This is a genomic window from Streptomyces sp. NPDC007095 (genome assembly GCF_040634475.1).
In the GTDB taxonomy this organism is placed as follows: domain Bacteria; phylum Actinomycetota; class Actinomycetes; order Streptomycetales; family Streptomycetaceae; genus Streptomyces.
In genome coordinates this window covers 1-44,143 of record NZ_JBEYFS010000086.1, presented here as the reverse complement: position 1 = coordinate 44,143, position 44,143 = coordinate 1, and the positions used below count along the sequence as shown (strand labels likewise).

General features: G+C 69.6%; 1 protein-coding gene. It reads left to right on the top strand.

Annotation, left to right across the window (positions count from 1 at the left end):
* Window positions 1-1,740: 1,740 nt before the first annotated feature.
* On the top strand, window positions 1,741-44,143 hold a 42,403-nt coding region (locus tag ABZ656_RS27485; RefSeq protein WP_360271128.1), incomplete at its 3' end, for a hypothetical protein.

The following is a 44,143-nucleotide window of genomic DNA, read 5'->3' as shown; positions in this document are numbered from 1 at the left end:
GAGGAGTCCGGACCGCAGCAGGCACCGGCCTCGTCCTCGCAGGGCGGGGAGGGGGGAGGCGGCTCCCAGGGGCAGGGGCAGGGGCAGGGGCAGGGCGGCTCCGGGTTCGCGACCGAGAGCAACGGTCCGCCGGTCGCCGGTTCCGTCGAGGGCCCCCTGAGTGATTCGGGAGCGACCGGGGGCGAACCGACAGGCTTGTTCGACCGGCGTGGGTCGGGCAGGGACTACGAGGTTTCCTCCTTGGGCGGCAGCACGTTCGGAGACGACCGGGCAACGCTGTTGGGCGGGGACGAGGAGGGTCCGTCCGCTGGTGGCAGCGCGGTGGGGGGACCCCCGGTCTGGATGCGTGGCGGAGGGGACGAGGAGTTCGGCGACTCCGTAACGGAGAGGGACGGCGCGTCCCGGTTCGGGAGTGACGATCAGGTTTCCGTCATTCGTCAAGATGATCGTGGGGACGATGTTTCGTCCTTTGCGGACGGGGACCGTGTCAACAACGCCGGCACGGTTTCGGGTATGCCGGCCCGTGATGAGCACGTAACCTACGGCCCTGCCACAGCCCGGCCGCCGGCTGGCCGGTCCGGTACCGACGGGCTGTCCGGAGCCGGTGGGCGGCAGGGTTCGGGAAGTGGCACGGAGGGGAGGCCGCCCGTCCTACGGGGATTCGAGGCGCCTGATGCCTCTGAGTCGTCCGGGGTATCGCATACGGAGCAGCTTGGTCCGCGGCCTGCTGATGTGAGGGGTGAGGTCGAGACCCCGACGCCTGGTATTGAGCAGGCGCCGACACGGCCCGAGGGCCTGGAGTTGCCGCCGCAGCAGGACATTCGCGGCCAGCTCCGCAATGTCGAGTCGGGGCCGCCTGAGTCGTCGTCATTCGGCGAGCCCGGTCTGACACATTCGGCTGACTCGCCGGGTCCGATTCACCAGGGCGTTCCGGAGCGTCCGGCGGAGAGGGCGGGGCAGGTTCCTGAGCATGTTGCGGAGGCGCCGCCACGGCTCGACAGCGCCAACCTGGAACAGCCGCAGCAGCCCGCGGGACGAAACGTTCGCGACTGGCTCGATCAGGTCGAGTCGGGGCCGCCTGAGTCGACGCACCCGGCGGAGTCGCTGGGGCCGATTCACGGGGGCGTGCAGGAGCGTCCGGGGGACTCGCCGGGGCAGACCCCTGAGCATGGTGCGGAGCGTCCGGCGGAGTCATCGGGGCAGACGCCCGAGCCCGGCACCGCCGGGCCGATCCGGAAACTTCACGAGTCCGGCACGGACGTACAGACCCCTCAGCGGTCGGGCGAGTCGGTCGTGCGGCAGGGGCCCGAAGGCGCCCCGGAGGCAGCAGGTTCTCAGCGTTCCGTTCTGCCGGTTTCCGACAGGAACGGCATCCCAGGCCCACACGATGTCCGGACGACTGGCCGATCCGAGGAGATCGCCCAGGGTTCGCAGTACCGGGACGAGGCACCTCCCTCCGCCACGCCGGAGGAGTCGGCCACACCGCCGCTGGACCGGACCGGCTCCGAGGACTCCTCCCCGGTCACCCCGATCCCGGCCGCCCAGCCGGCGGGGGCGGGGGGGCATGCCCTCCCTGGAGGGGTGCGTGGCAGTGCCGAAGGGCAGTCGCCGACCGCCCCACGGGGGGCCGGAGAGACCCCTTCGGGTGCGCCGACCGCCCCGAGGCCGCTGGTGGCATCCGAGGGTGGGAACGTCCAGAGGCCTGGAGTGGTACGGGAAGGGGCAGGGCCCTCTGAAGAGGTGCTGTCCCCGAGGCCGGCCACCGAGAACGCTGCTCCCAAGCCGACGGCAGGCCGGTCGGCCGCGGACGCCGCCTCTTTGACGAGCCGCGACGGCGTACGGCCCGACGGTGCACGGCCCGACGGCGTACGGCCCGACGGCGTACGGCCCGACGGCGCCGGGCAGACCGCCACGGCCCAGTCGTCGGTTGCCGGGCCCGCCGCGGAGCGCTCGACGTCGACGGCGGGAGCGGAGCGCTCGACCGCGGGAGACGGAACAACCCCGCCGCCCCGGCCGCCCGGCCCGCGGCCGGAGGTGCGTCCGTCGGAGCCCGGGCACGAGCACCACACCGGTCCCGCGGAGCCGGAGACAGGTTCCACGGAGTCGGCCCCCCAGCACGGGCCGCCGCTTGCCCATGAGGACGCGCTTGTCCAGGAGGCGCGCTTCCAGGCGTGGAGTCGTGCCAAGGACGAGATCGTCCGCACCACAGAGGAGAGGTTCACCGACGAGGAACAGAAGGCCCAGCAGCAGGAGAAGGCCGACCAGGCCCTGAACGCGGCTCACGAGGCGTACCAGCTGGAGAACACGCACGGGGTGCCCGAGCCTCGACTGGACCGCCCGTCCTGGCGGCAGACGGTCGAGACCCGTTTCAATGAGCGGTGGCAGGCCGATCTGGAGGAACTGCAAGGCAGCCTGATCTCCAGGGAGCAGTTCGGCGAGAGGTTCAAGCGTCTGACCAAAGCGCTGCCGGACGACTTCGAGATCGCTGCGGCGGCCGACAGCGCGCGGATCACGGCCGAGCGGGCCTTCGACACCGCTATGGACCAACCGGACGGGTCGTCGGTCAGTCTTCCGAACACCGTGCGGGATCGGGCCCGGGCGGAGTTCGGCGAGGAGGCCGCGGCCGAGGTGTACAAGGCGGTCGAAGGCTCGCGGCCGGAAGACGGGCTGATGGATCTGGCCACCTGGGACGAGGTGCACCAGAGGGGCAATGAGCAGCTCGAGGAACTGAATCAGGGGCTGCGTACCCGGCTGGAGCTCGAGGCCGCAGCGGATGAGATTTTCAACCGGGCCGGTGCCCTGTCGGGCGTGGATCCGAAGTATCTGAGTGAAGTGCGGACCGAGTTCGCCCGGGATTTCGCGGCGACCACCCGGCAACTGCCGGACTCGAGCGGCCCCGAGACGCGCAGGCTCCCGCATGACGAGTGGACGCGGCAGCGCCACCAGCTCGAACCGGCGGTGGACCAGCTGATCGACCGCTGGCGTGGGCGGTTCGACGCCAAGGTCGTCGAAGACGGTCTGCGGTCGGAGACCGAGCGGAGTCTCACGTACTACAAGCCTTTCTGGCGCGACGTCTCGCGGCACGACGACCGGCTGTTCGACAGCGTGGACGACGCCGAGGTGCTGGCCCGGTACCACGAGGATCTGCTGGAGGCGGCGGAGGGGGAACAGGGTGCGGGCGCGCCTGGGCAGCGGTCGGCTCAGGAGTGGGCCGACCACGCGAACCGGCTGAATGGCGCGCAGGAGCGGATGAACGGCCAGCTGCGCGCCCGGTTCGAGAACGAGGCGGGTCTGCTGCGGCAGTTGCGGGAGGCGGAAGGCCGGTTGCGGGACCTGGACGCGAGTGGTGCGGCCGCGGATCGGGTCCTGGAGGACCTCCGTGGGGAGCTCACCCGTGGTTACCGGGAAAGGGTCGGCTGGCCGGACCGGGGCGTGTGGTCCGAGGAGCAGCTCTTCGAACGTGAGCTGCTGTTCCGCAGGGATGTTTTCGAGCCTGCCGTCCGTTCGCTGCCGGATCGTCTGCAGTTCGAGCGAGGGGCGGAGCAGGCGTTGCAGGAGGGGGCTGTCCGGCTCCATGACGTGACGTCCACCCTCAGCGAGACCGGTCACGTCACCAGGAAGCACGCGGTGAGTGATGAGACGTTCGACGAGCTGATGCAGGGCGCCCGTACCGAATTCGCGACGTCTTATCACGAGATCTACGGCCCGGAGCAGCAGCGTGACGTGCATGCCTGGCTGGACGCGGAGAAGAACGGGGACGACGCCTTCGGCAGCGCGCTGGCCCGCAGGGCGGCGGAGGCCGAGTACGAATCGCCGCAGGCGGTGCGGGCAAGGGTGGATGAGGCCGCGGCACCGGCCGCCTGGCGGGAGGGGTTGCTGCGGAGCTACCGCGAGCTCGCCGGCAAGGGGTGGGCACTGGAGGACCTCCAGAAGTCGGTCGGGCTGGATCCGGAGGGGCTGAGGTCGCCTCAGGCGCGCAGGGGTTATGAGCAGGGCCTGGAAACGCTGCGAGAGGAGTTCTCGGCGAGCTGGGACACGGCGCGGCAGCAGGGTCCCGATGACGCCGGCGCCGCCCGTCAGGAACTGGTTCAGGAGACCCGGGAGCGCTGGGAGGCCCTGGCGGAGGAAGCCAGGGCGAGCGAGGAAGCGTACCGGCAGTGGCAGGCGAACCCGGCCTGGACGCTGCGTTACCCGAAGCTGGACATCAGCCGTGACGAGTTCCGTGCGTCCTTCGCGGAGGAGGACGCGCCAGGACCCCAGCAGGCCAGGGAGCAGCTGCTGGTGGAGGAACCGGCGGGTCACCTGGGGGCCGAGCAGCTCACGACCCACGCGCCCGAAGAACCCGCCGCGGGCACCCGCACGGATACTCGTTCACCGGCCCGTTCGGCGGCCGACGCCGCGGCCGTCGAAGAGCTGGCCGCGATGCGCGACACCGTCGAGGCGCGTGACCAGGCAAACCAGTATTTCGACTCCCGTCGCGATGTCTTCCCGCACTTGCGGAACGGTGATGCGGCCCGGCACCTGGAGCCCCTCCGCAAGTGGTTCGCGGAGACCAGGTCCGGGTTCCCGCTCACGCACGGACAGCCTGAGCCGGACGAGCAGCTGGGCCGGGAGCTGGATGAGAAGCTACGGCAGGCGAACGACGAGCTGGCCGCGCTTCAGCACACCCGTAGCCTCTTCGACCAACACGTCGTCCGCGGCTCGTCGCTTCTGCAGTCGGTGGAATTCCGCAGGACGCCGCAGTTCTCCCAGCTCGTGGGGGACTTCCAGCAGGCCGTGATGGGCGAGGCGGGCCCCATCGGCGCCGAGTCGATCACGCAGGTCGAGCCGGACCCCGCCCTCATCGAGGAGTTCGAGCGCCGGTACGCCGAAGCTCGCAACGCCTTTTTCCATGACGCAGCATCGTTCGCCGACGCCCTCCGCACCGGTGGCGAAGGGCCGACCCCCGACCTGGTGGCCCCTCGTGTCACCTGGAACGGTCCGACGCGGGCGTGGTACGCGGGGCAGCTGGACGGACTTCGGCAGCAGTATGAAGCCGAGGCCGCCGCGGCGGCTTCCCTGCCGGACCAGGCGAATGCGCTGCACCAGTTGCAGGAGCAGGTCAGTGAGACGGCCAAGCACCTGCGGGCACGGGCCGAGTGGGCGGCTCACCTCAGCGACGAGCTCGAGCAGCACTCCGCGCTGAGGTGGTCCAAGAACGGTGCGTGGGACCACAACCTGTCCTCGTGGTACGACCGGGAGAAGGCGGCCGTTGCCGAACCGCTGCTCCGTCGGCTGGCCGACCGCGGGCCGGGCGTCCTGGAGGACGTCAGGGCGGAGCTCGACCGGCGCGTCGGCGCACTCACCAAGGTCGCCGAGTCCAGGCACATGATCTACCAGGACTTCCAGGGGCTCCTCGCCGACGCCCCCGAAGAGCAGATCCCGCTGTCCTCGCCGCACACGGTCGGCTGGGCCAACGAGCAGATCGACGCGGCGAGGCAGGCTTACGTCCAAGCACGTGAGGCCGCCGCGGCGGCGGACGGTGCGTTCGTTCCGGCTCCGTCCCACGTCCCGGCGGCTGATTGGCGGACCCGCACCTGGGAGACCGATCAGGAGCAGCTCCGGGCCACGTACGAGCAGCGGCTGGCCGAGGCAGCGGCGACGGAGGAGTTCCAACAGCAGCGTGCTGCGGAACGGCAGGCCTTCGACGGACTCTTCGACGAATGGGCCGTCGGCAGCCGTCATGGATTCGACGCCGCGCGGCTTGGCCAGATCCGGGATCGGGCCTGGGACAGCCAAGGCCGTTGGGCCGACGCCGACTCCGGTGTCGCCCAAAGCCCCTACCAGCGCGCGCACGCGGCCTTCGACGCGGAAGCCGTACGCCAGACCGCGCTGGACAGGGGGCAGGCCGAGTACAACGCGAGCTTTCAGGAATGGCTCAACTCGCGGCACGACCCGACGGACCTGGTGCGCGAAGAAGAGGCCCAGCACATCGAGGCAGTGTGGAAGCAGGTGGGCGCGCGCTTCGACGAGCAGCTGCTCGCGTCCGTCAACCGGATCTTCCCGGACAGGTCGGACATCCTCGGCGACCTGAACGCGAGGGTGGCGGAGGCCGAGAACCTGCTGCCGTCGATGGTCGGCGATTCGCTGTGGAACCAGTTCGCCCTGCGCCTGGGGTACGAACAGACGCAGTCGCGTCTGGAGTCGGATGTCAACCGGCTTGCGGACTCCTACCAGGACTCCATCGGCCGTGACGGCCGGGCGCTCCTCGCGGCTGTGGGGATCACCGACGAGAGCGGCCGGGGACTGCGCGACTCGATGTCCGAACCGGTCGGCGAGATCTCCGCCGCGGGCAGGCTCGCCGTGCTGCGCGAGGCACACAAGGCAATGGACGAGGCCTTCACCAAGGAGATCGGCCCGGCGGCCCGCAGGCTGTGGCGCCGGACGGGGGACGAGGAACACCCTCCGCGGGGCGATGTGTCGTCCCTGCTGGAGTCGTGGTACTCGCGCATGGCAGCGGGTCTGCCGGCGCAACTGGCTGTTCAGGCGGCCCGCGAGCAAGCGGTGCGAAACGCGCTGCGGGACACCGAGGCCACCGTGGACTCCTGGGCGGCCGAGCCGCCCGCCCTGAGCGAGGCGTTCCGGGAGCGGTTCGACATCCCGTCCGGCAACGTGCGCGCGCCCTTGCTGCGTGGCTTGCAGACCAGCATCGCCGCCCACCTCAATGCCGAGTTCGGCAGGATCTTCAGCGGCGATCGTCCGCTGACGGAGAAGTTGCGCGACTGGACGGCCGCGTACGACGACATCACCGCACCCGACCGGGTCCACGCGCTGCTTCTGCAGCAGCAGGCACGCGACGCCGCGCTGAGGTCGGCAGCCGCCGTCTTCGACGAGCAACTCGAGGCATGGCAGCAGGACAATCCGGACCACCAGCTCTCCGAGGCCGACGTCACGCGGGCGCGGTCGGACTGGGACGAGCGGACGGCGTCCGCCTTCGGCCTGGTCTTCGGCGGTGTCGGGTCGCCGAAGGACATGACGGGGCGCCTCTGGGCGTGGGACGCCCAGCAGTCCCGTGAGACGGACCTGTTGCCGGCGTACTTCGCCTTCGAAGCCGGTGTCGCGCAGGCGGTGCGGGGCGCGGCCGACTCCTACGACGCTCTCAGCGCCGGCCACCGCCTTGACGAGGATCTGCGGGATGAGTTCCGCGGCGATTTCATCGACTCGTATCAGCGCTGGTTCGCGCCGCAGCCGGTCTCGGGACTCTGGGCAGCCCGCGTGGCCGCGCAGGCCGATACGTTCACCACGACACGCCCCGAGAACGCCGACCGGGCCGGGGACGACGCCGCTGCCCTCCACACTCCGCAAGAGCCCTCCGAGACCGTCCAGGAACCGTCGTCGGCCGCCCCCGGGCCCGTGGCGGATTCGCTGGAGGACAGCGGCCGTCCGGCGGACGGCGCGATCCAGGACTCGCCGGCACCGCAGCCGCACCTCCCTGGGGAACTCCCCGTTGTGGAAGCCGACGAGGTGCTGTACCGGGCCCTTGCTCCGTATCTGCCGCAGACGACAGAGGCACCCGGCTCCGACGGTGCCCGGTCGGGGTGGATACCGGCCTCCGCGGTGGTGGATCACGCGCGGGCCTGGTGGTCGCAGATGGAGGTCGCGCCGGCGACGACTCCGGAGGCGCTGGCGGCGGCGGCGCAGCGGGTGGCCGACCGGTTGTCCCGCGGCGAGTCGCCGGTGCCGTACATGCTGGAGGACGCGACAGGGGGTCTCGCCGACCCGCTGCGCGGTGGGCTTGTTTTCGGTGTCGAGATCGAGTTCGAACTCCCCGCGGACCTCACTCACGAGCAGCGGAAGGACGCATTCGCCGCGATCATCAGCGATCTCCGCGCGGCCGGGCTGACTACGCAGACCGCGATAGGCGAATACCACGACGCGGCGGGGCGGGGATATACGGAGGCCAGGGACGGGTGGTTCCTGGAGAAGGACCCGTCGGTGCCCGCGGGCGCTGAGTTGATCAGCCCCCTTATGCGGGACACTCGCACGGGGTGGCAGGACGTACGGACCGCCCCGGGCATCCTGCGCAAGCACGGCGCGACGGTCACGCGCAGGACCGGCGGCCATGTCAACGTGAGTACTCGTCAGTTCGGTACCGATGTGCGTCGGTACGACGATCTGCGTCAGAGGTTCTCCGGGGGCCATGCCGAGCATTACCGGACGTCGAAGAACCCGCAGTTCGAGGCACACCGCGGTCAGAAACATGCCCGGCCGCTCCCTGAGCAGGCGCCCGGGGGATATCACGCGGTCTGGGACACCCCCAGTGGGAGGAACGAGGACGCGCTGAGCTTCAAGCGGGTCGAGGGCAAGGGCACCGATCATGTGGAGTACCGGGCGTTCGACGGGACTCTGGACGAGGGGAACATCCAGGCCAACATCAAGGAGGCGTTGGGCGAGGTATACGCAGCGCTGCGGTTGGCTGACGACCCGGATCGGCGGGCACCCGCCTACGCTGCGCCTGACAGCCACGCCGACGTGGTGCAGCCGGTGCTCCGTGCGGGGAACGGGCCGGGCGAGGTCACGGTGTTCGGGCCGGACGCGCCGGAGGTCACCCAGCGTTTCCGCGACAAGCTGGACACATACTTCTGGCGGGCTGAGGACCGTGAACAGCAGATGGCGAAGTTCGCGGTCACGTCCTGGTACGGCGGCCTGGGGACTCGCCAGTCCGATGACGCTGCTGCCGGCCTGCTGAATCCGGTCCGCGTTCCGGGCCTGGAGAAGCTGACTTCCCTGGGCAGTGTCTTCGTGAAACCTCTGCCCGGCGCCGCGGTGTTCCGGTCCGCCGAGGGCCTGTCGGACCGGGGGGAAGCCGCGACGGCGGACAGGCTGCGCGCCATGTTCGAGGGCGGCAACGCCTTCGTGGCGCTGGTCGCGTTCAACCGCCCGCCCTATGTGCCGAACGCCTTCGGTTTCGGGGGAAGCCAGCGGATGGGGGCCGCGGACTTCATCACCATGCTGCCCCACCTCGGCTGGTCGCCGGGGACTCCACTGGTGATCGCCCACCCTGTCGAGGACACTCCCGGATCTCTCGTCAAGTGGAGTTCCGAGGTGGCCACCGAACTGGGACAGCCGGTCTATGTCCCGGCCAGCGCCGATGAGTACGCCGACGTGGTGGAACTGCCCTCGGACCGGTTGGCCGGCATCCCGGGCCTTGAGGTGTTCGGCCCGGTCGGTGGCACGGTTGCCGACGACGGCGACACGGTCACACTGCCGCCGACCGCGGTGCTGAGGGTCCGGCCCGCGGGTGCCGTCGGTGCCCGGCCGGCCGAGGCGTGGCCGGCGGGTGCCGGGTTTGTGCGCTACCCCTGGGGAGAAACCCCGGCCGACGACACGCAGACCGACATCGCGCCGAACGGTGCGGCGCTGACCGCCGACAGCGATGCGACCACCCGGCTCCCGGTCGACCTCCAGCCGTCCGAGGACACCCAGCCCGCGCCGGACTTTGAGCGTTGGGCCAACGCCCCGGACGCCGACGACGACGCGATGTCGCTGTCTTCGGATGAGGGCCAACCCTCCGCCGCACCATCCACCGGGCGGCAAGGTATGGCCGGGCCCCCGCAGTTCGCGCTGCCGAACGCCGGCCCGGCCACGTCGGCCTTCCCTGCTGTCCATGAGCCGAGGTATCCGGGACTCTACGCCGGGCCCTCGCCGGTACACGACGAGTACGTGCGGCGGTCGGCGGACTATGGGCGTGCTGCCGCGAAGGTGCTGGCGGCCGATCCTCTGGTGTCCGAGTACGCGCGGGTGGCACTCGGACGAATGGTGGGCGACGTCCAGCGACGGTTTGCCGGCGACAAGCGTGCGGACGCCTTCGCGCCCCACCTGTGGGACCCCTTGTTGGACGAGAAGAACCCGGCTCCGTTCGACTCGTTGATGGCAGGGTTCGAGCAACTCGCCGCGGTGTACGCGCAGGAGCTGGAGGGGTGGCCGGCTCCGGTTGGTGTGCGGCCGAGGAATGCCGCGTGGGATGCCGCCATGGAGCGGCGTGGGTATCAGCCCTATGCGAAGCTGACGGAAAACGAAAAGCAGCTTGAGCAGGCGCGGCAGATCGAGTTGATGATCGGCGTCTACCAGCATCTGAAGGTCCCGCGCGAGGATGTGCTGGAATTCCGGGAAGCGCTGGCGGGATGGTATCTGCAGAATGAGAACGCGCTGCCGTGGGAGTGGTTCCTGGATGTCTCGCATCACGCCGGAGTGTGGGACAAGGAGGTGGAGCCCGATCCATGGCTGACGGATCTTTCCCGGGTGCACGGGTGGATCCATGGCGTACTCGACCCGATGGATCGGTTGCCTCATGGGTCGCTGAAGGACGATCGGGCGATATGGGGCGTGCTCGCGCAGTTGCCGCATGTCCCGGTATACGAGCGGATGACAGAGGCGTTGCTGAGCGGGGAGGTCACCGGTCAGGGCGATTGGGTCCACCCCCTTCGCGTCCTGGGTAAGGGGCTGAGCCACCAGGCCGATCCGGGCGCTGACGTGGATCTGTGGCGGAGGCGTCGGGAAGCATTGCGTGATCTGCTGGACCATAACCCCGGGGCTCTGCATGCGCTGAGAAATGTGAAGCCCGGGCACGCGATGGCGTTGACGTTGGCCTCCGGTCAGGACGCGACGTTCTTCGAACCGAATCTCACCCTGAATCGGCTTCGAGCGCTGATCCGTCTGGCGGGGCAGCGTGCGAAACCTGACGATCGGTCGTCGTGGCCGGCACTGATGCTGCGTGATCCCGCAATCGATGCGGTGGTTGAGCGGTCCGGAGCCGCGGCGGAGGTGAAAGCGGCGGTTGACGCTTTCGCCGACACGGTGGACGAGCGGATGCTGGCCGAGGTGCGCGGGCACATGTCGATGGGCGAGGAGGCGATGGAACTGCTGCTCGCCGAACCGGCGGGCGGCGGTTTCATGTACTACCCGCGGTTCTTCCCTGGCTCGTTGTTCGGAGGTCCGAAGCCCTATGCGGCCGAAGACAAGGAGTCCAGGTTCGCGCCGTTCGAACTGGGGACGTCGAACCGTGATGTCGCCATCGCGACACTGAAGGAGCGGGCGGAGAACCTGGACCTGAGCAAGTGGCATCCGGCGCTCGTGAAGGTCAAGAACCAGGTGTCGCTGTTCAAGAATTCGATTTTCTCTCGGACGCCCGAGGCGTTTTCAGTGCAGACGCCTTATCCGATGTGGGTGCGGAACATTCCACAGGAGGGCGGCCGTACACACGGTTACTCGTGGAGTGCGAAGCATGACCTGTGGTATTCGGAGATCACGGTCGCAGAGGTGGAACGGCCGTCGAAAACCCCGTGGGACAACGATATCCTGCTGCGAAACGTCTACTCGGAATCCGGCGTATTGGTCGGGCTGAACGGCTTCAACGCCCGGGACGCTGCCAGAAGGCGAATATCGACCGCGTACTTCCCGAATCTCCCCGGTTACGTGGTTGCCGACCGGCACATGAATACCGGGGGCCCGCTGCAGCCCTGGCCGCAGCCGATGACGCAAAAACGGGGCGCCGGACCTGTGTTTGTTGTCAAGGTCTCGCACGGCCTGGAGCACTCGATAAGCGGATTGGGACGGTTCGGTCCGAAGCGCGTGAGCGGTTCACAGGACGGCCGCTCCACCGCACGATGGATGGCGGCCGCGGGGATGTCCGCGGCCACTCCCTTGCTGATGTGGCCCTGTTTGGTCGGCAGCGAGGTTCCTGGCGTAGAGCCAGTGGCGCAGTTGTCGGCCAATGAGCATCCTCCGCAGCGACTCATCTACGCCGCGAACGTGCCCACGGGCGATCAGAACTTCAAGAGAATGGGCAAGGTGGGGAATCCCTACCTGCAGCCCGGTTGGGGGGCTCCCGAACCCCGGGTCGCGCCGTTCCTGTCGCGGCGCCACAACGGTTCGGGCGCGCAGGCCCGGGTGACCGATCCGTACTTCGCCGGTCAGTCGGCGCGCTATGGCACCGGTTTCGCGGAGTGGGCTTCGATCGCGGCGGATTACGAGGGGGCGCTGCGAGAGCTCTGGTCGAGCGATCCCGTGGCGCGTGAAACCCTGCAAGACTTCGTGTCGGCGCTGCTCGCAAAATACTCCCCGGCCCTCGACCGGAGTGGACTGGCGGGTCTGTCGTTGAATGAGCTGATGGTCGCCGCCGGTGGCGTGCTGTCGGCGGGCGGACACCTCAAGGATCAGACCAGGCTGGCTGCTGACGAGGCCGACAAGGCGCGACTCCTGGGTGAGCGCGGGATCAGGACAATCAGCGGCCGGGCGCAGAGTACGCAGGAGTTGTACCGGAAGTACGCGGAGCTGGATCTGGACAGCGCCAAGTTCCCGTTGTTCGTGAAGGGCGTGCTCGGCTGGGGCCTGTCCCGCTATCCGCTGTCCACGCTGCTGAGCGATCTCCACGCGTCCGGGATGAGTGCCAATCAGGCCGCGCTGACCGCGGCGCTGGCCGGAAGCGCGGTGCACCTGTACGGCTTGGTCGACACCGTGTTCGCCCCACGGGACGGACTGCCTGCCGGCCCTCTCGCGAACCGCTTGCGCCCGCCGCACTGGCAGTTGTACTCCAGGCTCCTGTCGTGGCCGGAGGCCGCCGGCGGTATCCGGGTGCCAGATGGTCTGAGGATGTCTGTGCGGGTGCTGTTGATCGCCGACGACCTCCCGCTCATCCCGGCGGGTTCGGAGGCCGTTTTCGGCGCGAGCACATGGGCGGCGAGGCACCAAGCGGTTCGTGACGCCTCGTGGATCGGCCAGGACTCCCCGCTGGACGGGCTGGATGCGGCCCACGTGAGCGCTTTGTTCGCGCTCAGTGACGATGCGAACGAACCGCTCTTCGGGGCGGGACTCGAAGATCTGCCCGGCGCCGAGCGCGAGCAGGAGCTGGAAGAGGTGGTGAAGGATCAGCTAGCCGCGGCGATGGGCGGCGCGCGCCTCCCGTCCCCGCTCCGGCAGTCGGAGATCATCGCGCTGGTCGAGGCGGCGGCAGCGGCACGCGAGCAGCAGGACAGGGCCCGGTTCGGCGAGATTCGCGACCAGTTGATCGCTCTCATCACCCCGCTGGCTCGGCGGCTTGCCGTCATGATCCCCGTAATTGCGGGGCTGGCGACGGAGGGGCTGGCGGCACTACCGCCGGTGAACCGCCCGATGTTCATCGCCTTCCCGGTCCCGGGCGACGAGGCGGTGCCGAGCCTGACGGCGTCGCAGCTGCGGCAGCGCCACCGAGTCTGGCCGGATCCGGAGGCGGCGCTGGCCGATCTCGAACCGGTCCCGCACGGGTGGCAACGGGGCGTGGTGATGGTGGAGAAGTCCTCCGCCCACGACATGACCCCGCTGGCGTACGACCCGAGCAAGAAGCAGATCCGGTACGCCACGCCGCCGGATCTCCTTTACCAGTCGCACGGGCTGATGAAGGACCGCGCCGGTAACCCGTACGCGGCGTTCCGGGCGGTCGAGGTGCCACTCGCCGACCCGCTGGCGGCGCTGAACGCGGTCAAGGCCGTCGCCAACGCGGCCCAGGTCCAGCCAAGGGCGCGACGGGGTACCAACGCGAGCACCCAGCGTCCGGCTGAGACCCGGCCGGCCGAGGACACCCGGCCCACGCCGGCCCATCCCGACTCCCTTGACCGCAACTCCTCAGACGTCCGGGGGCCGGCAGCCGGGGACCACAGCGGGGCGCCCAGCGCCGACCGGTCCACCGACCGGTCCACCGACCGGTCCACCGACCGGACCGGCGCGCCCGCGGCCGAGCAGACCACGTCGGAGCCGCAGCCGGACGAGGCCAGGGACGTCGCCGAGCCCGCGACCCCGATGGCCGGCAGGCTCCGGCTGCCGCCGTACGTGGAGTCGATGGAGAGTGCGGGACTCGGCGGTCTGTCAGGGCTCGACAACCTGGGGTGGGTCGCCGAGCGGGTAAGGAGGACGACCGCCGGCGGCGATCCGGGGCCGATCATCGCCGAGCTGAAGTCCCGCACCGGCGCCTTCCTGGGCGAAGGCGTTCCCTTCCAGGTCCTGGGCGGGGACCGCAGGTATTACGACGTGACGGTCTCCATCAGGCGCGCTGCCGACGAGCCTCGGCCGCTGATCGACCTGCTCGGCGACGAGAAGACCAAGGACAAGGACGTGGCGGGTCTGCACTCGCTGTCGTCGTCCACCTCCCGCTCGACGAAGTCGACGCACGGCTGGGCGCTCAAGGCGACCGGCCTCGTCCTGCTTCCGACGCCGAAGCCGGGCGTGCTCGCCGGCGCCACGGCCGAGATCAACTGGTCGTTCGGCCGGACGTCGAGGGAGACGGGCTCCCAGGAGACCGCGTCGTACAACCGTCTGCTGTCCAGCCTCGGCGGCTCGGTGGACGTACCGCGCAAGGTGACGGTGACCGTACGGACCCAGAAGTCGGGCGTCCCGGCGGCCACGGTCATCAGCGGGAACGCTTCGGCGAGGACCCGGGTCCCCATCAAGGAACTGGTCCCGGACGGTCCGAGGTCGTGGGACCGCGCGCTGGAGGGGCTGTTCGCGCGGGCCGCGCGCGCGGTGCAGTTCGCCGAGTCGCTGGACGTGCTGGCGGTGACCGAACCCGGTGGCCAGTTCGAGGGCGGCAAGGGTCTGTTCGACGTCATCCGCTCGGCGCTGCACCCCGCGGTCACCGCGCCTGGTGCCCCGGGCCGGTCGGCGGCGTTCAGGGACGGGACAGCAGCCCAGCTCACCGAGGACCTGCACGCCTACCTGAAGAAGTGGACGCCGTCCGGCGAGCTGCTGAGCAAGGACGGCAGCGTGCACGGTGCGTACCGGGCGCACGCCGAGATCCTCGCGATCACGCCGAGCCATCCCGTCGGCGACATGTTCTCCCGCCCCTCTCGGCAGTCGGACCGACAGCAGTCGACGACACGGACTCACGGCCTCGGCGGCCGCTTCGGGCTCGGCCCCGCCGTCGGTCTGATGACGATGCCGGGTGGTCCGCGGCTCCGGCTCGCCGTGTGGCCCACGGTGACGGCGGGATCCAACCGGCTGGTCTCCTCGTCTTCCTCCGTCACGACGGTGTCCGGTCGGCAGATCATAGGGCCGCGGATTGTCTACCGGGCCCGGGTGCGGGTGCACGTGGAGGGCACCGGCGCGCGTTCCAGGGCGATGCGGGCGGGGCGGGGCGGCGGGCCGACGTACACGGACGTGACCGCCTGGCTGAGTCTGCGCCCTGAGGAGGCGGTGTCGCTGGCGCTGAAGCTGCTCGACGGCATGCCGACGATCGCCCCTCTGCTGCGGCAACCGGGGTACGAGCGGACGCTGCCCTTCGGCCCGTCGAGCGCGAGTGTGGGGCCGGGGTACGAGCGGACGCTGCCCTTCGGCCCGTCGAGCGCGAGTGTGGGGATGTCCTCGGTGGACACCGCCCAGCTTCTCTCGGAGCTTGAGAAGCTCTTCGCGGACGACCCGCGCCTGGCCGGGTTCCTGCCCGGGTTCGGCGCTGCCAACAAGTCCGGTCTCTTCACCAGCCGTTCCGACCAGCAACGGCAGCGTCACAACTACCGGGTCCTGACTGACGCGCTCTCGCCCGACAACGTCTCGGAGCGCAAGGGCACGGGGTTCAGCACGGGCATCCCCGTGCGGCTGCACCGCAAGGGCAGGCTCGACAACGAGTACGTCCTCGTGCGGGTCAAGCTCCGTGAGGAGACGGAACCGGATTACCGGGGAGACATAGCCGACTGGAAGCAGCGACACACCGCCAAACTGGCGAAAAGCGGACAGAGTGGCCACAGTGTCGAGGACGGCTTCTCGGTTAACGGCACGCTGTCGGCCAAGCCCGTTCCGGGACATCTCTACCTGACACTCGCCGCCGCTCTCGGCTGGTCCAGCGGCAGGGCCGGCCAGGGCGGTCCGAACACCGAAGTCCGGAAGTCGACCACCGGGTCACCGGACTCGAGCGTGTTCGGCATGACGGTCGGGTTCGACGTGGAGATCACCTTCGTCGAGCGGGAAAGGAACTGGCGGCGGTACGCGCTGCCGGGCCGTCCCGGCCGGCAGACCCCGCCCACGACGACGGTGGCCCGCACCGGCGCCGCCGCCGACGCGGCGGACGACGTGCGCCCGTTCGACGTCGACCCGGTGAAGGTGCGGCTGACGACCCCGACCGCCCTCACCCTGTCCCCGTCCCAGCGGCATCTGCCGCACATCCCGGCGGAGACCCGGGACGTCCCGGTGCCCGAACTGACCGGCATCAACATGATGTACGACCGCCAGTGGGCGGCTCCGGCGCGTGAGAAGCGGGAACTGAGGCAGTGGCTCGCGCTGGAGATCGTGGGCCTTGAGGGGGAAATCCCCGAACTGGCCCAGCAGTTGCTGACCGAGGCCGCCGACGGCGACGACGTGTTCACTGTCCCGGGTCTGGAACCGGCGCTGTGGATCGAGGAGCGACTGGGATCCGACGCGCTTCCGGCGGGTCTGGAAGAGGGCACCAGGAGCGCCTGGCTCGTCGACGGGCTGCGCTTCGAGCGCCGGTGGGACACCGTGACCGGTTCGGTGGGTACCCGGTTCCATGTGCTCAGCCCTTCCGTGATGGAAGTGCTCGACGGACCGGCCACCGAACAGTGGCTCAGCGGCGGGCATCAGGCCGTCGGTGTCAAGAACGAGGCCAGGTTCGTGAGGACCTCGCTGATGGCCGCCGGTGCCGGGACTCCCTCCGAGTCGACGTGGATGCTCGGCGGCCTGGCCCCCAACTACGGATTCAACAAGTCCGCCCAGTCCTCGCTCATCTCCGCCGGTTTGATCGACCGGATCAGCTATACCGAGGCCGATCACCGCCTCGTGCTGCTCCAGGCCGACGTCGAGGTCCTCATGGCCGCCGAGGCGAAGGTTGGCTTCGACGCCGCGAAGCTGGAGACCGGTGGCCGGCTGCTGTCCCGGGCCGGCGCCGCGCTGGTGACCGAGGAGTACGCACGCGCCATCGGTCTCGGAGCGCAGGTCGACGAACGTCTGCGGGCCAAGGGGATCACTCCGCCGGTGCCCGTCGCCGAGGTCGCCGAGGTCGCCGAGGTCGCCGAGGTCGCCGAGGACCGGCCCGAGTCGGCTGCCGCCGCCTCCCCGGGGAGGCGGACGGCCGAAGGCCCGAGGGACCGAGGGTTCATTCCGTTGCCGACCATCGCCGAGGTCGCCGAGGACGGGCCCGAGCCGGCTGCCACCGTCTCCACGACGGAACCGGCGCCTGCCGCCGCCGAGCCCGGGACGTCGGCGTCTTTGGCTGAGTCCGGGACATCGCTGTCCCAGGCTGAGCCAGAGACGTCGCTGTCCCAGGCCCAGGCCGTGACGTCGAAGACCGCCCCCGATTCCGCGGCCGGGCTGCAACTGCCGGGCAACGGACCGCTGGGGCTGGGCGACATCGAGCACGCGCCCGACTTCCTGCGGCTGCTGCCGGCCCTGCGCAGTCGGCTGGCCGACAGAACCGGCACGGGCGCCGAGGAGTCGCTCCCCGACGACCTGCTGCCCGAGCGGTTGCTCGACGACAGGCGGCACAACACCGAACGCCTCGGGAATGTGCTCAACGGCGCCACGAGTCTGCTGGCAAGCCTGCTGGACGGCAGCGTGACGGTGGAGCTGTTCCGGCAGGACAAGGGCAGGCGCACGTTCTGGGCCGAGCTGGTGCTGAGCCGGGAGGAGGGCTCCTTCGACAGCCGTCCCCAGCAGGGCCGGGCGATCTCCTTCACGACGACGGCCGTGCTCGACGATCAGACCGCCACGTCGGAAGGCAGGGGCTCGGGGCTGGACGTCCCCCTGTTGCTGCTCGGCGCCGAGAGCGGTGTGGCGGGGGTGCCGGCGGCGGGGAGCGCCGCCCAGCATTCCTTCGGCGAAACCGTGCGCAACGCGCTCATGGCCAGCGTGACCCTGACCATCCCGGACAAGGCGGGGATGGTCAGGGTCAGGATTCCGGTGTCGGCACGGTTGGACCTGTACGACGGGCCACCGGAGAGCACCGCTCCGATCGCCACGGTGGAATTGGCGGCGCCGCCTGCCGCCGAGGACGGCTCCACGGTCGAGGACGACCGCTACCTGCTGTTCCGTCTTCCGGAGTCGGATCTGCGGGCGCTGGCCGGTCTGCGTCCGCCACGGGCGCTGCCCCCGCTCGGCGGGCGGTCCGCGCCGCTGGTTCCGCTGCCGCAGTGGCGCGTCGCAGGCGTGCAGCTGCCGTACGAGGCGCAGGCCTACCTGTTCCAGGGTGCTCCCCGGGTACGGGCAGGAATGGCCGCCTTGGCGCGGAAACTGGGGGCGTCCTCGAACTTCCACGCCATCGACAAGTCCGCGGCGTACACCGTACGGGAGGAGGTGTCCACGGAGTGGCTGCAATCGGCGCTGCCGGTGGGGTCCACCACCGGGATCGGGTTGCCGCCGACGTTCGTCAAACGGTTCTTCGGCACTGAGGACCTGGACGTCGCCCTGTACACGCGATTCACCCACGGTGAGGTGCTCGCAGCGGGTGAGACGGCGCTCTTCGAGTCGGTGTCGGGTGCCGAGCCGGGCACGATGGCGATGTCCGAGCAGGGGCAGGGCGGCACGTTCGGAGAGAGCGGGGGCGTCTCGGGGCAGGGGCTCCCCGTGCCGGCCTGGATGAACTACGCCCTCACCAACGTGCACGACTACGAGCCAGGGCTGGTCCGCACATCCGCTCACGCGGTCAGCGGGGCCTCGCAGCGGACCGCCGGAAACGCGACCGCACTGGCCTTCGAGGGGCCGTCCGCGCTGGTGCAGTTCACGGTCGATCTGCGGCTGGTCGCCAAGCGCCGGGACAACGTCGGGCACGCGCTGGGGTTCAAGGACACCCAAGCCGAACTGGACGTGCCGATCGCGCACCCCGTCCCGATCCGGCTCACCCGGGCCTCGGCGGAGCTGATGCTGGCCGCGGGCGCCATCACGGACCCCGACCACCACGTGCTGCGCTCGCAGATCAGGGTGGAGAAGGTCCTTGACGGTGAAGGGCGGCCCTCGGGGCTGACGTCGTTCACGCCCGAGGAGGGATACCGCAACGCCGCGTACCGGGATGTGGCGACGTACCGGGAGTACACGCAGTGGGGGAAGGACGCCGACGGTAAGCCGGTCCCTGCGCAACGCCTTCTGCCGCTGGCGCCGGACGCGAAGCTGCAGGTCTGGGGCTCGCACGGCGACACCGGTGGGCGATTCAAGGGAGTTACGCAGGACGGGAGGACCCTTTCCTTCGACGCGGACGGGCTGGGGGCGATCCTCAAGGCCGAGCTGGCGGCGGACACCACGGACATCCTGCTGGCACCGTGCGTGAGCGGTTGGGACCCCGAGACGCTGAAGGAGACGGCGAAACGGATCCGCGAGCGGACCAACATCGGGGTGCACATCTCCGATGGCGGCGATGTGACGGTCAGTCCGCCGGAGGGCGACGATCCGGGCCGAATCCACACCCACCCGAAGCCCGACGGCAGCCCCGCGGACTTCATGTCCGACATCCCCGCAGGCCGCCCCCCCGTCCTCCTGACGCCGGTGGCCTCGGCGCGCCGGCCCGCCTACCCGCCGTCCCGGTACCGCAATGCCACCGGCCCGCAGGCCCAGCACCACCCGTCGGTGGTGGTGGCCGAGGGCGGCCCGCGGCGGTTCCCGTTCGGCGAGGCCTACGTCGTCGAGTTCGGCGGCGACGGCAGGACCGTAGGTCTCCCGTTGAGCAGCGCCGCCGCCGACGCCTTCTCCTCCGCCCTGGCCACGCTGCCGCCGGACGCGGCGGTGGTCGTCACGGGCGCCGACCTGACGGGCGAACCGTCGCAGGATCCGCTGGTGTCGCCGATCGCGGGCCAGGACCTGTCCAACCGCTCGAACCGGTGGATCTGGGCCACCAGGAACGGACAGGACCCGACCGGGGCCGACGAATGGGTGGGGTTCCGTCCGGAGCCGACGAGCGAGCAACTCGCCCACGAGGCGGAGACACTGACGGGTGATCAGGGTCACCCAGCCGATGTGCTGGGCTGGAGGCGGGTGATCGGCCTGGTCTACGGGCCGCGGCTGGAGAGCGAAGCCCAGGCGTTCGAAACGATGCTGCGCGCCATGTGGGTGTGGGAACGGGAGGGACGGGCCGACGAGAACCACCGGCCGCTCACCTGGGAGGCCCTGCGAGCGGACATCTCGGAGTTCTACAAGGCTTATTCCCAGCCCCAGCCGGAACTGGCAAAGGCGCTGCCGGCCGTGCTGCAGCAGGTCGCGAACCTGTTCCAGATCGAACTTGAGCTGCCCTGGGACGCATTGGTCCCCGAATACCATGTCGACCCCAGCCGCTTGGCCGTGCGCCCGGCGGAGCAGGCCGAGGGGGCCGAGGAGGCGGAACTGCCCGCCTCGGCCGATGAGGCGCTCGAAAAGCCCGCCGCCCTGCTCACACGGGAGCCGTCCCCGTTCCCCGATCCGGGGAACACCTCCGTGGCGTCGTCCGGGGGGACGGACGTCTACACGCCGCGTTTCCCCTCCCTCTACGACGATGTCGCATGGGAGACGAGGACCGCCGGCCATGAGCGTGCTGTGGCCAGGGCCCAGGAGACGAATGACCTTGCCCGCCTGCGGGCCCAGGAGGGCGTCCGGGAGCTGTACCAGAGCCTGTCGTCACATGACCGAAACCCTCGCCGTTTCTTCTTCTCGCCGGAGGACCCTGACAACTTCGACTGGTTCGGGGAAATGGAGCGTTTGCTGGACGAGAGGGGGAAGCCGCCGCTCCACGACCTGATGAAGGCGTTCGCGCAGGCCGCAGCGCACTACATGGAGGAGGAGGGACTGCCGGAGAGCGCTTCGCCGGCGGCCGGCACCACCGATGACGCGCAGCTGCGGGCGCTGGGATACCGGGTCGTCGGGGACGGCCAGGAAGCCGAGGACCTGTTCCGCGTCTACCAGGACATCGGCCTCGATCCGCTGCTCTTCCGAGAGGCAGTGGTGTCCTGGCTGGTGGGCCGGGAGGACGGCCCGTCCCTGGTGGTCGTGATGAGGGCGGCGCAGCACGTCGGACGCGGCCCGACGGAACCCGACTTCCTGAACATCGCGACGTCCCGATTCGACGCCTCCCGGTTCTACCCATGGATCGATGCGGCCTTCGACTCCCTCAGGCAGCGCGCCGTACCGGACTCCGATCTGCGCCAGCCGCACGAGGAGCTGTACCGGGCATCCATGGACTGGCTCAACGAGGACCTCACCGGAGTGAGCGACCCGGCGGGCTCCATCGAGTCCTTGGCGGTCCATGGCGCGGGCACAGGCCAGACGGCCGAGGATGCGACTCCTTCGGTGGTGGCCGAGTGGCGGCAGCGCCGAGCGGCCGTGCGTGACTGGCACCTGCGCTACGAGGCACCCAGGCTGCTGGCGCGGAACATGCGCCCCGGTCATTGGGCGGCGCTCTACCTGGCCGGTGGCCCTGACGGCAGGCTGCTGAGCGCCTGGCCGGACGGACGGGCACTGCGCCAGGTGGTCCGGCAGATGCTCGATGACGCGTTCCAACCGGACGGCCGGCCCGACGCGCTGCCCCTGCTACTGCAGCGGGACGAGCGGTTCCGGCAGTTGGTGAAGGAGACGGGGGACGACCTCGGGCGGGCCACTTCCGAAGCACGGGAAGCCATCGAGCACCGTGCCATGGAGCTTGTCGACCAGATGGGCGACGAGCTGACGGGGCATGCGCACATGCTCGAAGAGGCCGCGCACCTGCTTCCGCCGATGACCGGTCAGCGTGCGATGTGGTCGTCGTGGGCGCCCGGATCGCTGCAGAGCCGGCGCACCTACCTGAGCAGGGGCGAGGTGCATGTATCCGCCCGGCACCGGGCGACGGCCGGCACGGAGGCGGCCTTCCGTGAACTCGTGAACTCGGCCGAGAGGCACGGAGATACGCATCCGGAGCTGTTCGAGGTCGTGGAGCCGGAGCGGGAGCCGGCCACGACGGCCCGCGACATCTCCCTCGCCGCCATGCGCCCACAGGACCGCAGGCTCGTCTACCCGGCGGCGGCCGACTTCCGGGTGATCAACGAGGAGGTGCGTTACCACCCGGCGCTGGGTGGTGACTACGCGCATGTCACGTTGGTGGAGATACCGGCACCCATCCCGGAAAAGGTCTGGGACCGGCCGATCGTCACCCTTCCGCTCCTCACCGACAGTGGTCGGGCTTTCGGCCTGACCAGCGAGAGCGTCCTCGAGATGGCTGACGATCGCCTTTTCCACTGGGACCGCGTCAGTCACTACCGGAACTTCGACGCTTCGGCGGACAAGGCAGTGGGCCCGTCCAGGCCCGTGGAGTGGAGGCAGGGCCGGCAAGGGGCGAGTCAGGACGCTGCCGGTCACCCCTCGGCCGCCTACTGGAACTCGCACGGCGAGCCTCAGAAGTACTCCGTTCCTTCGCCTTACGGGGTCAAGGCCGCGCTCGGCCTCGAGGTCGGCCGCTACCAGCGTGAGCTGTTCCGCCGGATGGGCGTGCCCGAACAACTGCCGCTGGCGCTGATGACGTGCTCCCCGGCGAAGGAGAAGCTCGCCCAGACGACAGCCGATCAGCACGGCGGGCGCCCGCTCTACGGCGCAACGGACGTGGTCACATGGCAGCTGCGTGTCGGCTCCCCATCGGTCAATGTCATGATCAACCGCAAGCCGACCGAACAGGACAAGACCTTCCTCGCCTTCAGGGCCCGGGACCCACAGCAGATCCGTGCGGACGAGGTGAGCGCCGCCGCTCACTTCAGCGGACAGGCGGCGCGCTACGGCCGCCTCACCACCCTGCCCGACTGGCTGCCGGCCACTGTGCGCTACGACCGGGCGTTCGGCGAAGCGGTCAGCCGGTCCGCCGGGCCGCTCGCCGCGGCCCGCCAGGTCCTCCAGGCTCTGCGCGCCGGCAAGCAGGACGCGGAGTTCTTCCGGGGCAACAGCCTGGTCGGGCCCGAAGAGGCTATGCAGCGGCTGCTGGACCAGAACGGCACCGCCGACCTGCGCGAGGTGATGACCGCGATCGACGAAGCGGCCACCGGCGGGCGGATGTCGCCGTACATACTCCCCGGCGACATGGACATCGACCATTCGGACGGATTCGTCGAGGCGGAGGGCGGGTTCAGAACCCTCTCCACCGAACTCACTGATCCGATGGACTTGTTCGCTGCGTTCCGCGATCTGGACCTGACCGATGAGAGTGACCACTCCTTCCTGCTGGCCGTCATCGGGTGGCAGCTCACCCTGCCCGACGGCGGCTACTCGCTCGCCGACATCCTGCGGGCGTACGGCTCCGACCGCCCAGAGATCAGGGCCGCCCTGACCAGCGCGGTCGACCTGTACGGCTGGGCTGACGCGATCGTGCGCGGTGATGTCCTCGGTGGTGACATCAGTGAGGACCTCGTCGCGCGCCTGGAGCCCCCGCACCACCGGGTATACCGAGATGTCCACCGCTGGCTCGACGCGTGGGCGACGGACGAATTCCCCGTACCGCAGGGACCGCGGTCGGCCCCCGGACACCTTGCCGTGCTCTCGCTGCTCAGCGGTCCCGGCGCCGAGCTGATCCAGGAGCGGTTCGCCGCCGACGGCCCTGTCGCCTCGGCCCGGAGCAGGGCATTGCTGAGTGAGGCGGTGCGCGACGCCGTGTCCCGGGCCTTCGACTCACAGTCCCACGCATACCCGAGGCCGTTCCTGCGGGACGAGCGGTTCCAGGAACTGGTCGACGACGCCCTGGACGGCGAAACGCCGCAGGAGTGGCAGGCCGGCATCAGGGAAGGGCTCCTCAAGCGTGCCGAGCAGCTGACCGACACCCTGCGCAGGGAGCTCCCCGAACATCTGGGGATGAAGGCGGAAGCGCTGGCTGTGTTGCCCTCCGCCGACAAGCGGGCGGCCTGGACGTTCTGGGCGCCGGGCGACCTCGCCGACGGCCTACGGGGCACTCTGGACGCTCTCATGGTGCCCAAGGACCAGCGGGCCGACCTGGATGGGGACACCGTGATGGAGTCCCTTGTGAACATGGCCTTCGAGTCGCGGCCCGGACACCACCGGGTGCTCGTAGAGGTGGAGAACACCTCCGGCCGCGAGGTGCCGGGTGAGCAGGTGACGTACGCGGCCGACACGGTGGCCTTTGTCAGGCAGCGGGTCCTGGCCCATGACGAAGATGACCAGCCCTTCGAGTACCTGCTGGTGTCGGAGGCCGATCGGGGCAGTGGGACATCCGGTAGTCAGTCGCCCGCGGGGTCCGAGTCGCAGGACTACGACGAACTGAGCGACGCCGGCGCTCAGTCGCCTGCCTCGATGGGCTCCCTGGAACGCGAGTTGCCGGCGGCGCTCGAGCAGCAGGAGGACGAGGACTCGGAGTCCCGGGCATCGAGCCCCGCGATGGACGGCGAGGCGGAGCCGGCGTCGCTGATGTTCATGGGCTCCCTCCAGGACGGCGACCCGCCCCGCTACCAGGCATCTTCTTCGTCCGCGGGTGCGATCAGCCGGGGCCGCCGGATGAGCGTGGCGCTTGCCGGAGTCTTTGCCTCCGGCAACTCCCGTCAGCTCCTCGAGTTGGCACAGGCCTCACAGAACAGGCGGCATGAGGCGATCGAGGAACTGTTCCGCGCGTCCGCCGCGCGGGTGCGCTACGAGGGGGACCCGGGCTCTTATGCGGAGGTGATCAGCGGGAACGGTTGGCCGCAGGCCGCCGGGGAATACGAGAGTGCCGCGGCCTCTGTCTTCGCTGTGCAGCCGAACGTGGCAGAGGCGACGAACCGGGCCTTCGAAGCGTTCAGGGCCTGGGAGGCAGCCCAGTCCGCTCCCGCACCGGAGCGAGGACAACGTTTCGCCGACAAGATGCTGGGTCGTGCCGTGACCGGCCAGAACGTCGACGCCATGCTCCAGCGGCAACCGGACCTCAGCGAACGGATGGTGTACCGGCTGACCCGGCTGGAGGGCTACGGGGACTCCGCGTTCGAGTTCGACTCGGGCTGGTCGCCGCTGCTGACCCGCTTGGGCTATCTCTGGAGACGAGACCACCAACTCGATCTCCCCACCAGGTTGATGGAGGTCTATCGGCGGCTCGTGCTGGACGGGAAGCTGCCGGAGAGTGACGTGCCGTTGTTCCTCAAGGCGTTGATGGCGGGGATGGTGCATCTGCTTCCTGAGGGTGCGGGCCTGGCGCGGTTGTCGATGTTCGAGATCCTGTGGTCCGCCCGGCTGGCGGGGCTCGGTGACGCGGCTCTGGACCGGAGCCTGAAGCAGGCTCTGGTCCAGGGCGCGCCCGGAATGTACGAGTGGGTGGACAGGGAGCTCGAGCCCTGGGCCGGTTCCGAGAGTTCGGCTGGACAGCGGGCGCTCACGCCACCCCATCTGGCACTGCGCTACGACATGACCTTCCCGACGCCGCCCCAGCTCACCCCGGAGCAGGAGCGGGCGGGGCACGACGTGGGCCTGGATTCTCGGCACGTTCACGCCCTGGCGCATCCGCGAGGGGTGTGGGACGAGGAGGCCGGGACCAGGTCGCTCGTCGACGCAATGCGGGAGAGGGCCTTGCGCTTGCTTCCGCCCGTGAACCGAACGGTGTATTGGGCCTCCGTGTCCCGCGGTGGGGGTTTCCCGCCCTTCATCGAGGAGGTCCCGGGCGAAGTCTTCTTCTCCAAGGAGGACGCTGTCCGAGAGCTCGGGGCGGACCCGGACCAGGACATCGTGCTGCACCAGGTACCCCTCTCGACCGCTCGGGATGTCACCCTGCTGGCCGACCGCAGCACTCCTGCGGCCCATTACCTGCCGAACACGGAGGTCGAGAACCGCCACGACAGCTTCGAGACGATGGGGCGCGGCTCCAGTCTGGTGCGTCTGCAGGTCGTCTCAGCCGTCGAGCGCAGCCCGATGCGCACCTGGCGCGCGGCGTGGCACGCGGAACAGGTGGTGCGGCGGGACATCGTCACGCGAGACGGTGTCCGGCGGATAGGCGAGACGTACTACACCGCTGCCGACCAGGAGTTGCGGGCGCCGTTCCTGAGGGACCTGGAGGATGTCGACGAGTTTGAGGTCTGGGCTCCCGACAAGCAGGGGCGGTTGGGCACTGCGACTTATGGTCTGCCGGGCGCGGAAGCGACCTACTTCCACGTGTTCCAGCACGGCAGCGACTTCTTCGGGCCCGGTGGTGATCGGGCCCTCGTGAGGCCGCGCGCCGAACAGGCGATGCGGCGCCTCAAGGGGTTGGGTGCCACTCACCTGTTCCTCCAGTACTGCGGCGACGAAAGCGGGCGCCCGATACGCGAACTGGCCGAGCTCGCCGAGGATCTGGAAATGGAGATCATCGGGTACTCCGGCCCGAGCGCGCTGGCAAGGTCGGGCCCTGGCCGCGCCAAGCTGCACCTCCTTCTCGACCGTAACAACAACCCGTCCCATCTGTGGCTTTACCACGACGAAGGTGACGTGGAGGGGTACCCCAGGGAGCGGCCGAGCTTCGGGGCGCGAGGGGCAGACCGGGAGTTCGGACAGCTCACCGACTGGGAGCTCGCGGAGCCGAGGGGACTGGAGTATCCGGACGCCACCCTGGTCAACGCCGGCGGCTCCGCCTTCGGCGGCGCCCGTCGGGCCGAGGAACGGGCAGCGGCGGAACGGGCAGCGGCGGAACGGGCACAGGACGAGCGGCGTCATGCGTTCGAAGAGCTGTCGAACTCGAACGCGAGCCACCACGCGGGGGTGGTCGGGGACAGCGGTTGGGCGGTCGCCGCGCGTGCATACGAGGGTGCGGTGGCCTCTGCCTTCGCTGTGCGGGGGCGCGTGAGCGATGCGGCGGGCCGGGTCTTCGAAGCCTTCCGTGTCTGGGAGGAGGCCCAGTTCCAGGCCGCCGCGGAGCCGGTACACCGAGGTATCGTCGGTCGGCTGCGGGGTGGTGGTTCGACCGATAAAAACGTGGTCGCCAGGCTCCAGAACGAGTCGGACCTCCGGCAACGGCTGGTGTACTGGCTCACCCGGCTGGAGGGCTACGGGGAGTCCGCGCCCGAGTTCGACGCGAGCTGGTCGCCGCGGTTGGCCGAGCTCGGCTATCTGCGACACGGCGCCCAACTCGACCTCGTCACCAGGCTGATGACGGTCTACCGGCGACTCGGGGAAGCCGGCAAGCTGCCCATGTTCGACACGCCGCTGTTCCTCCAGGCGTTGATGGCGGGCATGGTGCACATCCTGCCTGAAGGCCATGGTCTGGCGCGGTTGTCGATGTTCGAGATCCTGTGGTCCGCCCGGCTGGCGGGGCTCGGCAGCGCGAGCCTGAAGAAGGCGCTGTCCCAGGGCGCGCCCGGAATGTACGAGTGGGTCGACAGGGAGCTCGAGCCCTGGGCGGGGTCCGGTATCGGCGACTCGCAGGTACAGCAGTCGCTCATGCCGCCCCATCTGGCACTGCGCTACGACGCCGCCTTCGCGCCGTTCGGCCTCACCCCGGAGCGGGAGCAGGCGGGGCTTCAGCGGGGTCTGGAGCCGCGGCACCTCGACGCCTTGGGACGCCTCGGGCGCCACAGGTTGCCCGCCGCCGAGGGCGCAGTGCGTGAGGTGGCGAAGAGGGCCTTCACGCTGGCCCCGCCGGTGAACCGGACCATATATTTCATGGACGTCCGGTATCCAGGGGACGATATCAACCGTGAGATCGGCGGCTGGAGCCCGGAGAAGGTCTACTTCTCCGTGTCGGACGCCTACCGCGATCTGAGGGCCAACCACCGTCACCTCCGCAGTCTGCGACGTGGCGCGGCGGTCGTGCTGGTCGAGGTGAATGCGTCGACCGCTCGTGATGTCACCGAGCTGGTCTCCGACGAGACTCCTTCGGCCCGCTACCTGCCCGGTACGCGGTTCAAGGGCGGCAGCCACAAGTTCGTCCGTATGGACGGCATAGACGTGGTGTTCGCCTCAGCCGTCGAGCACACGCCGATGCCCAGGTGGCGCGGGGAGTGGAACCCGGTCCAGGTGGTGCGGCGGGACGTCGTCACGCGAGACGGTGGCCGGCGGATGGGCGAGACGCACTACAACACCGCGGACCTGGACTTGCGGGAACCGCTCCTGTCGGATCTGGCGGATATTGACTCGATCCAGGTGTGGGCTCGTGACCAGGCGGGACGTTTGGGCGCGGCGACGTGGGAGCTGCCGTTCCCGGAAGATGAGACTTTCCACGAGTTCGGGCACGGCCGTGTCTACGCCGGGCCGGGCGGTCTGAGCCTCTTGAGGTCGGACGCGCAAAAGGCGGTACGGCGCGTCCAGGCGATGGGGCTCAGTCACCTGTTCCTCCAGTACTGCGGTGACGAAAGCAACCGCCCGGTGCTCGAACTGTCCGACGTCGCCAGGGAATCGGGGGACACGACGATCGTCGCGTACTCCGGTCCGGGCTCGCTCGCCCCGGCTGCCGCGGCCCATGCCCGTGCCCAGCTGAACGCCCTTCTCGACGGTAACGGCGCCCCCACGCACCTGTGGATCTACCGCCCCGACGGCGAGGTGGAGGCGTACCCGAGCAGGCCGCCGGGCACGGGGCGGAAGCAAACGCTGCAGGAGGGACAGCTTTCCCGCTGGGAGCCCGCGGAGTTGCCGGGAGCGGAGTACGTCAACCGGCGTGTGGCCGCTGCCGCCTTCACCATCGAGCAAGAAGCGCGGTTGGCTGCGATCAGCGTGAGGCGTGGCCAGGACGCGCGCGAGGAGTACGAACAGCTGCTCCGGCACCCGGAGAATTGGGGCGCGGACTTCTTCGTGGGTGACCAGCGGACGCGGGCCGTGGTGGACGAGCAGACGTTGCGCGAGCCGGCGGAAGATCAGTTGCAGGACGAGCTGGTGGACCAGCAGTTGCTTGACGCGGGCATAGAGCCGGTGGAGGAAGGGCCGTCGCTGACGATTTTCCCGCCCGAGGTGTATGGCCATACGAGGTGGGGTGCCGCGGCGCGTCGGTATGATCGCGCGTTTGCGCAGGCCGTCGGTGGCACCGAGGACATCGAAGGCGTGGAGGCTGTCTTCGACGCGGTCCGGGACGGCTACGACGAGCTGCATGACCTGCTTGTGCCGCGGGTGGATCCGGACTCCGCGGGGGAGCTGCGCCATCTGCGGGGAGCGCTGAATGATACGGAGAGCCTGGCGGAACTGGTCGGCGCGTTCCGGCGGGTGGCCGTGGACTACCGTGAGGACCTCACCCGGCTGTTCAACATCGTCTCGCCGGCCGGGCGTGGGCCGGTCGACGATGCCTGGCGCGAGGCCATGGCCGAGCGGGGTCTGCGGGCGGGGTCGGCGCCCTCGGATCATCTTGATGATCTTGACTGGCTGTTCGTGGTGCACCGGGAGCTTGGGTTCGACGAGCCGCAGCGGCTGTTGTTCCGGGACGGGGTACTGGCCTACGTGCTTGGGGCGGGGCGTCCCGCGTTCGACGTTCTGGAGGCTGCGCACCGGGCGGGGCTGAGCGACGAACATGTGGGGCCGGTGGTCGAGGGGCGGGGAGAGGGGGTCGACCTTTACCAGCTGCTGGCCGACGTGGTTGACGGCCATTCCGAGGACATCGACGCGGACTTGTGGGGCGACCTGGAGCCTCCGGACGTGGTGTTGTACCGCGAGTTGGGTGGTCGCTACGTGATGGCCGACGACGCCCAGCAGGCGGCCCGTGACCTGGGGTTGCCACCGCATAACGCGTCCGCTTTGGTCCGCCTCGACGAGCCGCTCGAGGTCGCGGACGATGACCGGGCCGCTTTGGACGGTCTCATCCGGGGTCTGTCGTCGGAGGGTCTGCAGATGCTGTCCCCGGCCGGCGGGGAGGCGTGGCTGGCTTCCTGGTTGCCCCGCGATCTGGTTTTCGAGGTCGGCCTGGTGGCCCCTGTAGGTGCCGATCTCGTGAACCTGCGGGTATCGCGGGCCGACGCCGCCCGGACGCCCTACAACGAGCCGTCGGACGAGTGGGCCTTGGTGTTCTTCCGGGTTCTGGAGTCCACTGCGCCTGAGGTCACGGCGCTGCTTCCGGCGGGCACGGTACGGACGCTCAGGTATCCCCGGGGGGTGCCGGCCGAGATCCTCGACGTCCGGCGGGAGCGGCGTACGGGAAGCACTGTGGTGACGCTGAGGGAGGTGCATCCCCAGCCTGAGGTCGTCGACGACGAGTCCGGGGCGAGCTCGGTGTCGGACGAGTCCGGGGCGAGCTCGGTGTCGGACGACGACGTGGTGGAGGAGGCGCCGCCGGGAGACGGTCCGCTGCCGCAGACACCGGTGCGCTATCCCGAGCTGTACGACGATCCGCGGTGGAAGGCTGCGGTCGCAACGTACCTTCGCGCGTGGCGGCTGAAGGCCGGCGGTTCCGATCCGGCGGTGATCGACGTCTTCAAGAGGAGCCTCGCCGAGCTGCGTCGCAGGGTGGGCGCGGAGCCGCCGGCGCCGGAGCAGGACCTGCTGACGGGGCTGGGGGCTTTGCTGGAGGCCTTCACGGATCTGCTCGCGGATCACAGCCAGATGTTCGGCGACCTGTACCGGCACCGCGACGGACGCGATGCCGAATGGCTTCGCGTCATGGGTGTGGAGCGCGGCTTGGATGCGGCAGAGTACGCTTCGAGCTATCTGGAGCAGCTGTTCCTGGTACACCGGGAGCTCGGATTCGACGAGGCCGACCGGTTGTTGTTCCGCAGGGGGCTGCTGTCCCGCTACATCGGCATCGACCGTCCGTTTGATTTTCTGCGGGTCTCACACTGGGCGGGGCTGGGTGACGAGCGCGAGCGGGCTGTGCTCGCCAGTGAGGGTGTCGAGCTGTACCGGCTGCTGGACGAGATGCTCCCCTCGCCCCGGAACATCGACTCGGTGCTCGACGAGGATCTGGCGCTGCCGCACCTGGCGGTGTACCGCGAGCTGGCCGGTGACGAGTGGGTGGAACAAACCAGCCGGGCCGCCCGGGAGATGGGCCTCGAGCCGGAGTACGGCGCCGCCCTGCATGGCGCGGCCATGCGGGCTCTTGGCCGGATGGACCCGGACGTCGGCCATGACAGCGAGCTGCTGGAGACTCTCGAACGGGGGCTGGCGGGCGAGGCGCTGGAGATGCTGCCGCCGGTCAACGAGCCGGTGTGGTGGACAGAGTGGCTGTCGGCGTCCGACGAGTTCGAGAGCGGCACGGAGATCGCCCACGAGGACGTCATTGTCGCGCGTCCCACCATGAGCGACGCCGGCAGGGATGCCGATGCTGTACTGGAGGGGCAGAGGCGGACGTTCCACGGCGTCGCGGTGTCCGCCGCGCGTGAGGTCACCGCACTGGGTATGGACGGTGGGCGGCGGCTGTTCATGTACCCGCCTGGCGCCAGGCACGAGACCCAGAGCTACTCGCGGCGTCCAACCGGCGACGCGCGTTTGATGTTGGGAGAGTTGGCACCGCGGCCGGTGTCCGTCCTGAGCCGGGAGGACAGCCTTCCTCGGTTGCGCGAGATCTGGGACGCGGATGACGAGCTGACCGGCTTCGCGTACTTCCCGGACGCCCACTGGGCGGTCCGTGAGCCGTTGTACCGGCGGTTGCCCGAGGTCCGCAGGATGTGGGTGTATCGCGAGGGTGAGTCTGGTCGGACATGGCGTGCGCAGGTGGATGTGCCGACGGCGGCCGGTGCTCCGGTCTTCTTCTACTCCACCCACAGGGACACGCTGACTGAGCGGGCCGTCGTCAGTATGGCGGGGTTCGCAGCCGGAACGGCGCAGAGCGCCGGGCGCGAGGGCCCGGTCCAACTGTGGGTGACGGCGTGTGGTCCCGATGTGGATGAGCCCGCATGGGAGGACCTGGCGAGGCAGGTCCGGCATCTGCGGATGAGGACCGTCGAGTCCGGCCAGGGCGTTTTGCTGGCGATAACTCCTGGCCGGCAGGAAGGCGCTCTCCCGGAGATCCATGTGTTCCCGTCTCCCGATGGCGGGCCCGGTTGGCTGCGTGTGCGTGAGCCGGACGGGCGGGCGGTGCGGTATCCGCGAGAACTCCCGTCCCGCTGGGAACTGGGCGAGTTGCCGGGTGCGGAGTACGTCAACCGGCGTGTGGCCGCTGCCGCCTTCACCATCGAGCAAGAAGCGCTGTTGGCCGCGATCAGCGCGAGGCGCGGCCATGACGCGCGCGAGGAGTACGAAAGGCTGCTCCGGCCGGAGAATTGGGGCGCGGACGTCTTCGTGGGCGACCGGCGGACGCGGGCCGTGGTGGACGAGCAGACGTTGCGCGAGCCGGCGGAAGATCAGTTGCAGGACGAGCTGGTGGACCAGCAGTTGCTTGACGCGGGCATAGAGCCGGTGGAGGAAGGGCCGTCGCTGACGATTTTCCCGCCCGAGGTGTATGGCCATACGAGGTGGGGTGCCGCGGCGCGTCGGTATGATCGCGCGTTTGCGCAGGCCGTCGGTGGCACCGAGGACATCGAAGGCGTGGAGGCTGTCTTCGACGCGGTCCGGGACGGCTACGACGAGCTGCATGACCTGCTTGTGCCGCGGGTGGATCCGGACTCCGCGGGGGAGCTGCGCCATCTGCGGGGAGCGCTGAATGATACGGAGAGCCTGGCGGAACTGGTCGGCGCGTTCCGGCGGGTGGCCGTGGACTACCGTGAGGACCTCACCCGGCTGTTCAACATCGTCTCGCCGGCCGGGCGTGGGCCGGTCGACGATGCCTGGCGCGAGGCCATGGCCGAGCGGGGTCTGCGGGCGGGGTCGGCGCCCTCGGATCATCTTGATGATCTTGACTGGCTGTTCGTGGTGCACCGGGAGCTTGGGTTCGACGAGCCGCAGCGGCTGTTGTTCCGGGACGGGGTACTGGCCTACGTGCTTGGGGCGGGGCGTCCCGCGTTCGACGTTCTGGAGGCTGCGCACCGGGCGGGGCTGAGCGACGAACATGTGGGGCCGGTGGTCGAGGGGCGGGGAGAGGGGGTCGACCTTTACCAGCTGCTGGCCGACGTGGTTGACGGCCATTCCGAGGACATCGACGCGGACTTGTGGGGCGACCTGGAGCCTCCGGACGTGGTGTTGTACCGCGAGTTGGGTGGTCGCTACGTGATGGCCGACGACGCCCAGCAGGCGGCCCGTGACCTGGGGTTGCCACCGCATAACGCGTCCGCTTTGGTCCGCCTCGACGAGCCGCTCGAGGTCGCGGACGATGACCGGGCCGCTTTGGACGGTCTCATCCGGGGTCTGTCGTCGGAGGGTCTGCAGATGCTGTCCCCGGCCGGCGGGGAGGCGTGGCTGGCTTCCTGGTTGCCCCGCGATCTGGTTTTCGAGGTCGGCCTGGTGGCCCCTGTAGGTGCCGATCTCGTGAACCTGCGGGTATCGCGGGCCGACGCCGCCCGGACGCCCTACAACGAGCCGTCGGACGAGTGGGCCTTGGTGTTCTTCCGGGTTCTGGAGTCCACTGCGCCTGAGGTCACGGCGCTGCTTCCGGCGGGCACGGTACGGACGCTCAGGTATCCCCGGGGGGTGCCGGCCGAGATCCTCGACGTCCGGCGGGAGCGGCGTACGGGAAGCACTGTGGTGACGCTGAGGGAGGTGCATCCCCAGCCTGAGGTCGTCGACGACGAGTCCGGGGCGAGCTCGGTGTCGGACGAGTCCGGGGCGAGCTCGGTGTCGGACGACGACGTGGTGGAGGAGGCGCCGCCGGGAGACGGTCCGCTGCCGCAGACACCGGTGCGCTATCCCGAGCTGTACGACGATCCGCGGTGGAAGGCTGCGGTCGCAACGTACCTTCGCGCGTGGGCGACGGTGTGGCGTTCCGATCGGGCGGTGATCGACGCCCTCCAGAGGAGCCTCGCCGAGCTGCGTCGCAGTGTCGGCGAGGAGTCGGCGGCGCCGGAGCAGGGCCTGCCGACGAGGCTGGGGGCTTTGGTAGAGGCCTTCACGAATGTGCTCGCGGACCACAGCCAGGTCTTTAGGGAGCTCTCCCACTACCGTGAGGGACGCGATGCCGAATGGCTTCGCGTCATGGGTGTGGAGCGCGGCCTGGATGCGGCGGAGGGTGCTCCGAGCTATCTGGAGCAGCTGTTCCTGGTACACCGGGAGCTTGGCTTCGACGAGGCCGACCGGTTGTTGTTCCGCAAGGGGCTGCTGTCCCACTACTACGCCATCGACCATCCGTTCGATGTGCTGCGGGCCTCGCACTGGGCGGGGTTGGGCGACGAGCGTGAGCGCGCTGTGCTCGCCAGTGAGGGCGTCGAGCTGTACCGGCTGCTGGATGAGATGCTCCCCCCGCGCCGGAACATCGCCCCGGCGCTCGGTGAGGATCTGGTTCCGCCGCATCTGGCGGTGTACCGCGAGTTGGCCGGTGACGAGTGGGTGGACGCAGCTCGTGCGGCCGCCCGGGAGAGGGGCCTGGCGCCGGAGTATGGCGCTGCCCTGCGAGGCATTGTGGCCCGGGATGTCGCCGATGACGGTGAGCTGCTGGAGACCCTCGGACGCGGTCTGGCTGCCGAGGCGTTGGAGTTGCTGCCGCCGGTCAACGAGGCGGCCTGGTGGTCAGAGTTGCTGCCGGCTGACCATGAGATCGAGACCGGCACGGAGATCGTTCACGGGGACTTCATTGTCGCGCGTCCCACCATGGGCGACGCCGTCAGGGAAGCCGGTGCCGTGCCGGAGGGGCAGCGGCGGACGTTCCACGGCGTCCCGGTGTCCACCGCGCGTGAGGTCACCGCACTGATGGGTGGTGGGCGGCGGCTGCTGATGTACCCGCCCGGCGCCAGGCACGGGGCCATGAACTACTCGCGGGTTCCGTCCGGCGACGCGCGTGCGATGTTGGAGGAGTTGGCATCGCGGCCGGTGTCCGTCCTGAGCCGGGAGGATGATCTTCCTCGGTTGCGCGAAATCCGTGACGAGGATGACGACCTGACCGGCTTCGGGTACTTCCCGGACGCGGACTGGGCGGTCCGTGCGCCGTTGCTACGGCGGGTGCCCGAGGTCCGCACGATGTGGGTGTGGCGTGAGGATGAGCATGGCCGGAACTGGCGTGCGCGCGCGGATGTGCCGACGGCGGCCGATGCTCCGGTCTTTTTCTACGCCACCCATGGCGACACGCTGGTTGAGCGCACCGTCGTCAATATGGCGGGGTTCGCGGTCAGTGTGGCGGCCGGCGCCGAGCAGGAGGGCCCGGTCCAACTGTGGGTGACGGCGTGTGGTCCCGATGTTCAGCGGCCCGCGTGGGATGTCCTGGCGAGCCATGCTCAGCGTCTCGGGATGAGGGTGGTTCAGTCCGACACCGGCGTCTCCTTGGCGATAACCCCTGGGGAGAGGGCGGACAGTCCCCCGGAGATCCATGTGTTCCCGTCTCCCGGTGGTGGGCCCGGTTCCCTGCGGGTGCGTGAGCCGGACGGCCGGGTGGTGTCGTATCCGCGGCAGGGCCAGCTCACGTCCCGGTGGGAGCTCGGCGAGTTGCCGGGTGCGGAGTACATCAACCGGGACCGGAGCTCCGCCCGCGCCATCGCGGCGGCTGTCCAAGAGAGTGACGAGGAGGCGGAGGGGGACGAGAGGCCGCTCCATGAGCGGGTGTTGGAGGCAGCGGCGGCCGAGGTCGTGGAGTTCCGGGAGCGGGTGCTGGGGGAGCGTCCCCGTCAGCCGGATGTTGTGGAGGAAGAGCCGTCGGACGACACCGAGCCGGAAGAACCGGCACTGATACAGGAGCCGATTCGCTATCCCGGGCTGTACCGCAGTGAGCAGTGGAAGGCCGCGTCGGAGCGGTACCTTTCCGCGTTCGCGGCGGCCATGGACGGGGCTCGGGAGGTGAACGAGGTTGTCCGCGAAAGCCTTGCCGAGCTGAACCGCACTGTTCTGGCACTGCCGGAGGTCGCGCGGGACGGTGAAGCTCCGGAACGACGCATGCAACGCCGGCTGGAGCAGGAGCAGCAGTTGTCGCTGCTTGAGATGATCATGCACTTCCGAGAGACCCTCGGTCGCCGTAGTGAGGAGCTGGGCGGACTGTGGAACTGGTCCCCGGTGTTCGCTGGGCCGGGTGACAGGAACTGGCACTGGGCCATGGAGGACGAGCGCGGCCTGCGGGTGAGCCGGCCGCATGTGACGGATGATCTTGAGTGGCACTTCGTGGCTCACCGGGAGCTCGGTTTCGACGAGCGGCAGCGGCTGTTGTTCCGCGAGGCTGTGCTGGCCGCCGCCCACTGGGTGTCTTACGGCGGCTATTCCCCCTTCAACGTTTTGGAGGCTTCGCACCGGGTTGGGCTGGGCGACGAGCATGAGCGGGCTGTGGTCAGCGAGAAGGGTGAGGGCGTCGACCTTTACCGGTTGCTGGGAGAAATGGTCGCCCCGTATGCAGATGACCTCACCCCGGAACTGAGGCGGGGCCTGGTACCGCCGGAAATCGCGTTGTACCGCGAGTGGGCCGGTGCTCCTCAGCTGGACCAGCACGGTCGCCGGACCGCGCAGGCGATGGGCCTGACGATGGAGCACGCCGACGCCCTGGCCGGCCTCAGCAGGCCGCTCGCGCGCGGCGAGGACGGGAAGGTTCTGAACGCTCTCGCACTGGGACTGGCGGCAGAGGCGGTGGAGCAGCTGCCGCCGGCCAACAGGGAGCTCTGGCTCGCGGAGCCGCTACTGGATCCGGACTCCATCGACCTCGGCATGTCTATGGCCTCATCCATGCTCAGTGTGCTGAGTCCCTCGCGGGAGGACGCACAGAGAGTTTACGCAGACAGGGAGACGCAATACGCCGCCGCGGGCTACGAGCCGCAGCAGGGGCCGTTGGTCTTCTACCGGATGCCGGCGTCTGCTGCGCGTGAGGTCACGGGGCTCGGCGGGCGGCTCCCGCGGTTCAGGCCTGCCGGCACCATGTTGGAGGTCACCGATGTTCGGCATGAATCGGATGCCGGCAGCTATGTGGTGACGCTGCAGGAGCAGAGCCCGCAGCAGCCCGCACCTGCCGGGGGGCGGCTTGACGATGTGCGGCGGCGCCAGATCCGCGGCACTGACGGCGAGTTGGTCGGCGACGGGTACTTCAACGACCATGACTGGGCGATTCGGGAGCCGGTGTACCGGTGGCTTCCGGAGGTCACCAGGCTGAGGCTGTGGCGTGAGGGTGCGGGGGCGGTCTGGGAGCGCGCGTCCGTGTCGGTGCCGTGGGGCCGGGATGCCCGGGTCCGTTTCTTCGCCGGGCACGGTTCCGGGCTCGGCAGCGCTGAGGGCACCGGCAGGAACATGGCATGGCGGGCCATGAACAGGGACTTCACCGATGTGACCCTGCTGGCTTGCGGCCCGGGTGGGATGACCCCTGAGTCGGAGACCTTGCGGACTGCCGCCCGTGAGTACGGCGTGGTGATTCACGAGATCCCGGTGGAGATGTCGTACGGTCCGCTTCCTGAGGAGGGTGGGCCCGGGGAGATCGACGTGCTCCCGGGCGAGGGCGGCGTGTCCGGTTTCGTTCGTTCGTATCATCCGGATGGCCGGGTGGTGCGGACGCCGGCGCAGGAGCCTGCCGAGTGGGAGGTGGCGCCGCGTCCGGATGCGAAGTACGTCAACCGGGACCAGCGTTCCGGCCGTGCCGCTGCCGCTGCCGCTGCGGCTGCGGCTGCGATTGCGGAGGAGCTGGAGGGCGGCGAGGACCGTGCGGCCGCGGTCGAAGGGGCGTTGGGGCTCCGGGACGGGTTGTATCTGCGTCACCTCGTGATCGATCCGCGCGTAGGGGCCGTACTGCGCGATGCCGATGAGGAGTCCTGGTCCGACTCGGACTCGTCGTCGGACGAGGAGTACGACTCGGACTCGTCGACGGACAGCACGGCAGCGGCACCGCGGGGAATGGCGCCGCTGCGGCAGACAGCGGTTCGTTACCCCGGGCTGTATGACGTCGAGGGGAACTGGGAGGGCCTGCGGCGAACGTATGGCGACTCCTTCGGGAAGGTGATGTCGGCCGCTCCGGAGGTGATCGACGCCGTTCGTGACGCCCTCGCGGAGCTGTACCGCACCGTCGCCCGGCTGAACCCGGATCTTGAGGAGGACGTAAACCGAAAGCTGGTCCAGCTGACCGAGGACCGGCCCGAAGATGCCACCGGTCTCCTTGACAGCTTCAGTGAAGCGGCCGACGAGCACGGCAGTCTCCTCGCCTCGCTGTGGCGCGAGTTCTGGAGCCCGCGTGGGCCGCGCGACGAGGAACTGGTCGTGGCCATGCGCGAGCGCGGCCTGACGGTGAGCCTGTTCCCGTCGGACGACCTTGAGCGGCTGTTCGTGGTGCACCGGGAGCTTGGGTTCGACGAGCGGCAGCGGTTGTTGTTGCGCAACGCGGCGCTGGGCCTCTACGTCGGCTCATACGACCTGCCGTTCGATGTTCTGCAGGCCTCGCACTGGGCGGGGCTGGGTGACGAGCGCGAGCGGGCTGTGCTTGCCGGCGCTGAGGGGGTCGAGGTTTACCGGTTGCTGGACGAGCTGATCGCCCCGTATACCGAGAACATCGGCGACCCGCTGCTGAGGAATGGGCTGGTGCTTCCGCACCTGGTGGCTTTCCGCGCGTTGGCCGGTGATGCGCTGGTGGATGAGACCAGGCAGGCCGCCGCGGAGATGGGCCTCAGCCCGGAGCATGGCGCCGCGCTGCGCCGCGTCGCACAGCTGGGCGGGACGGCCGACGATGACGACTCTCTTCTGGACACTCTCAGCCGGGGTCTGGCGACCGAGGCGCTGAAGATGCTGCCGCCGGTCAATGAAGAGGGCTGGCGGGCAGTGTGGCCGCCGTCCGTGACGGTCACGCGTCCGGTCGGCACGGTGCTTCCGCCCCTGAAGGGGTTCTTCAAACTGACTGCCTCGCGGGAGGACGCCGCCCGGACAGCCGACGGCGTCCCGCGGGACGGGGCGCTCCTGCAGTTCTACCGGGTTTCCCGGGTCACTGCACCTGAGGTCACGGCGCTGGTTTCGCCCGGCGGGCAGCGGGTGTTCATGTATCCCCCGGGGATCAGGTACGAGGTCACCGACGTCCGGCTGGCGGCGGACTCGGGTAACCGATCGCCTTACGGGAACGTGATGACGTTCCAGGAGGTGAATCGGACGTCCGTCCCCGCCGCGGAGGGGGGCGACGGTGTGCGGCGGCGTGACATCCTCGATCGGAACGGTGAGCTGGTCGGCGACGCGTATTTCAACGACGCCGACTGGGCGGTCCGGGAGCCGGTATATCGGTCGCTTTCGGACGTCACCGAGTTCGCGGTGTGGCGTCAGGGCTCGGGGCCGGGCCTGGAGCGCGCGTCCGTGTCGGTGCCGTGGGGCCGGGATGCCCGGGTCCGTTTCTTCGCCGGGCATGGTTCCGGGCTGGGCTTCGCTGACGGCACCGGCGAGATCATGGCGGAACGGGCCGAGTCGGCCGGGTTCACCGATGTGGTACTGCTGGCCTGCGGCCCGGGTGTGCGGGGGCCGGGGTCGGGGATCTTGCGGGAAGCCGCCGGTCAGTACGGCGTGGTGATTCACGAGATCCCGGTGGAGGTGTCGTACGGTCCGCTTCCTGAGGAGGGTGGGCCCGGGGAGATCGACGTGCTCCCGGGCGAGGGCGGCGCGTCCGGTTTCGTGCGTTCGTATCATCCGGACGGCCGTGTGGTGCGGTATCCGCGAGAGCTCCCGTCCCGCTGGGAACTGGGCGAGTTGCCGGCGGCGAGGTACGTCAACCGGGACCGGCACCCTGCCCGTGCCGCTGCGGCTGCGCTGCTGGATGAGCCACAGCCCGGCGACGGGGTGTTGGCCAGGACCGATCCGGGGTTCCAGGAGCGGTTGGGGCATCCGCTCGGTTTCGTCGTGGACCGAGCCACGCAGGCCGTATTGCGTGCGGAGCGGGGTCATGAGTATCTGCGGGAAAGGCCAGGGGTTTTCCTGCCGGTCCCGCCCGAGGTCGAGGTCCCGGACGACGACGAGACCGTCCTGGCGGGCCAGGTCGTTGACGACGAGTCCGATGTGGGTTCGTTGTCGGACGACGGTGAGGTGGAGCGCCTGGAGCCGGGAGACGGTCCGCTGCCGCAGACACCGGTTCGTTACCCCGGACTGTATGACGACGGCGGGGACTGGGAATGGTGGCGGGACACGTACGCCGTCCAGTTCCAGCGGGTGATTTCCGGCGCCTCGGAGGTGATCAAGGCCGTTCGTGGGGCCCTTGACAGGCTTTACCGCACCGTCGCCCGGCTGAACCCGGATCTCGCACCCGATATGAGCGGGCAGCTTGACTGGCTGAATCGGATGGGGTCCTGGCGAGCCATCGATTTGATCCTTGAATTCTTGGAAAAGGCCGATGAGCACCGTCGGACCCTCACCCCGCTGTGGAGCCCGTTCTGGAGCCCGCGTCAGCAGCGCGAACAGCACTGGCAGGAGGCCATGAGGTCGCAGCGCGGCCTGCGGGTGTCGGACGAGGTGCCGGACGAGATCGAGTGGCTTTTCGTGCTGCACCGGGAGCTTGGGTTCGACGAGCCGGAACGGTTGTTGTTCCGTGAGGCGCTGATGGGCTACTACGTCGGCCAGTTCGGCGTGCCGTTCGATGTGCTGCAGGCTTCGCACTGGGCGGGGCTGGGTGACGAGCGGGAGCGGGCCGTGCTCGCCGGCGCCGAGGGTGTCGAGGTGTACCGGTTGCTGGACGAGATGATCGCCCCGTATACCGGGAACGCTGACAACCCAGCGGTGATGATCCAGCGGCCGGTCCTTCCTCACCTTGGAGTTTTCCGCGCCTTGGTCGGTGCACCGTCGGTGAATGCCGCCAAGTACGCAGCCGCGAGGATGGGCTTGGCACCGGAGCACGCGGTCGCCCTGCGCCGCGTCTCTCAGCCGGACTGGACGGCCGACGACAGTCTTCTGAGCACCCTTACGCGGGGTCTGGCGACCGAGGCGCTGGAGATGCTGCCGCCGGCCAACAAGGTCGTATGGCTGGCGCGGGAGCTGTCGCCGGGCGCCGGCTTCGCGGTCGGCCACCGGTTCGGCGGCGACGGTCCTGACTTCCTCAGCTTCATGGCCACGATGGCCGACGCCGCCGCTCGCGCCCGGCCAGGGTGGGAGCGGGTGGGGTACCTCCGGGTCCCTGCGTCCACCGCGCGTGATCTCACGGCGCTCGGCCTGGGATACGTGTACCCCCCCGACGCCGCCTTCGAGATCACCGCCGTGGACCACCTCAGCTCGCCCGACCAGACGGGACGTGTGGTCATGCGTCCGGAAGAGGTCGCGACTGCGGGGGAGTTGAACCTGCGTGGACCGCGTGCGGTTCAGCCGCCCGGCCGGGATGACCAACGGCCGGTCTCCCGTGAGATTCGGGACGGGGGTGGCGGTTGGCGGGGTGAGTCGTTCTTCGGCCCGGTTGATCAGGCGTTGCGGGCCGCTGCGCTGCCGCGGGTGGGGGACATCACGGCGTTCAGTCAGTGGCGGGGGTCCGGCGTTGACCGTGTGGGTGTTGACGCGGCGATGCCGGTGGTCGACGGCAGTTCGGCGTTCTGGGTGGGTCACGGTTTTCGGGCCGGGGATCCGGGCGGGGTCGGGCGGTTCGTGGGCAGGGTCGCGGGGATGGCGGGCCGGGTGGCGGCGGCGGGTTTGACGTCGATCACGGCGCTGGCCTGCTTCACGCCGGCGTCGTTGGCTGTCGCCGCCGACCGGCTCAGGCCGATCGTGGAGAGCACGAACCTGACGGTCTATCTGCTGGATTCCCAGGTCGCGGTCGTCCCGGGGGAGGGCGGTGGGCGGGCCCGTATCCATGTGGCCCCGGCCGCGGGGGGCATGGCCACCGGCTTCTTCGCTGTGCGGCCGGGTGTCCCGGACTACGTACGGGTCCCCGACACGTTCACCGGGCCGGCCGCCGAGCCGCTGACGTCCCGCTCCTACCCGGCGGCGGCGTACTGGAACGACGAGCCGGATGCCACGCGAGCCCGCTTCACCTTCTACGGCACCGACGCATGGCAGGACGCGGCGAAGGCGTGGGAGGTGGCCGTGGCCCAGGGGCTGGCCGGCGATGGATCGGTCGTCCATGGCGTGAGAATAATCGCGGAAAGGGTCCGCCGGTTCCTCGCCCGCGTCCAGGGCGATGTGGGCGCCGCCCGGGCGTTCCTGCCGGGCGAGAGGGCCCGTGCGGCGCACGGCGTTCTGTGGGACTTGCTGACGGCCCCGGTCATGACTCGTGACATGCTGCGGCGCCTGGTGGACGGACTCGGGAACGCCGTCTACGCCAACCCGGACCGCTTCTTGACGGCGCAAGCGCTGATGGCCAGGCACCCGAAAACGAACGTTCACGGTCTGCCTGTTGATGTCCCGAAGGTCATCCCGTACCCGGACGGCATGCGAGCCGAGTGGGGTGGCCGGCTGGGGTACCGGCTCGGTAAGGGTCTGCCCGAGGGGCCCGGCCTCTTGCTGCGGTTCGCCGAGGTGCTCGCCGACGACGACCGTCAGTTGATGCGGTTCCGGGAAGGGCTCTTCGCCGCGCTCGTGGACGGTGGCAAGGACAGTCCGACGGCGGCGGACCTGTTCTCCGCATTCCAGGGCGTGGGCGTGCGGGAGGAGCATGAGCCGGAGATCTTCGCTGTCGATGCCTCCCGGTGGTACAGCTGGATGGAAGCGACACTGGATCCGGTCGGTCGGTCAGGCTCTCGAGTGTCGAGGGCGGATCTGGTCCTGCCGCATGCGCGGGTGTATGCGCGGTGGGCGGCGAAGCGGCTGGTGGACCGGGCGCTCCCGGACGTCGTGGCCACCCTGATCGACCCGTATACCTCCAAGGCCAACTGGGCGGCCGGGCCGGAGCGTCGGGCGGCGTTCCGGCGGTGGATGCTGCGGCAGCGGGTTCCCTACATATTGGACAACCTCCTGCCTGCCCATCTGATCGCCCTGCACCTGGCCAGCAGTGACCATGGGCTGATGGATCCGCGGTTCACGGAGTCCACCGATGAGGCCAGGGCTCTGCTGCGTGAGCGGGTTGAGGGGATCGTCCGGCAGGAGTTCGAGGCAGGCACCCACGATTACCCGCAACTGCTGGCGAGCCATCTGATGTTCCAGGAGACGCTCGAACGGTTCGTCCGTCAGGAACTGGCGTCGGTGCCGGACGAGTTGCTGCAGGTGGCGGGGGATCTCGCCGTCGGTGCGCCGCATGCTGAGTTGCCGTCGCACACGGAGATGGCGATCGAGGGGCTCGCTCTGCTGCCGGGTGCCCGGCGCGTGTACGAGGTGAGCGTGGAGAGGGGATTGCCGGACGACCCTGACGCCCTGAAGGAGGCGCTGTTGAAGCGCGCCGCCTCCGCGGTGGGCCCGATGCACCCCACCAGGGTGAGCAGGGAGGCCGCCGTTGACGCGCTGTCGAAGGATCCGGCAGACGGGTTGCCGGTGCTGTGGGATGTGGAGAATTCCACGGCGCGGGACGTTTCCTGGATCGCGACGCGTCCGCAGGACGCGCTGGCGCTGTACGAACGGGCGACGCGTTTTGAGGGTGTTGAAGTCGAGCTTCCCGGCGACGGTCGCCCTTACGCGCGTGTGGTTCGGCGGGAACTCCCGCGGCCGCTGGAGCCGCAGGCCTGGAACCGCCCCCTCCTCAATCGGACCGTCACCGATGCCAGTGGCTCACTGGTCGGCATCACCAGCCTCCCCAGCTACCAGATCACGGACGCATACGGCCGCGGCATCCACCGGCGGTTGATTTACCAGGACGCGCGGATCGACAAGTCCGGCGAGGTAGTGGACCAGGGCACGCCGAAGGCCGTGCCCTGGACGGGGAAGACGTTGTCAATTGTCACGCACAGTGACGGTCACTTGCTCTGGTCACCCACGCCGTATGGTCTGAAGTACGTCGACCCCTTTGACGGGAGCCTGTATCTGGCCCAGCTGATGGCCAGTACGGGTAACGGCTTCCAGCGTCTGCTGTCGTTTCCGTGCTACAGCGGCTGGGACCGCAGCGGCGCCGGCTCGGTGAGCCAGTGGCTGAGCTACGGGACGGGGCTCGGAGCCCACGGCCCGAACGTGAAATCCGGGTGGTCGGATTCCGGCCGCCGCACGGAGCTGCTCAGGTTCCCCGGCGAGCACCCTGCTGACTGGGTGGCGTCCGAGCCGTGGAGCCGGGTGGAGTGGGCGGAACGTGTCCGGCTGGTGGGGCGGGACGTCGCGGGCCATGTGACGGGCTTGCGTGCGGAGTTGCAGTTCGATCCACGCTGGCCGGAACTGGCCGACACGTACGAGAGCGCCTTCGCTGAGGCCATGGGCCGTGACATCCGGGTGCGGCAGCTCGCCTTGAGCGCCGCTCGCTGGCTGAACAGTGAGATGTCCGCTCCTGCCGACCCCCTGGACCTGTGGCGGACGGAGGGCCGGAAAG